Source organism: Bradyrhizobium sp., assembly GCF_035652035.1.
Lineage (GTDB): Bacteria > Pseudomonadota > Alphaproteobacteria > Rhizobiales > Xanthobacteraceae > Bradyrhizobium.
This window is the reverse complement of sequence record NZ_DASREO010000005.1, coordinates 56120-113790: the sequence shown is the minus strand read 5'-3', so window position 1 is coordinate 113790 and position 57671 is coordinate 56120. Positions and strand designations below refer to the sequence as shown.

Here is a 57671-nt window from a genome sequence, read left to right as displayed (position 1 = left end):
GGATCGCCGCATCATCACCTATGGCGAGAACCCGCAAGCCGATGCGCGGCTCGTCGATCTTGCGCCGATGGGCGGCGGCTCGACGTTCAAGGTCGTGATCCGCGATCGCAAGAGCGATGCGGCGCATGAGATCGCCGATATCTCCTTGCCGATGCCGGGACGGCACAACGCGCTCAACGCCACCGCTGCAATTGCAGTAGCGCATCAGCTCGGGCTTTCGGACGAAGCCATCCGCAACGCGCTGAAAGGTTTCGGCGGCGTGAAGCGGCGCTTCACCAGGACCGGCGAGTGGAATGGCGTCACCGTGATCGACGACTACGGCCATCATCCGGTCGAGATCGCGGCCGTGCTCAGGGCCGCGCGCGAGTCGACCAACGGCAAGGTCGTCGCCGTGGTGCAGCCGCATCGCTATACGCGCCTGCAATCTTTGTTCGAGGAATTTTGCACCTGCTTCAACGATGCCGACGCCGTCGTCGTGGCCGAAGTGTATGCGGCGGGCGAAGCGCCGATCGAAGGCATCGACCGCGATCATTTCGTGCTGGGCCTGCGCGCGCACGGCCATCGCGAAGTGATCCCGCTGCCGGATGCGGCCGCGCTCGCCGGCATCGTCAAGGGCCTCGCAGGTCACGGCGATCTTGTCGTTTGTCTTGGCGCCGGCAGCATCACGCAATGGGCCTACGCGCTGCCGGGCGAATTGAAGGCGCTGGGGTGAGCGCCAACCCGCCCACAATTTCGTCATGGCCGGGCTTGTCCCGGCCATCCACGTCTTCACTTCGTGATTGTATCGAAGAGATCATTCCAGTTCGGATTCACGGCGACAATCTTCCGGACCTTCCACGCGCGCGACCAGTGCTTGATGTTATGTTCGCGCTGAATTGCAGCTTGGATATCGTCGAATTGTTCGAAATAAACCAGCCGCTTCAGTCCGTACCTCTTAGTGAACCCGTCGACGAATCCGGAGCGAAGCTCATATGCTCGGCGGACAAGGTCGCTTGTAACGCCGACGTAAAGAATTGCGTTTGGACGGTTCGTCAGAATGTAAACGTATCCACCTGCCAGGTGGAGGCTTTCCAAGACGTGGATGGCCGGGACAAGCCCGGCCATGACGGGTTGAGACATCTCGCATGACGTTTCCAAACATCACCGGAGATTTCAAGAAAGCGATGCCGAAGCTGCGCGGGCGGTTGACCGCAAATCAGTCGCTGGCGGAACTGACCTGGTTTCGTGTCGGCGGCCCGGCGCAAGTGCTGTTCGCGCCGGCTGACGAAGACGATCTCGCTTATTGTCTCGCGCGCCTGCCGGCCGAGTTCCCCGTCACTGTCGTCGGCGTCGGCTCCAATTTGATCGTGCGCGACGGCGGCCTGCCGGGCATGGTCATCCGCCTCAGCCCCCGCGGTTTCGGCGAAGCAGCCGCACAAGGCGACGTTGTGACGGCGGGTACGGCCGCGCTCGACAAGCGCGTGGCGGAAGTTGCGGCGGCCGCTGGCCTTACCGGGCTTGAATTCTTCTTCGGCATTCCCGGCACCATCGGCGGTGCGCTGCGCATGAACGCCGGCGCCAATGGCGACGAGACCAAGGATGTCTTAATCGAAGCAAGAGGCGTCGGCCGCGACGGCCAAAGGCACGTCTTCACGAACGCCGAGATGAAATTCGTCTACCGCAATTCCGGCGTCGATCCCTCCATCATTTTCACCTCGGCGCGCTTTAAGGGCAAACCTGCCACAGCCGAGGCGATCCGCGCCCGCATGAACGAGGTGCAGGCTCATCGTGAAGCCGCTCAACCTGTTCGCGAGAAAACCGGCGGATCGACCTTCAAGAATCCGCCTAACCACAGTGCCTGGAAGCTGGTTGATGCCGCCGGCTGTCGAGGCTTGCGCGTCGGCGGCGCGCAGGTCTCCGAAATGCACTGCAACTTCCTGATCAATACGGGCGAAGCCACGGCAGCCGATATTGAGACGTTGGGTGAGACGGTTCGCACGCGGGTGAAGGAAAATTCCGGAATCGAGTTACAATGGGAAATCAAGCGGATCGGGATTTCTCTTTGAATTGTCGTTCCAGGTTAAGTGTCATTCCGGGATGGTCTGAAAGACCAGACCCGGAATCTCGAGATTCCGGATCGCCGCTTCGCGTCGTCCGGAATGACAACACGGACGGATCGAACTGATGCGGATCACCATTCTTTTCGGCGGCACGAACAAGGAGCGGCTGGTGTCGGTGGCCTCTGCGCAAGCGCTGCATCAGGCGCTGCCCGACGCCGATCTGTGGTTCTGGGACGCCGACGACAGCGTGCACGAGGCGAGCGGCAAGGCGCTGCTCGCGCACGCGCGCCCCTTTGAAGATCCATTCAAGGCGGATGGCGCGCGCGTCGGTCTCTCGATCGAGCAGGCGATGGACCAAGCCAAGGCCGACGACCGTCTGCTGGTGCTGGGGCTGCACGGCGGACGCGCCGAGAACGGCGAGTTGCAGGCGATATGCGAGCAGCGTGGCATCGCTTTCACGGGCTCAGGTTCGGCGTCGTCGAATCTTGCCTTCGACAAGGTCGCGGCCAAGCGCTTTGCGGCGATTGCCGGCGTTCATGCGCCTGACGGCATCGCGCTTGCCGATATCGAAACGGCCTTTGCCGAGCACGGCAAGCTGATCGCAAAGCCTGCGCGCGACGGTTCGAGTTACGGGCTGATCTTCGTCAATTCGAAGCAGGACATCGTCGCCGTCCGCAATGCTGCGCGAACAGAGGAATACGTCATCGAGCCCTTCATTGTCGGCACGGAAGCAACCTGCGGCGTGCTGGAGCAGATGGACGGCTCTGTCATTGCGCTGCCGCCGATCGAGATCATTCCGGCCGAGGGCGGGCTCGGCTTCGACTACCGCGCCAAATATCTCGCCGCGGCCACGCAAGAGATCTGTCCCGGCCGCTTCTCGCCCGAGATCACTGCCGCGATCATGGACATGGCCGCGCGCGCACACCTTGCTTTGTCCTGCACCGGCTATTCCCGAACCGATTGCATCGTCTCGGACAAGGGACCGGTTTATCTGGAAACCAACACGCTGCCGGGCCTGACCAAGGCGTCGCTCTATCCAAAGGAGCTGAAGGCGCAAGGAATCGATTTCGCCGATTTCCTCAAGGGTCAGATCGCCATCGCCGAGCGGCGGGCGCGGGGGTAGTGGAGTGGATTTGACATTCGCTACCCACCTGACCGCAGGCTCGTCAAGCGAATGTCAAATCCAAACTCCACTACTAACTTGCAGTTACTAGTGGTCCTTTTGATTCTAACGTTCGCAAAAGTGGCAGCTGAGACGGGGGTGCGAACGTTAGATTCGGACCACCAGGCCACCGATTCGCCTGCGGCCGGTCTACTCGCCGGGAACCGGCTTACCCGTTACCGAAATCCTAACGTTACTTACCAAAGCCTTATCAAAACACGCCAAATCCGGTCCTGAGCGGGGCAAATTTACCCTTTGTTTACCAGGAAGTCCGAAGGTTAACGCCGGCGGCGCGTATGCGCTTGGCCGCCGGGGCGCGTGCTGTTTGGGGAACTCTCGAGCTACGCGCGGGGATCGTGGTCTTCTTGAGCGGGGGTTACGCTCAAGCCCGGAACGGCCGAGCCGTCATACGCCCGCTCCGCAAATTCTTGCGGGCACAAACGGTTGACGAGCTCGAGTAATGGATGGTGGAGGACGTCTCGCCCGGTCACAGCGATCGCCGAGGCAACAGTCTGGTCTGATGGACGCCGTCATCGGCGTGGCAGCAGCCTTGCGCGCGCGGCTGACCCGTGCGCCGTCTCCTGCAAAATCGCGCCGTCTCGCCCGCGGCAAACAGCCGACCGGTCTAATCGCTTTCCTGGAACGCCTGCCGCGCCGCACCGGCCTCACGGCGACGCTGTTGCTGCTGGCCGGCAGCGCCTCGCTTGGCGTCGTCAAGGGCGGCCATCTCGAAGCGTTCCTGACGACCTTGAGCGACACGCGCAACGCGCTCGCCAATTCGGCCGGATTCCGCATCACGTCGGTCGCCATCAACGGCCGCAAGCAGCTCTCGCAGGACGAGGTTCTGGCGATCGGCGGCGTCAATGGCCGCTCCTCGCTTCTGTTCCTGGATGCGGCGTCGGTCCGTGAGAAGCTGAAGGCCGACGCCTGGATCTCAGAAGCCACCGTGCTCAAGCTTTACCCCGGCGAGCTCCGCATCGACATCACCGAGCGCGCGCCGTTCGCCCTTTGGCAGCACGATGGCCGCCTGTTCGTGATTTCCGAGGATGGCTCGGTGCTGCAGAACTACGTGCCTGACCGCCTCATCAAATTGCCGCTGGTGGTGGGCAAGGGCGCGGCGGTCCGCGCCAAGGAGTTTTTGGCGCTGCTCGCCCGTTATCCGCAGGTCAATGCCGTGACCAGGGCTGCGACCCTTGTCGGCGAACGGCGCTGGAACCTGCGCCTCAATGACGGCCTCGACGTCCGCCTGCCGGAAAACGACGTCGGCAATGCGCTTCTCACCTTGAGCAACCTCGATCACGACGAGCGCCTGTTTTCCAAGGACATCGTCGCGATCGATCTGCGGCTGCCGGATCGCCTCGTCGTGCAATTGTCGGACGAGGCGGCGAAGGCGCGGGAAGAAGCGCTCAAGAAAAAAGAACCGAAAAAGAAGGTCGGCGACGCATGAGCGGCTTTGATCGCACCCAGGCGCCGAAGACGCGCCCGATGTCCGGCAAGCGCACCGCGCTTGTCGCTTCGCTCGATATCGGCACCAGCAAGATCGCCTGCATGATCGCGCGGCTGAAGCCGTGCGCGCCGAGCGAAGCCTTGCGCGGGCGCAGCCATGCGGTCGAACTGATCGGCTACAGCCAGATCCAGGCGCGCGGCGTCAAGGCCGGCGCCGTCGTCGATCCGACCGAGTGCGAGCAGGCGGTTCGTCAGGCCGTGGCCCTTGCCGAAGACATGGCCAAGGTCCGCGTTGAATCGGTCTTGCTGTCGGTTTCCGCGGGGCGAATTCAGGGTCAGCTGGTCGAGGCGGCGGCCGACATCAAGGGCGGCGCCGTGACGTCAGCCGATGTCTCGCGCGTGACCTCCGCCGGCATGCGTCACGCGACGCCCGAGGGCCGCACCGCGCTGCATGCGCTGCCGATCAGCTATTCGATCGACGGCGTCAAGGGCGTTCGCGACGCCAAGGGCATGGTGGCGCGGCAGTTCGGCGTCGACATGAACGTCGTGACCTCGGATACGACCGTGGTCAAGAACCTGATGCTGGTGGTCGAGCGCTGCCACCTCAATGTCGAGGCGATGGCGGCGAGCCCCTATGTCGCCAGCCTGTCGGTCCTGACCGACGATGAAGCCGATCTGGGCGCGGCGGTGGTCGAAATGGGGGCGGGGACCACCACGATTGCGACCTATTCCGGCGGACGGTTCATGCACGCGTCCGGGTTTGCCCTGGGCGGGCACCACATCACCATGGATTTGGCGCGTGGACTCTCAGCGTGCATTGCAGATGCTGAGCGAATCAAGACGTTATATGGCACTGTGCTGACCGGCGGGTCTGACGCACACGAGTTGATGTCCGTGCCGTCTGCCGGCGACGACGAGCTGGATGTTCCGCAGGTCGTGTCACGCGCCACGATCGCGAACATTGTCCGGCACCGTGCCGAGGAGATTTTTGAGATGGTCAGGGACCGGCTTGCGAATTCTCCCTTTGCGGCGGAACCGAAAGCCCGTGTGGTCTTGAGCGGGGGAGCCTCGCAGCTCACCGGCACGCTGGAACTCGCAACCAGGATCCTCAACCGCCCGGTGCGGATTGGCCGTCCGCTCGGCTTTTCCCGGCTGCCCAACGAGGCCAAGGGGGCCTCGTCAGCGGTTCCGGCAGGCCTGCTCGTCTACCCGCAATACGCTCATCTCGAACATGTTGAACCGCGGCATACGCGGCAGCTCCGGACAGGGACCGACGGCTATTTCGGAAAAGTCGGACGATGGCTTCGAGAGGGCTTCTGATGAATTTTTTCCGTAAGCACGAATTTTCACCAACACCCCCCGCGGCTGAATGCCGGGGCGAACCCACGCGCGCGTGACCCGAGAGGCAACCATGGCACTCAATATTACTCCTCCTGACATTCATGAGCTGAAGCCGCGGATCACCGTTTTCGGCGTCGGTGGCGCCGGCGGCAATGCCGTCAACAACATGATCACGGCGGGCCTGCAGGGGGTCGACTTCGTCGTCGCCAACACCGACGCGCAGGCGCTGACGATGTCGAAAGCGCAGCGCATCATCCAGATGGGCACGCAGGTCACGCAGGGTCTCGGCGCAGGTTCGCAGCCTGATGTCGGCGCAGCGGCGGCGCAGGAAGTGATCGACGAGATCCGCGATCATCTCTCCGGCGCCAACATGGTGTTCGTCACCGCCGGCATGGGCGGCGGCACCGGAACCGGCGCTGCTCCCGTCATCGCCAGGACCGCGCGCGACGCCGGTATCCTTACCGTCGGCGTGGTGACAAAGCCGTTCCACTTCGAAGGCCAGCGCCGCATGCGCACGGCGGAAGCCGGCATCAACGAGCTTCACAAGGTCGTCGATACGCTTCTGATCATTCCAAACCAGAACCTGTTCCGGGTTGCGAACGAAAAGACCACGTTTGCCGACGCCTTCGCGATGGCCGACCAGGTGCTCTATTCGGGCGTCGCCTGCATCACCGACCTGATGGTCAAGGAAGGCCTGATCAATCTCGACTTCGCCGACGTAAGGGCGGTGATGAGAGAAATGGGCAAGGCGATGATGGGCACCGGCGAGGCCTCCGGCGACAAGCGCGCGCTCACCGCCGCGGAAGCTGCGATCGCCAACCCGCTGATCGACGATTCCTCGATGAAGGGCGCGCGTGGCCTGCTGATTTCGATCACGGGCGGCAAGGACCTGACGCTGTTCGAGGTCGACGAGGCCGCAACCCGTATTCGCGAAGAAGTCGACCAGGACGCCAACATCATCGTCGGCGCCACCTTCGACGAGGCACTCGACGGCATCATCCGCGTCTCCGTCGTCGCCACCGGCATCGAGCAGGCGGCGATTTCCCGTTCGACCGGCGGCTCGGCGCCGGCTCCTGCCGTCAGCAACTCCACGAGCAGCAACACGGCGTCATCTTCGTCCGCCGATTCGCGCCTGGCTGAACTGACCGCGCGGCTTCGCGCCGACAATGCGCGGCTCGCCGAACGCGCCCAGAAGCTCGAAACCTCCAATCCCGTGCAATCAGCGCCGAGCGCGCCGCCGCGTTCCGGCAATGTCGAACGCGCGGCGCTCGCGGCCATTGCCGCCGCCGTTGCGACCGAATCGCCCCAGTCGGCTGTGGCTCAGGCGCCGTTGCAACCGGCGGCCTATGGCGACGTCACGGTGCGCCCGATCGCGCAAAAGCCGACCTTGTTTCCCGATCCGGAAGTGAAGACCGCGCCGGCTGCCGAATCACACCCGCCGGAGACCTTCATCCCGCAGGCGGCCGAGAGGGCGCCGGCCCGCGCACCGCGGATGCCGAAATTCGAGGAATTGCCGATGCCGGCCCAGGCCGAAATCCGCCAGGCCCGCGGCGAACTGGAAGACGATCATCCGCAGAAGGCCAAGCTGTCGCTGTTGCAGCGTCTGGCCAATGTCGGCCTTGGCCGCCGCGACGAGGAAAGCGAGCCGCCGATTGCCGGCCGGGCCGCCTCGGGTCCGGCGATGCCGGCCATGCCGCCGCTGCCTGAGCGCAAGCCGCAGCGCTCGGTCGCCGAGCAGATGGCAAGCCGCGCTCCAGTATCTGAATACGCTCCGCGGCAGGCGCCTCAAGGTCTGGACGTCCACGGCCGTTCGGCACCTGTGACCCAAACACCACAGGGCGATGATCATCTTGATATCCCCGCTTTCCTGCGCCGGCAGGTGACCTGAAACTTGTAACAATCGTGGCGATGTCAAAGGGCCCCGGCGTGATCGCCGGGGCCCTATTGATTTTGCCATAAGGCGGCTGTGGAAAACCGTCGAAGCCTTTGAAATTAAAACGCTAAAGATGTTTTCTAGAGTCCGGATGACAGCCATTGGACGGCACTGTTCGATGCCGGATTGGGGACAAGCTTTGGCGCGAATACGGCAGAGATGGGGTAACAATCGGTAAAAAAGCGTGAGTTGGCGGGTAATAAGGCAGCGATTATTCTCAACCGTGACTTGGGGAACCACTGAGTCGGCTGACATCTAAAGGGGAAGTCAGCCCGGTCTCACGGTAAGTCAGTGTGGGCTTCTGTATGAAATTCGGCCGGCAGACAACGCTGCGTGCGCAAGCTACCGTTATGGGCGTCGGTGTCCATTCCGGACTTCCGGTTAGTCTTACGATCGGACCTGCATCCGTGGATGCGGGTTTTATTTTTGTGCGCACAGGCCTTGATGGCAGCGATCGCGAAGTTCGCGCCGAAGCTGAATCCGTGATCGCCACCGAATTTGCGACCGTGCTGGGCGACCGCCACGGCCCGCTGGTCTCAACCGCCGAGCACGTGCTGGCCGCGCTGCGCGGCATGGGTGTGGATAACGCCACCATCGAGATCGACGGCCCCGAAGTTCCGATCATGGACGGCAGCGCGGCAGCTTTTGTCGCCGCGATCGATCAGGCCGGCATCGTCTCGCAGTCGGCGGCGCGCCGCTTCATCCAGGTGATCAAGCCGGTGCAGGTCGTGGTCGGCGATTCCTTTGGCGAGCTGCGGCCGAACGCGTCCGGCTTCCGCGCCGAGGTCGAAATCGATTTCGCCAATCCCGTGATCGGCCGGCAGAATTACATCCTTGACCTCAGCCCGGAGCGTTTCCGCCGCGAAATCTCGCGCGCCCGGACCTTCGGCTGCGTCAACGACGTCGCCCGCCTCTGGAGCGCTGGTTTTGCGCTCGGCGCGTCGTTCGAGAATTCGGTGGTGTTCGACGAGACCCGCCTGCTCAACACCGAAGGCCTGCGCTACAGCGATGAATGCGTTCGCCACAAGGTGCTCGACGTAATCGGTGACCTGTCGCTGGCGGGGCTGCCGCTGCTCGGCACCTACCGTTCGATCCGCGGCGGCCACAAGCTCAACCACGCCGTGCTGACCGCGCTTCTGGCCGATCGCGCCGCCTATCGGGTGGTCGAGGCCGAGATCTCTCGCCGTCCCCGCACCCACGCCGAAGTCGGCAGCGGCATGGTCGGCGGCATGGTGGCGCCCGCTTACGGCCCCGACGTTTCCTGAAAACGTCTTTATTTCTCTCCTTGTCTGATTTTCGCGCTTTGAAGCGCCAAAACTACGTGTTTTTCCCGATAGCCATCCGCCTTAATCCGGGCGAAATGGCTGCGTATCCGGTTGGTTTAGAAACTTGTTTTAGATAGACAGGGGCGGGGCGACGCCAGCAAGGCCCGCGCTGGCCCCCGATTTTCGTTGCGCGCTGGCCCACTAGCGCATGAAAGGCGTCAGGCCTGAACTCGATGTCGACAAAGCGTATGACGCTCGCATCTTTGCGATCTTCGAACCGTTGGGGCGTTGAATCGCTCGCGCGGACGATCCGCGTCGCGGCCGGCCTTGCGGTTGCCGGCACGGTGCTCGGCGCATGCAGTTCGGCCACCGAATTGTGGGACAAGGTCACCCAAAAGGACGACACCTTCGTCGAGGAGCCGGCGGACAAGCTCTACAATGAGGGCCTGTACCTGACCAACGAGAAGCGCGATCCAAAGGGCGGCGCGAAGAAGTTCGAGGAAGTGGATCGCCAGCATCCGTATTCGGATCTAGCGCGCAAGTCGCTGCTGATGTCGGCCTACGCCTATTACCAGGCCAACGACTATGACAGCTGCATTGGCGCTGCGACCCGTTACGTCACGCTGCATCCGGGCAGCCCGGACGCCGCCTATGCGCAATATCTGATCGCGGCTTCCCATTACGACCAGATCACGGACGTCTCGCGCGACCAGGGCCGGACCGAGAAGGCGATCGCCGCGCTCGAGGAAGTGGTCCGCAAGTACCCGACCTCGGAATATGCCGTCAGCGCCAAGCAGAAGCTCGAAGCCGCGCGCGACCAGCTCGCCGGGCGCGAGATGAATGTCGGCCGCTATAACCTGCAGAAGCGCAACTACACCGGCGCCATTAACCGCTTCAAGACCGTGGTCACGCAGTACCAGACCACGCGGCACGTCGAGGAAGCGCTGGCGCGGCTGACCGAAGCCTATATGGCGATCGGCATTGTCAGCGAGGCCCAGACTGCGGCCGCCGTGCTCGGGCACAACTTCCCCGACAGCCCCTGGTACAAGGACGCCTATAATCTCGTAAAATCCGGCGGACTCGAGCCGAGCGAGGACCAGGGGTCCTGGCTTTCCAAGACCTTCAGGAAGCTCGGCATCGGCAAGGCATGATTCGCTTCCAGGGGAAGCGCTTTTCCCAAAAAGATCATGCTTGAATAAAGAAATGGGATGATGTTCCGATTCCACCTGTTTGGAACGTGATCTGGGATTAATCCTCGCATGCTGGCGCGTCTGTCGATCCGTGACATCGTCCTGATCGAACGGCTCGATATCGAGTTTTCCCGTGGCCTTGCGGTTTTGACCGGCGAGACCGGCGCGGGCAAATCGATTCTGCTCGATGCCTTTGCGCTGGCGCTGGGCGGCCGCGGCGATGCGACCCTCGTGCGCCATGGCGCCGAGCAGGGGCAGGTGACGGCGACATTCGATGTGCCGAAGGGCCATCCGGCCTCCAGCCTGCTCACCGAAAACGGCCTCGAAGACACCGGCGAGATGATCCTGCGCCGGGTGCAGCTTGCCGACGGCCGCACGCGAGCTTTCATCAACGACCAGTCGATCAGCGTGCAGACGCTCAAGGCGCTCGGCTCGGCGCTGGTCGAAATCCACGGCCAGCATGACGAGCGCGCGCTGGTCGATGCCTCGACCCATCGCCGCCTGCTCGATGCGTTTTCCGGCCTGGAGAAGGATGTCGCGGCGCTGGAAGCGCTATGGGATGTCAGGCGCGAGGCCAACAAGGCACTCGACGAACATCGCGCTGGCATGGAGCGCGCTGCGCGCGAGGCCGATTACTTGCGGCACGCCTCCGATGAGTTGAAGCAACTCGCCCCGAAAGATGGCGAGGAAACCAGTCTTGCCTCCCGCCGCACCACCATGATGCAGGGTGAGAAGATCGCGGCCGATTTGCGCGAGGCGCAGGAGGCGGTCTCGGGCGATCACTCGCCGGTCGCAGCTCTCTCGGCCGCGGTGCGCCGGCTCGAACGCCGGGCGGCGAATTCGCCGGCATTGGTCGAGGGCGCGGTGAAGGCGATCGACATTGCGATCAACGCGCTGGAAGAGGCCGATCAGCATCTCTCGGTGGCGCTTGCGGCGGCCGATTTCGATCCAGCCGAGCTTGAGCGCATCGAGGAGCGGCTGTTCGCGCTGCGCGCCGCTTCGCGCAAATATTCGACACCGGTCGATAACCTTGCGGCGCTTGCGGTTAAATATGCCGCGGACGTCGCGCTGATCGATGCCGGCGCCGATCAGTTGAAAAAGCTCGAGGCCGCAGCGGCCGAGGCCGACAAGCATTACGTAGCGGCAGCCAGCAAGCTCTCGGCGGCTCGCGTCAAATCGGCGGAAAAACTGAACAAGGCGGTCAATGCCGAGCTCGCGCCGCTGAAGCTCGAACGGGCGAAATTTACGACGCAGGTGGAATCCGATCCCGCCTCGCCCGGCCCGCAAGGCCATGACCGCGTCGAGTTCTGGGTGCAGACCAATCCCGGCACCAGGCCAGGTCCGCTGATGAAGGTCGCCTCCGGCGGCGAGCTGTCGCGCTTTTTGCTGGCGCTCAAGGTCGTGCTGTCCGACCGCGGCTCGGCGCCGACACTGGTGTTCGACGAGATCGATACCGGCGTCGGCGGCGCGGTCGCGGATGCGATCGGCGCGCGGCTGGGCCGGCTTGCCTCCAAGGTGCAGGTGATGGCCGTGACGCATGCGCCGCAGGTCGCCGCCCGTGCGGATCAGCACCTGCTGATTTCCAAGGATGCGCTCGACAAGGGCAAGCGTGTCGCCACCCGCGTCAATGCGCTCGCCGCCGATCACCGCCGCGAGGAAATCGCCCGCATGCTGGCCGGCGCCGAGATTACAGCCGAGGCCCGCGCCGCTGCCGAGCGGTTGTTGAAGGCGGCGACGGCGTAGGTTGACTTTCGTCATTCCGGGGCGATGCGAAGCATCGAACCCGGAATCTTGAGATTCCAAGTCATGTCTTTCGAGATCGGATCACTGACAAATCGAATCGTACAAGTCGAGCCACGCTGGGTTTTTGGCCTCGATCAATTGAAGTTTCCAATCCCGCTTCCATTTCTTGAGCTCTTTTTCGCGTTCGATGGCGTTGGTTGGATCATCGTAGATCTCGAACCAAACCAGCCGTGTAATATTGTATTTGGAAGTAAAGCCTGGGACTGCTTTTATACGATGCTCATAGACGCGACGGACAATGTCGTTCGTCACACCAATATAGATCGCCCCATCCTTTCGGCTCGCCACGATATACACGTAGTACGCCATAGGGTGCCTAAAACCTCGAGATTCCGGATTCGCCCTTCGGGCGCCCCGGAATGACGAAGCATATTACATGCGTGCATGATGGCCAAAGCAGCAAAACCCAAAAAACTGACCGACGTCGCCGACCTCACCAAGGCGCAGGCCAAGGTCGAACACATGCGCCTTGCGTTGGAGCTTGAGGCGCATGACAAGCGCTATTACCAGGACGATGCGCCCACGGTCACTGACGCCGAATACGACGCGCTGCGCCTGCGCTTCAACGCCATCGAAAAGCGTTTTCCGGAATTCGTCAGCGCCGAGTCGCCCTCGCAGAAAGTCGGCGCGGCGCCGTCGGGCCGATTCAAGAAGGTCCGCCATGCGGTGCCGATGCTCTCGCTCGACAACGCCTTTGGCGAGGAAGACGTTATCGATTTCGTCGGTCGTATCCGCCGCTTCCTGAAGCTTGGCGAAGACGAGCCGATCGACTTTTCCGCCGAGCCCAAGATCGACGGGCTCTCGATGTCGCTGCGCTATGAAGACGGCGAACTCGTCACAGCGGCGACGCGCGGCGACGGCGCGGAGGGCGAGGACGTCACTGCCAACATCCGCACGCTGGAAGACGTGCCGAAAAAGCTGAAAGGCCGCAAAGTGCCGCAAATCTGCGAGGTGCGCGGCGAGGTCTACATGACCAAGAAGGCGTTTCTCGCGCTCAACGAGCGGCAGAAGGCGGCCGGCGACACGATTTTCGCCAACCCGCGCAATTCGGCCGCGGGTTCGCTACGGCAGAAAGATCCTTCGATCACCGCCTCGCGTCCGCTTGGCTTCTTCGCCTACGCCTGGGGCGAGATGAGCGACATGCCGGAAGACACGCAGTCGCACATGATTGCGTGGTTCGAGCATTGCGGCTTCAAGACCAATCCGCTGACCAAACTCTGTCATTCGGTCGAACAGCTGATCGCGTTTCACCGCAAGATCGAGGAGCAGCGCGCCAAGCTCGACTACGACATCGACGGCGTCGTCTACAAGGTCGATCGCCTCGACTGGCAGGAGCGTCTTGGTTTTGTCTCGCGCACGCCGCGCTGGGGCATCGCGCATAAATTCCCGGCCGAGCGCGCCATGACGGTGCTGCGCGATATCGAGATCCAGGTCGGGCGCACGGGCTCGTTCACGCCGGTCGGCAAGCTCGAGCCAGTCGGCGTCGGCGGTGTCATCGTGCAAAACGTGACGCTGCACAATGAAGACTACATCAAGGGCATCGGCAACAAGGGCGAGGTGCTGCGCGAGGGGCGCGATATCAGGATCGGCGACACGGTGGTGATCCAGCGCGCGGGTGATGTGATTCCGCAGGTGGTCGATGTCGTGATCGACAAGCGACCGAAGGACGCCAAAGAATTTCACTTTCCGAAGAAATGCCCGTGTCCGCTGCACACCGCCGTGGTGCGCGAGGAAACCGCTGCTGGAGAGGAGGGCTCGCGCGCCCGCTGCACCGGCGAGTTCGCTTGTCCCTTCCAGAAGATCGAGCACTTAAAGCTGTTCGTGTCGCGGCGTGCCTTCGATATCGACGGCCTCGGCGAGAAACAGCTGCAATATTTCTTCGATGAGGAATGGGTGCGGGAGCCCGCCGACATCTTCACGCTGCAAAAGCGCAACGCCAAGCTGAAACTCGAACAGATCGATGGCTACGGCGAAACCTCCGTGCGCAACCTCTTTGCCGCGATCGAGGGCCGGCGCAGGATTTCTCTGGAACGCTTCATCTACGCGCTCGGCATGCGTCATGTCGGCGAGACCACGGCGCTGGCGCTGGCGCGCGGCTATGGTTCATGGGACGCGTTCCACGACGCGTGCCTGAAGGTCGCCAAGGACAACGAAGACGCCATCGCCGAGATGGATGCGCTCGACCAGATCGGCGACACCGTGATCCAGAGCATCAAGGCCTATTTCGGCGAAAGCCATAACCGCGGCATCGTCGAGCGGCTGAAGAAAGAGGTCGACGTCCTCGATGCCGAGAAGCCGAAGAGCAATTCGGCCGTCGCCGGTAAGACGGTGGTGTTCACAGGCTCGCTCGAAAAGATGACGCGGGACGAAGCCAAGGCGATGGCCGAGCGTCTCGGCGCGAAAGCCGCCGGCTCGGTATCGAAGAAGACCGATTACGTCGTCGCCGGTCCCGGCGCGGGTTCAAAGCTCGCCGAAGCGCAGAAGCATGGCGTGACCGTACTGACGGAAGACGAGTGGCTGAAGATGGTGGGGGAGTGATCGCTCTTTCGTTCGTCATTGCGGGGAGCGTTAGCGACGAAGCAATCCAGCCCTTGTTTTTCTGGATTGCTTCGCTTCGCTCGCAAAGACGACGGATAGGCCCACCCTCACACGATCCCGCCTTCTTCTTCCGCCTGTTCGATCAGCTCCTCGCTCACCACCACATTGCGCCGTGGGATGATGAAGACCATGGTCGAGGCGCAGGCCAGCGACAGCGCGAAGACCGCGGCGTTGAGCGGTGCCGGCGTCGTGAAATGACCGCCGAGCCAGGCGCCGAACTGCGACAGCAACGCGCCGACGCCCATCTGCAAAAATCCCATCGCGCCCGATGCCGTGCCCGCCGCTTCCGGGCGGACGCTGATCGCGCCGGCGGCGGAGTTCGACATCACAAATGCATTGGCGAACATCACGATCATCTGGGTGCCGAACAGCCACGACGGCACCTGGTTGATCCCGCTAAGGCCCCAGACGAGGTTGAGGAAGCTGCCGAACAGTTGCAGTGCGAGCCCGAACCAGATCAGCTTCTCGAGCTGGTAACGCGGCGAGTAGCGCACGCAAAAGAGATTGCCGATCAAATACGCAAAGCCCGTGGTCGCAAACCACGCGCCATATTCGGCGCCGGTGCGGCCCATATGCGTGACGACGATATAGGGTCCGCCGCCGGCGAAGGTGAAGATGATCTGCGACGCCAGCACCTGGCACAGCACATAGCCGATGAAAGCGCGGCTGGTCAGCAGGCTGCCGACATCGCCGCGAAAGCCGCCGCCTGTTTTAGGCCGGACGCGGCGCGTTTCCGGCAAAGCCAACGCGATTGCAATAGTGACCAGAATCGAACCCGCGGTGATGACGTAGAAGACCGCGCGCCAGCCGAATGCGGTCTCGATCAGGCCGCCGGTCAGCGGCGATAGCATTTGCGCGATCATCATCACCGCGATCACGAGCGAGATCATCGAGGAGATGCGCTCGCGCCGATAGAGGTCGCGGATGATGGCGCGGCTCACCACCATGCCGGTGGCGCCGCCGAACGCCTGGAAGAAGCGGGCGACGATCAGCTGCGGCAGGCTCTCGGCGAACACGCAGGCGAGGCTCGCCACGACCATCAGGGTAAGGCCCGCGAGCAGCACCGGCCGGCGTCCGAAACGATCGGAGAGCGGTCCCATCAGGATCTGCGAACAGGCGATGCCGACCATGTAGAGCGACACCGTCATCTGCGCGATGGAAATGTCGCTGGCAAAGCTGGTGGCGAGCAGCGGCAGCGCCGGCACCAGCATGTAGAGCGAGATCGGCGCGACGCCGGTCATGGCGACCAGCAGCAACAGCATCACGCGCGGTGCCGCTACATTTGCGTTCGCGAGCGCGTCCTGTCTGCCTACAACCCCGTGCATGTGAGTCCGGTCCAAATCATTGACACAGACTTACAGCGGGATCATCCGCCACGAATACGGGTGTTTTCGAATACGCCTATTCGCTGTGCGGGATGCGTTGGGCGCAACGGGGGATGTCGTGGGGGAATGGCGGATGGGAAAGAAGCCGTCATTGCGAGGAGCGCCAGCGACGAAGCAATCCAGCTTTCTGGATCGCTTCGCTTTCGCTCGCGATGACGTTGAAAATACGGTCTTACAACGACAGCGGCGCAGTCGCCTGGTCGAGCCAGGCTTTTGTCGCGTCGTCGACGTGGCCGCGCACCGCGTGGCGCACCCGCTCGTGATATTCGTTGAGCCAGCTCAGTTCGTCGCCGGAGAGCATGTTGAGATCGACCAGGCGGCGGTCGATCGGCGCGAGCGTCAAGGTCTCGAACGCGTTAACCGGCTTCTCGGCGCCGGCAACTTCGGCCGCGACCACCAGTTCGAGATTCTCGATGCGGATGCCGAAGCCGTCGGTTTTGTAGTAGCCGGGCTCGTTGGACAGGATCATGCCGCGCTTGAGCGGCGTCGACCCGAGTTTCGAAATCCGCGCCGGGCCTTCGTGCACCGACAGGTAACTGCCGACGCCATGGCCGGTGCCGTGCTCGAAATCGACGCCGGCCTGCCACAGATATTGCCGCGCCAGCGTATCGAGTTGCGCGCCTGTGGTGCCGTCGGGAAACAGCGCGCGGGCAATCGCGATGTGGCCGCGCAGCACGCGGGTGAAGCGGTCGCGCATTTCCTGCGTCGGCTCGCCGATCGCAATGGTGCGGGTCACGTCGGTGGTGCCGTCTTCATATTGTGCGCCGGAATCGATCAGCAGCAGATCGCCGTGCGCGATGCGGCGGTTGCTCTTGCGGGTGACGCGATAGTGCACGATGGCGCCGTTCGGCCCGGTACCGGAAATCGTCGGGAACGAAACGTCCTTCAGCGCGCCGGTGTCGCGGCGGAAGGTCTCGAGTGCCTCGACGGCGTCGATCTCGGTGAGGTGGCCTGCGGGCGCCTCGCGATCGATGAAGGCAAGAAAGCGCGCCAGCGCAATTGCGTCGCGGCGGTGCGCGGCTTTGGTGCCGGCAATTTCCGTGTCGTTCTTGACGGCCTTGAGAAGGCTGACGGGATCGGCGCCGCGGACGACCTTGCCGCCGGCGGACGTGATCAGGCGCGTCAGCGCGTCGGCGGCGGTGGCGTTATCGAGCGCGATGGCAGCGCCGCTCTTCGACATTTCGACCAGTTTTGGCGTCAGCGCGCCGGGCTCGACGACGGTCGCAATCCGCTCCAGATGATCGCGCACGCTGTTGGAGAGTTTTCGGTGATCGATGAAGAGTGTCGGCCGGCCGCTTTTCGGTACCAGCGCGTAGGACAAGGGCAGGGGCGTATGCGCGACGTCGGCGCCGCGGATGTTGAAGGTCCAGGCCACGGCATGGCTGTCCGACAGCACCAGCGCATCGGCGCCAAGTTTGGCGATCTCGGCCTCGATCCGCTTCAGCTTGTCGGCTTCCACTTCGCCGGAGAATTGCGTCCCGTGCAGGGCGACGGGGGCGAGCGGCAGCGCCGGGCGCTCGGTCCAGATCGCATCGACCGGATTGTGATCGACCGGAACCAGTTCCGCGCCCGCCTTGGCGCAGGCGGCGGCGAGCTTCTCCGCAGATGCGCTCGTATGCAGCCAGGGGTCGAAGCCGAGGCGATCGCCGCTCGCGAGATGCTGCGTCAGCCACGTGTCCGGCGGCGGATCGACCAGCGGCTGAATGCTCCACGCCTTGGTGTCGACCTGCTTGGCGGCTTGCAGGGTGTAGCGCCCGTCAACGAAGACGGCGGCCTCGGCGGCGAGCACGATGGCCATTCCGGCCGAGCCGGTAAAGCCGGTCAGCCAGGCCAGCCGTTCTTCCGACGGAGCCACATATTCGTTCTGCTGCTGGTCGGCGCGGGGGATCACGAACCCGGTCAGGTTGTGTCTCGTCAGCTCCTCGCGGAATGCTGACAGGCGCGCGGTCAAAGCGACGCCGGTTTCGGGTTCTTCGAAGGTCTGGAACAGGGCTTCAAACATCGGTCGATAGTATCATCCTTCCTGCGACAGTGGGGTAACCGACTCAAATCGCTTCCGATTCGGAATTTATTGTGATTGAATTGCTGCACCTGCGTTAGACGGGGCTGAACGTTTCGTGACGTCCACTGTTGGTCACGGAGCGTTCGACAAAATCTTCGGGTGGAATTCCAAGGCAGTTCCAAGGGCGTTCAGTTTCTAGCGTCGAGGGATCAACCATGCCCGTCTTCACCTTTGAGAAGATTTCGTCGCCGATCCGCCGCGTACCCTCCGCTCAGCCTGCCGCGGAGAAGCCGCGCGGCTTGATTGTCCAGTTCCTGGACCGCTTCGTCGAGGCGCGCGTCAGGCGCATGGCCGCCGACGAAAATGCCGGCCAGCCGCAGCAGCAGAAGCCTGAGAAGTGATCCTGTCATTCCGGGGCGCGAGCGTAGCGAGCGAACCCGGAATCTCGAGATTCCGGATCGCCGCTTCGCGTCGTCCGGAATGACCCGATCAAACCTTACACAGCAACAGGCTGCTCCAGCCTTCGATCCGGATGTGCCGCTCCAGCACAAGCCCGCGCGCCCGGTAGGCGGCGATGACGCCAGCCGCCTGGGGCGACAATAGCCCCGACAGGATCACCCGCGCCCCGCCGGCGAGGTGGTTCGACATCGGCGTTGCCATCTGCCGCAGCGGATTGGCGAGAATATTGGCGAGGATCAGGTCGAAGGGCTGTTTTTCCCGCAAACGAGGGGCCGAGAAGCCGCTTCCCCACGTGACCTCCACGAGCGGGCCGACGCCGTTGAGGCGCGCGTTTTCGGCGGCCACCGTCACCGACGGTGCGTCGATGTCGCTGGCGAGGACCTGGGTCCGCAGCGCCTTGGCGGAGGCGATCGCCAAAACCCCGGTTCCGGTGCCGAGATCGAGCACGCGGCGGGGCCGGTACGCCTTCAGGGCGTGGCCGAGCAGCACCAGGCAGCCTCGCGTCGTGCCGTGATGGCCGGTGCCGAAGGCGAGCGCGGCCTCGATCTCGATGCCGAGCTTGTTGGCCGCCACTTTCGAGCGGTCGTGCTGGCCATGGACGACGAAACGTCCGGCATGGACCGGCACCAGCTCGTCGAGGGTGGCCCTGACCCAGTCCCTGGGCGCGACAGTGTCGAATGTGACCGATCGCGCTGCGCCGTCGCCGGCGGCCAGCGCCACCAGGTTGCGGATCGCGGCCTCGTCGGGCTGACCTGCAAAGTAGAAGGTCACGTCCCAGCGACCGCCCGGTCCCTCGAAGGCGCCGACGGCGGCCTGCTCCTCATCGAGGGTTTCGGTCAAGAGATCCGAGATCCGGCGGGCGGTGGCCTCGTCGCCGATGGCGAGCGTGGCGCGGTAGGTTTGCGGGGTGAGGGTCGAGGTCATTGTCTGTCAGTTGGCTTGGAAGGTCGCTTGATCCGAAGGAGCAAGCGGGAGGGGATCAAAGGGCGAAGCGAAATGCAAACCGACCCCCACCCCGGCGCCTCCTAGTGCGAGCTTGCTCGTCACGACCGCTTGCAGGGGGAGGGAGCGCACCCCGTCAGTTTAAGATTTCGTTCACCCCGTTATTCTAGGTTTGCCGCGTCAGGGCGCTGCTTTTGCGCTTATTTCGCCCTCGCGCGGTCTGTTGGTTAAAAACAGGTTAATAAGCAAGGGCATAGCGGCGGTTCTCAAACCACCTTTTGAGGCACTTCACCAGCCGCCTCAGATCTCCAGTCACAGCTCCTTTCCTCTTAGGCTTCATCGCGCCGTTGGTTAAGTGTTGGTTAAAGCAGCGATTCCATCATTTTGAAGTTGCTGATCGATCGTGCGAACTCAGGCGACCTTGCGATATCCGTACAGGTAAGTCGCGATGGACGCTCCGAGCATGCCAAGGACGAACCCGGCCGAGAACACATTCAGGCCGTGCAGTAATTGGATGTGCGGCTAAAGTTGTCGACTCTTATTTGGGTGCCACCTGCATTTCAGGTTTCGGCACGTTTAACGATGCGTGCTTAGAGGGAAAATAGCAGCGTAGCTTTCACCGCATTTCAAACCGAGACGCGACCTAACATCCGAACAGCCAACGCAACACTTGTCCACAGTTGCTGACGCGGAACATCCGCTGTGGTCCCAATCGGTTGCCAGCTTATCCCCAGCGTTCATCCGGGCGTCATAATTCGCCGCTCAGCGTCTTGTCCAAAGTCTTGTGCATGCCGGCATCCCCAAGCCTTCCACATCGGATCCACCGCATCAGGTGCACAAGTCCCGCGACAACGGCGCGACTTGAGGCTTAGATCATAGGCTGCATCCTCGAGAGCGAACGACGATCTGACCCATGCGGAACGGGCTTTACTCAATCCAGCTCCAATTCGGCGACGGCGTGAAGGGCCGTGACGGCGGGATCGCCATCCTGCGGGATGGTCAGCTCTTGAGCGGCGGTCCCTATTTCTGGTCGGTCGGCCGCTACAGCGTCGGGCAAAGCAGCGGAAATCGGGGCACCTGGAAAGGCGAACTCGTCACCAACCAGCACACGCCCTTCAACGATCCCGGCGTCCGACCGCTATTCGGCGGCCAGGAAGTCTCGAGCGGATTTTCGGGCACATTCTCCGACGACACGTCCGAGGTCTTCGGTACGATGCTGGTGGGAAAGCGCTCCTTGAGTTTTCGCGGCGTGCTGAAGCGGCTGGTGGAAGGATAGGGGATTTACGCCCGGTCAGGTGGCGATGCCGTGCAGCCTGAGGAGCGAGAGCTTGTCCCAATAGCCGCGCTGAAAGGCGATCCGCCCGTCCGTGACGTGGAAGAAGCCGGAGCCGCGCAACCCTTTCGGGTCGCGCCACTCGAGAATCGCCCATTCGCCGTCCTCGAACCGGTTTTCGGGAATGCAGACCATTTCGGCCTTGGCAAATTCGGCCGCGAACATCGCGCGGATCGCCTCGCGCCCCTCGATCGGATCTTGCGCGACCTGATGGTTGACCGCGTCGGGATGATAGAGCGCCGCGAGCGCCTCGACATCCGCGCGATTGAACGCATCGATCCAGCTCGTGACGACGTCGCGGGGCCGCATCACCGAGGCGGATTTCATCAGGCGGCTCGGCCAGCCAATTCGCACCAGTGTTCCGTCGGGATCCGACAGCGCGAATTCATACATCCCCCACGGCTTGTGTTCAGGGCGCGCGCCATCAAGAAGATCATCGACGTGAGCAGCAAGACCGTCGACGTCTTGCCGGTACACATAAAGCCCATTCGGATTCTTGCCGGGCGTCAGCCATCCTTCCGGAAACTCGCTGGACAGATGCAGCACCCAACCCGCGCCGTCGGTGAGAATGCGGTAAGTGCCAAAATCGCCGTGCAGCGCAATCCCCAGCCGCGCATAGAACGCCGTGCTGGCCTCGATGTTGGTGCAGGGCAGGATTGAGACGATGCTGTGACGCGGCGCTTCAGGCATTGCTAACTTCCTGTCGATCTTGCGCGTTTCAGTTTGAACCCAAACTTGTCCACATCACGTCCACCGACCATCCACCGCCTTTACCCAAATAATCCACGGTGGTCCCGCAAGATCACCTGCGCGGCGTTGTGGCCGGGTGCGCCGGTGACGCCGCCGCCGGGATGGGCGCCGGAGCCGCAGTGATAAAGCCCCTTCAGCGGCCCGCGATAACCGGCGTGGCCGAGCATCGGGCGGGCCGAGAACAGCTGGTTCAGCGTCAACGCGCCATGAAAAATATCGCCGCCGAGCAGGCCGAACTGGCGCTCGAGATCGAGTGGGGACAGAACCTGCCGTCCGATCACGCTTGCCGCAAAGCCGGGCGCGTATCGGTCGATGGTCGCGATCATGAGGTCGGCGACGTCCTCTCTGGCATCGTCCCACGACCGGCCGTCAGGCAGTTGCGGCGCGACGTGCTGACAGAACAGACTGGCGACATGCTGGCCTGACGGCGCGAGAGAGTCGTCGAGCGTCGAGGGGATCAGCATCTCGACCACGGGCGCTTTGCTCCATCCGTGCTCGCGGGCGTCCTGCCAGGCGCGGTCCATGTAGACAAGATCGGGCGCGATGATGATCCCCGACGTCAGATGATCGCCGCTGCCCGGCAACGCGGCGAAGGAGGGCAGCGCTTTGAGCGCCACATTCATCCGGAAGGTGCCGGAGGCATTGCGCCAGTTCTGCATGCGTTTGAGGAAATCGTCCCGCAACGCACCCGACGGCACCAGGCGCGTATAGAGCCGTTTTGGATTGACGCTTGAGGCGACATATTTCGCGCGGATGGTCTCACCGTTGTCGAGCGTGACGCCAATTGCGCGGCCGCGCTCGACGATCACCTCGGCTACGCCGCCGTCAAGCGTGATCTCTGCGCCGGCCTCTTTGGCGGCACGTGCGATCGCCTGGCCAATGGCGCCCATACCGCCGATGGCGTGGCCCCAGACGCCCTTCTTGCCGTTCACCTCGCCGAAGGCGTGGTGTAGCATCACGTAAGCTGAGCCCGCCGCATAAGGGCTGGCGTAGTTGCCGACGATGGCGTCGAAGCCGAACAGCGCCTTGATCAGGTCGCTCTCGAAGACGTCATCGAGCATGTCGCCGGCCGAGCGCGTGAACAGGTCGAGCAGCATGCGCTGCTGCTCCAGCGACAGTTTTCGCAGGATGTTCGCCGTGCCCAGCGCGTTGAAACTTTCGCGGATCGCGGTTGCGCCAAATCCCTCGACAAGGTTCGGCGGCGCGCGCAGCACAAAGGCGCGCAAGACGTCAGCGATCTCTTCCAGCCTGCGATTGAAGCCGTCGAGCACATCGGCGTCGCGCGGGCTGAGTTTGGCAAGCGACTCGCGCGTGCGGCCTTCGCCGGTCAGAAGATAACGGCCGTCGGGCGCGGGGAGAAAATTCTGCGCGCGGCGCTCGACGATCTTGAGGCCATGATCGGCAAGTTTCAGGTCAGAAATAATTTTCGGGTTGAGCAGGCTCACGGTGTAGGCCGCGACCGAGTTGCGGAAACCCGGCGCAAATTCTTCCGTCACCGCCGCGCCGCCCACCACCTTTCGCCGTTCGACCACGCGCACGCGCAGGCCCGCTTTCGCGAGATAGGCCGCGCAGGTGAGGCCGTTGTGGCCGGCTCCGATGATGACGACGTCGGTTTCGTTCATGTGGCCTTCAAGAAATGATCTGACATGATTCCGTCATTCCGGGATGGTGCGCGAGCACCAGGCCCGGAATCTCGAGATTCCGGACTCGCATCTTCGATGCGCCCCGGAATGACTGATGAGTTACATAGCGAACCTACGCTTCCCAGCACAGCGGTTTGATGGCGCTTCGGATTGCTCGTGTCCCCGCCTTCTGCTCTATTGCGCCGCTCGCCCCGCCAGCTCCACTTCCGGAGTTTCCATGTCCGCTGCTGAATTGGTTACAGACGCCCCGTCCGTCTCGCGCAACCGGCTGGTGCTGCTGGTTTACACGGCGGCGATCTTCGTCAGCGCGCTCTTGTTGTTTTCGGTGCAGCCGCTGTTCACCAAGATGGTGCTGCCCCGGCTCGGCGGCTCGCCGGCGGTGTGGTCGGTGGCGATGGTGTTTTTCCAGTCGCTGCTGCTCGGCGGCTACCTTTATGCGCATCTCTTGATGCGGATCAACAGCCGCCTGATCCCGATCCTGGTGCATCTGGCGCTGCTGATCGTTGCTTTCGCGACGCTGCCGCTCGCGATCGCCGTGCGCTGGGGCGAGCCGCCGACCTCAGGCTATGCGCTGTGGCTGCTCGGCCTGTTCGTGGCCTCGATCGGCCTGCCGTTCTTCGCGCTCGCGGCGAACAATCCGCTGCTGCAAGCCTGGTTCGTCCGGTCAGGCCATCCAGACGGGGCCGATCCCTATTTCCTCTATGCCTCGTCCAATGTCGGCAGCTTCCTCGCGCTGTTGTCCTATCCGTTTGCGGTCGAGCCGTTGTTCAGTTTGCGTACGCAGAACCTGATCTGGACTGCCGGCTATGGCCTGTTGATCGTTCTGATCGCTGCTTGCGGTCTTCTGTTATGGCGATCGCCGGCCGTGGCGGCGAGCAGTGCTGACGCCGAAAGCGACGCGCCGGCGCCATCCCTGATGACACGCTTGCGCTGGATCTTTCTGGCCGCGGTGCCGTCCGGGCTTCTGATCGCGGTGACCGCGCATATTTCGACCGACGTCGCCGCCGCGCCGCTTTTGTGGGTGCTGCCGCTGTCGCTTTATCTCCTGACCTGGGTGCTGGTGTTCCAGTCGCGGCCGTTATTCCCGCACAAATGGGTATTGCTGGCGCAGCCGGTCGCGATCGCGGGCGTGATCGTGTTGCTCGCGGTCGGCGGCGAACAGAACCTGCTGCTGACGCTCGGCGGCCACCAGCTTTGTTTCTTCGTGATCGCGATGGCCTGTCACGGCGAACTCGCAGCGACCCGGCCGTCCGCGAAATATCTCACCGGTTTTTATGTCGCGCTGTCGTTCGGCGGCATGATTGGCGGGCTGTTTGCCGGGCTGATCGCGCCGAACGTGTTTTCCTGGATCGCCGAATATCCGATCCTGATCGTACTCGCCGCGCTTTGCCGTCCAGTCCGGAACGAACGCTGGCCGCGCGTCAGCGGCCTGCTTTGGGTGCTTGCGGTCGTGGTGGCGCTGGGGCTGATCGTATCGTCGCAGACCAAGGGCGAGGCGTTCGAATGGCTTGAGGAGCATCGCGTCTATGTCGCAAGCGGCGTCGCCGTTTTCGGCATGCTGCTCGCGCTCGCCTTCAACCCCGCGCGGCTCAAACTCGCTGCCGTCGCGGCGCTGGCGCTGGTGCTGGTTCGCGTGTATCCGGCCGACGACGGACGCGTCGACACCGTGCGCAGCTTCTTCGGCGTCCACAAGATCGTGACGACGTCGAGCGGCCAGTATCACGTGCTGCTGCACGGCACGACGATTCACGGCGCCCAAAAATTCCAGAACGACGACGGCACGCCGGTCACGGGCCGGCCTATCCCGATCTCCTATTACGACAAGGAAGGCGGCATCGGTCAGGCTGTCACCGCGATCCGCGAACGCAAGGGCGCGCCGCTGCACGCGGCGGCGATCGGGCTTGGCTCCGGCACGCTCGCCTGCGTCGGATTGCCGGGCGAGACCTGGAAGTTCTTCGAGATCGACCAGAGCATGGTCGATACCGCGCGCGACCCAAAATACTTCACCTATGTGCAGAAGTGCCAGCCGGATCTGAAGCCGGTGATCGGCGATGCGCGGCTGACCTTCGCGCGCGAGCCCGACGGCGTCTACGACCTGATCGTCGTCGACGCTTATTCGTCGGACGCCATTCCGATCCATCTTGCCACGCAAGAGGCGATGAAGATCTACAAGGACAAGCTGGCGCCGCACGGCGTGGTGCTGATGCACGTCTCGAACCGGCATCTCGAACTGGCGAGCGTCGTGGTCGGCATTGCCGACGCCAACGGCATGAAGAGCTGGGTGTTTGACGAAGATTCCGGCCGCGACGGCGATTACGTTTTCGCGACCAATGTCGTGGTTTCGGCGCGTAGCGAGGCCGATGTCGGCACGATCGCATCGTCGGAATCGTCCAAGTGGGAAGAAACCGCCCCGACACCCAATCAGCGCGTGTGGACCGACGACTATTGCAACGTGCTGGGTGCGGTCTATCGGCGGCTCAAATGGGGTGAAAACGGTCCACCCGACGACAGCCAGGACAAAGGCAAGGGCGAAAAGAGCCAATAGCCGAGATCGCCGCTATCGATTCTGAATCCGTTTTTAGTCTTGGGTTCCGCGTTTGGCGGAACTCGCCGGGCAATCGCCGCGTTTTCCAACAAATTGTCGAAATTTTGCCGCCGCGCCCGCAACAGGTTGCGCGAAGTCGGTGCCACAGTTGTGTTGGAGGAGTGCCATGTCGAGCACGAAGTCAAACATCAAATGGTTATCGGTCGTCGCTCTGTCGGTTGCGTTGTCGACCGCAGTCTATGCGGGACCCCGCGGCGGTGGTGGCGGCGGTGGAGGCTTCCACGGCGGCGGTGGCGGAGGCTTTCATGGCGGCGGCGGCGGAGGCTTTCACGGTGGCGGCGGTGGCGCGCACTTCGGCGGCGGTGGCGCGCACTTCGGCGGAGGCGGCGCACACTTCGGCGGTGGTGGCGCTCACTTCGGCGGAGGCCATTTCGGTGGCGGAGGACCGCATTTCGGTGGCGGGCACTTTGGCGGAGCGCGCGTCGGCGGCGCGCATTTCGGGGGTGGACATTTTGCCGGCGGGCGAGCCGGCGGTTTCCGAGGCGGCGGCCGTGCAGCGCATTTCGCCGGAGGCGCTCGTCATTTCGGTGGCCGGGCGGCCGCCGCGGCTCACACCCGGGCCAATTTCTCGCGCGCGGCGGGCGGCAGCAGTTTCCGCAACAGTCACGCCGCGATTGATCACAATGTCGGCCGCAACAATCTCGGCCGCAACAATGTCGGCCGCAACATGAATCGTCAAAGCACGATGCGCGCCAACGCCGTTCATCATGCGCTCGCCGGGGGTGCGGTCGCCGGTGCACTGCATAATCACGGCGCGATGAACAACCCCGCATCCCGCAACAACATTTCTGCGGCGGCGGCGACCGCCGGATGGCGCGGGCATGATCGCAACGGCGGATGGTGGCGTCACGCCAATGGCGGCTATGGCTGGGTCGGTCCGCTGTTCTGGCCGTTCGCCTATTACGACCTCTCTGACTATGCGATGTGGGGCTACGATCCCTCGCTGTGGGATTACGGTTACGGCGATATCTATGCCGGCATCTTCGCTCCTTACGGCTATGACGACCTCGCCGGCTATCTGCCTTATGGTTATGGCGGCGGCGCTGTTGCCTATGGCGGCGGCGGACAGACGTCGTCCCGCACCGGGGCTGCGCCGAGCCAACAGAACGAAGTGGCGCAGATGTGCGGCGAGGATACGCAGGAGATCGCCGGCCTGCCGATCGACCGGATCCAGCAGGCGCTCAACCCGGACGACGAGCAGCGCAAGGCGCTCGATGATCTCGCCAACGCTTCGATGAAGGCGGCCCAGACCATCAAGGACGCCTGTCCGTCGCAGGTCGCATCGACCGCGCCCGGACGTCTGGCTGCGATGGAGACGCGGCTGGAAGCGATGATCACGGCGGTCAACATGGTCCAGCCGGCACTCGATCATTTCTACGGCCTCCTCAACGACGAGCAGAAGGCGCGATTGACGTCGCTCGGTGAAGAGGAGCGGCGTGGCCGCGGACAGCAGGGTACGGTGGCGCAGAACTGCGGCAATGACCTGTCAGGCGCGACCGATTGGCCGAGCGCCGAAATCGATCGCAAGCTGCATCCGACCGAGGCGCAGCGCGCGAGCCTGGACAATCTGAAGGACGCCAATGCCAAGGCCGCGCAGATGCTCAAGGACGTCTGCGAACCCAACGAGGCCTTGACGCCGCCGGCGCGGCTTGAGGCCGCAGGCAAGCGTTTGAACGTGATGTTGCAGGCGGTCGAGACCGTCAAGTCGGCGCTCGACGATGTCTATGCCGAACTGACCGACGAGCAGAAGGCGCAGTTTGAATCGATCGGACCGGCGCGCGGCGTCAGCCAGGCGTCGGCTTCGGACGAGGACGTCTCAGCGCCTCCTCCGCGGCGGCACTATTACCATCACCGCCATCATGCCAGCATGGTTGGCCTCGTGCGCCGGCTGATCGGGTTCTAAATCTTTCTTTCGCCTCTTCCCGCGGCGATGTGGTGCTCCCTCCCCCTGAAAGGGGGAGGGTTGGGGTGGGGGTCATCTTGAGAACCGCACGTCGTGACCCCCTCCCGGCTCGCTTCAAGCGCAAGCGCGCTTTCGGCTCGCCGACCTCCCCCTTCTAGGGGAGGTGAAGAAGAGATCACGCCCGAATGCGCGAGGTGCCGACCGGACTGCCGGCGATCACGGCGCGGCGATCGGCGACCGCGTGATGAAACTGCTCGAGCACGAGGCTGTAGGCGGAGAGGTCGCCTTCGTCGATTGCGCCGTCGTCGTAGCATTCCAGCGTCTCGCGCAGGAATTCGTCGGCTTCCTCCTGCAGGGCATCCAGTTCCTCGACGGAGTCCGTCTTGCGCACCTGTGCGATATGCGCCAGCAATTTGTCGCGGTGCTCGCTCGTCAGCGAGCGCTCGTCGCGCTTGATGTAATGCCGCACCCACGCCGCGCCTGAACCGAGCACCGACAACACCAGAATGGCGGCCCAGAAGTAGTCGCTGTATTTGTCGAGAAACGTCCGTTCGGTGCCGTCGATATAGGCCGCCGCGCCCGCATGGGCCGGGATCGCCGCATCCTTGTCGGTGTCGGGCTTCTGGATCTTGGATCCGCCCGGGTCTTGCCTGATCAGCGCCGGGCGAACGGCAAACAGCGCGCGGGTGAACGCGCCAACGGTTGCATCCGACAGCGACTTCGGCGCCACGATCAGGTGGTTCACGCCCACGGTATCGACGGTGTCGTCGGGGCGGGCGGGCGAGGTGGTGAAAGAGCTGCCGGGAATTTCCTCCGCTTCGTAGAGCGGGTGCTTGTGGGCGAGCGCCTCCGACACGTCGATGGGCAGAAAGGCCGGCTCGCCGCGCAGCCGCGCGGTTTGGTTGATCGCATCGGCAGTGATCTTGCTGTCGAGCGGGCCGACCGTCATGAACGCGTCGATCGCGGAATCCTTCACCATCTCGGTGATCTGCGAAACCGAGAATCGCGAGATCGCGACCTTGTCGGGGTTGAGGCCGGATTCGCTCAGGATCACCTTCAGCAGGGTGACGTTGACGGAAGTGCGGCCGAGCACCCCGACGCGATGGCCTTCGAGATCTGCAATCTCCTTGATCTTCGACTTGCTGTCTTTCTTGGCCCCGGCCTTCTTTGGCGCGCCGGAAGGCGCCCACAGCACGACGACGTTCTTGCGCAGGATGGCAACCGCGCCGGTGCCTTTCGGCATGTCCTCGTCGGCGCGGCCAACCGCGAGGTCGGCTTCGCCGGCCGAAAGCAGCCCAAGGCTTTCGACGGGGCCGGCGGTCGAGACCACAGTCAGGCGGACCGGACTTCCTTCTGATATGAACGTCTGCGCCAGGGTCTGGATCAGCTTCTGATCCTCGCTCCCGGCCGGTCCGACCGCGATGCGCAGGGTCGCCGGCCGCCATAGCAGGAACGCTGCGCCGATAATCGCCGCGAAGATCAGAAGTCCTGCCGCTATGACCAGGAACGGCGAACTCCTCTTCCGTCCTCCGGAAGCAGGATTCGCCTTCAAACCGTCCGAGACAGACATGTCGCCGCCAGATGACCTGTGACCGGCAAGGCCCACAAGGCCGCCGATGCGCTGCACCATTCTAGCATGCTCCGGGGTTGTAAGGGCTAGTCCGGCCGCAGGATTTGTGTTGGCTGGCCTCCGCCCGTCATCGCCAAGCCGGCCGAATCGCGTAACCATGGTGGCGTTTGGGGATAGTCGCGGGGCTCGTGGATGACACTCGGCCGGCCATGTTGTGCGCGCATTTTCAACACGATTTTGCAGAACCGGTTATAACCGTCGATTGTTATGGAACTGGCCGTTTGGCGCGGCCAGGAGAGCGTGCCGTGCGATTGCAACGTCTGCTTTGTCTGATGGCGATGGCGCTGGGGCTAAGTCTTGCGGCCTGTTCGCAGGAGCCGGACTACACCCCCGAGCAGCGGCTCTGTATCGCCTCGCACTATGCAGCCTACGATCCCAAGCTGCTCAACGAGTGTGTCGACGTGTGCCGCATCTGCATGAAGGGCAATGTGGTCACCTGTAACACCTCGTGCCGGCTGCGCGGCGCGAAACCGCCGCCCGAGCAGCCCTAGTGGAGTGGATTTGACATTCGCTACCCCACCCCGCGGCGAGTTCGAAAAGCGAATGTCAAATCCCAAACTCCGCTAGAAACATAGATTTGCTAGTGGCCCTTTGATTCTAACATTCGCAAGAGCGGCCGCCGAGAAGGGATGCGAATGCTAGAATCGGACCACTAGCCCCTAAGGCCTCGCGCCTGCCGGTTTTGGTTAACGCGCAAACCCTTAAAGGCCAGGGCTTGACCGGGCCCTTGAAGGCGGCGAATCATTGGGGCTTTCAGGCGCAAGCCCCAAATGTTTGAAATAGGTATTATTAGCATCATCGTGCTGGCGGTCGGCTATTGGGTGACCCTGTGGCTGATGGGTCGTCATGACGACGTGCTGCACGGCGATTTCGTTCATGCCGAAGAGGGCGCCGAGGCGGCGGCGCTTTCCGATCCGGCCTTTCCGGCGCGGCCGCTATTTCCGCCCAAGCCCGTGATCAAGCGTGCCAGCGCTCAGCCGGTCAAACCGGCCGCGGTCAAGCCTGTGACCACCAAGCCTGCTGTCTTGAAGCCGACGCCGACGGAGCAGCTCCCCGCGCAGCCGCATGCTGCGCCGTTGTCCGCTGCTTTTTCTGAGCGGTCGGACACGCTGCAATCGCTGCTGGCGTCCATCAAGCGAGACTTGAAGGACGCCTCGCAGCTCTAAGCGATGCGGCTTCCATCCTTCGAGACGCGAGCCTCGTGACACCGTTCGCGACGGCCTCGCTCCCGCTCGGCCTGCTCGGGTGCGGTCGCTCCTCAGGATGAGGTCGATCCTCATGGTGAGGAGCGCGGTGCGTATTTCGCGCCGCGCGTCTCGAACCATGAAATTTCAGTTCGGATAATAGTAGCGCTGTTGCTGCTGATAGTAGCTGCGCTGCTGATATGGGTTGCCGTAGGCGTCAACGGCTTGCGGCTGTTGCTGCTGATAGTAACCCGGTTGCTGCTGATAATAGGCCTGACCGTCATTGCCGCGCCGCGTGCCGCGTGGCGCCGGATAGCGCTGATCGGTCGAGCTGCCATCAGCCGGATAGATGTAGCCGTCGTCGGCCCGCTGCTGCGGCTGCTGAGCGGGACGGCTGCCGGGGAAATATTGCGGCTGCGGCGTCAGCACGACCGGCTGGCCGGCGTCGGAATATTGCGGCTGCTGATATTGCGGCTGTTGATATGGCTGCTGTTGATATTGTTGCTGATACTGCTGTTGTTGATACTGCTGGTCGGGCTGCGCGGGTTCGGCGCGCGCGACCGCGGTGCTGCCGCGCTTGCGGGCGATCGCAACCGTGGACGAACCGGTCAGCGTCACGGTGGTGTTGAGCACGCCTTGCTCCTGCACCAGCGCGTAAAGCGTCGTGGCATTGGCGCGCGACAGCCTCACGCAACCATGGGAGACCGGCATGCCGAGGCTTCGTTCGGATTCCGTGCCGTGGATCGCATGTCCGATCTTGGTGAAGAAGATCGAATGCGGCATCGGCGCGTCGTCGAATTCCTTGGAGAAGTGGTCCGCTTCCATGCGGAAGGTGCGGAAAGAGCCGTTCGGTGTCTCGTGCGACGGATTGCCCGTCGAGACCGGCCAATGATAACGATCGACGCCATCGACGGCGACGGTCATCATCTGGTTGTCCTTGTCGACGGTGATGGAAACCTTGGCCTGTGCGGCGCCCGCGGCAAACAGCATCAGGGTCGTAACAGCAACGAGAACGGAACGCATTTTACCTCTGGCCTCCCGGCCTTTCACTTCGCACCGCACCCCATCCCAACCACGATACTATGCCCGAATTCCACCTATGGTTCCAGTAGCGCTATCGCACTGCCAAAATCACGATGTCGCGTTTCGCATCGTTAACGGCGAAGCCGGGCCAAAGCTGGTGTCGATGCGTTCATCTTCGTGGTCTTGAGAGGGCGCGTTGGTGAATGCGGAACCCCCGTGTGAGGCCAGCGTTATCAATTCGTGTCCATGGGACGAGGAATTGACGATGTCAGTCAAGAAAAAGCCGATCAGGGCTGTGGCGTATTCCATCGACATGACGGCTGTGCGCTGGCTCGCGGCATTGGTGTTCGCGCTCGCGCTGCTCGCGATTCCGCATCTCCTGTGAACGCACCGTCATTCCGGGGCGATGCGTAAGCATCGAACTATGATGTGCGATTGCACATCAGGTAAGTTCGAGATTTTCCGATGTGCAATTGCACATCGTAATTCGCTCGCAAATGCTCGCGCTCCGGAATGACCCCTGCGGGGTCAGTTTTTCAGCCGGTATCCGGTCTTGAAAATCCACCACACAACGATCAGGCAGATGACGAGGAACGCCAGCGTCATGCCGAGACTGAGCGACACGCTGACGTCGGCAAGCTCGTAAAAGCTCCAGCGGAAGCCCGAGATCAGGTAGACCACCGGGTTGAGCATCGTGACGGCGCGCCAAGTCGGCGGCAGCATGTTCACCGAATAGAAGCTGCCGCCGAGGAAGGTCAGCGGCGTCACCACCAGCAACGGGATCGTCTGAAGCTTTTCGAATCCGTCGGCCCAGATGCCGATGATGAAGCCGAACAGGCTGAACGTCACGGCGGTCAGCACCAGGAAGATCAGCATCCAGATCGGGTGATGGATGTGAAGCGGCACGAACAGGCCGGCGGTGGCCAGAATGATCAGGCCGAGGATGATCGACTTGGTCGCGGCCGCTCCGACATAGCCGAGCACGATCTCGACATAGGAAATCGGCGCGGAGAGGATCTCGTAAACCGTGCCGACGAATTTCGGAAAATAAATCGCGAACGAAGCATTGGTAATACTTTGGGTCAGGACCTGGAGCATGATCAGTCCCGGCACGATGAAGGTGCCGTAGCTGACGCCTTCGACCTGCGTGATCTTCGAGCCGATCGCCGCGCCGAACACGACGAAATAAAGCGAGGTCGACACCACGGGCGAGACGATGCTCTGCAGCAGCGTGCGCCGGGTGCGGTTCATTTCAAACTTGTAGATTGCGCGGACGGCCCGGAAATTCATGGCTGCTTCACCAAACTCACAAAGATGTCCTCCAGCGAGCTCTGATTGGTTTCGAGATCGGCGAAGCGGATGCCGGCGCTGCGAAGGTCGCCGAGCAGGCTGGTGATGCCGGTGCGGTCGGCCGTGCTGTCGTAGTTGTAGACGAGATCCTGACCGTCGTTCGCCAGTTCGAGATTATAGGCGCCAAGCGCCGGCGGAATGGCGGCGATAGTCGACAGCAAGTGCAGCTTGAGCTGCTTCTTGCCGAGCTTCTGCATCAGGCTTGCCTTCTCCTCGACCAGGATGATCTCGCCCTTGTTAATGACGCCGACGCGGTCGGCCATCTCCTCGGCCTCGGCGATATAATGCGTGGTGAGGATGATGGTGACGCCGGAGGCCCTTAAGGTGCGCACCACTTCCCACATGCCCTTGCGCAATTCGACGTCGACGCCGGCCGTCGGCTCGTCGAGGAACAGAATTTGCGGCTCATGCGACAGCGCCTTGGCAATCATCACGCGCCGCTTCATCCCGCCGGACAGCGTGATGATCTTGGAATCCTTCTTGTCCCACAGCGACAGGTCCTTCAGCACCTTTTCGATATAAGCCGGGTTCTTCGGCTTGTTGAACAGGCCGCGGCTGAAGCTGACCGTTCCCCACACGCTCTCGAAGGCGTCGGTGTGCAATTCCTGTGGGACGAGGCCGATCATGCTGCGTGCGGCGCGGGCATCGGAGATGATGTCATGGCCGCCGACGGTGATGCGGCCGGTGGAGAGATTGTTGATGCCGCAGATGACGCTGATGAGCGTGGTCTTGCCCGCGCCGTTCGGCCCGAGCAGCGCGAAGATCTCACCTTGCTTGATTTCCAGATTGATGTCCTTCAGCGCCTTGAAGCCGGAGCCGTAGGTTTTGGAGAGGTTGGAGACGGAAATGATGGAAGGCATGGCAGGCGAGGGCGCTCTCGTGAGGGAGGTTTTTCCAAGGCTGGCGCGAAAAGCGAGGCGGGACGTACACCGGACCTCAGATAAGTGGAAGGAATTTTTGTGCAATCCCGTGAGGCGCTTTTGGCGGTTGTCCGGGAGCGACCAACACCTATCTTCAAGGCAAGCAACAAATCAAAAACAGCCGGCCAGATAACCGGTGGCGGGGGGCTTTGTCAGCATGATGTCATTATCCAGGAATCTATGCGCGGCCTTGCTGTTTGCAACGGCGATTGTGGCGTCGCCGCTGGCGGCTGACGCTGCGGATGCCACCATCAAGCTCGGCAACACTGCGCCCTATAGCGGCCCCGCTTCCGCCTACGGCACCATCGCCCGCGCCGAGGCCGCCTATTTCCAGATGCTCAACGATCAGGGTGGCATCAACGGCCGCAGAATCGAATTTCTGACGCTGGACGACGCCTATTCGCCGGCGAAGACCGTCGAGCAGACCCGCAAGCTGGTCGAGCAGGACGAGGTGCTGGCGATGTTCTCTTCGGTCGGCACTGCGCCAAACATCTCGGTGCAGAAATATCTCAACGCCAAACACGTGCCGCAGATCTTCGTCTCGTCAGGCGCGACGCGCTGGAACGACCCTTCGCATTTTCCGTGGACGGTCGGCTTCAACCCGACCTATGAACTCGAGGGCAGGCTTTACGCCGAATATATCCTGAAGACCAAGCCCGACGCGAAGATCGCGGTGATCGCGCCCAATGAGGACGCCGGCAAGGACTATGTGCGCGGCTTCAAGGAAGGTCTCGGCGAACATATCAACCAACTGGTCTCCGAGACGACGTACCTCACCGCCGATCCTACCATCGACTCGCAGATGGTGACGATGCGCGAATCCGGCGCGGATGTTTTCTTTGCCGAAGCGACGCCGAAATTTGCCGCGCAAGCGATCAAGAAAGCCGCGAGCATGGGCTGGAAGCCGCTGATCATCCTGCCGTCGGTGTCGAACTCGTTCTCGGCGGTGCTGGAGCCGGCGGGTCTGGAGAATTCGATCGGCGTGGTGACAGGGCTTTACCTGAAGGATCCGAACGATGCGCGCTGGGCGAGCGATCCCGCGCTGAAGGACTGGTTCGCCTGGATGAAGAAGTATCAGCCGAACGCGTCGACCGGCGATCTCTACAACGTGCAGGGCTACACGGTGGCGCAGATCATGGCGCTGGTCTTGAAGAATTGCGGCGACGATCTCTCGCGCGACAACATCCTCAAGCAGACCAAGTCGCTGAACGGGATCGAGATGCCGCTGCTGCTGCCCGGTATCAAGGTCCATACCGATCCGAACAACGTCACGCCCATTCGCCAGATCCAGATGGCGCGCTTTGACGGCAAGTCCTGGGTGCTGTTCGGGGACGTGCTCGGGGAGAAGTGACTTCTTTATCCCTCCCCCTTGCGGGGAGGGTCGGCGAGTGCAACGAGCCGGGGTGGGGGTTTTAAAAAAGCCCACCCGCGATGCACCCCCACCCGACCGTCGCTTCGCGACGGCCACCCTCCCCGCAAGGGGGAGGGATAAGAGAGCCTACTGAAAATAATTATTGATGACGCGCATGTCGGAGAGCGACGGCTGCTGGCCGTTCATGCTCTGCTCGATCACGCGGCGGCAGACCGCGGCGGTCGCCTCGTCCCTGAAGTCGTTGGCTGCTTCCAGCACCGTGCGTGCGGTGTCGAGCGCGCCGCCGTCCTGCTTCGCCGCCTCGGGCTGCTCCGACATCGCGCCGCCCTTGCGACCAAAACCCTGTCCGGGCGCCTTGCCGAAAGCAGGCACGCCCTTGCCAAACGGAATCCCGCTCATGCTAGCTCCCCCTCGTCACGCATATAGCGCGGCCTTCAGGCCGGCATCGACCGGTGTGCCGCCCTTGCGCGACTGGCAGAACGACAGAACGCTGCGCGACGTCTCGGTATTGAGCCGGTCGTAATCGCTTTCGAGCGTTCGCAGGTCGCTGGCGGTGATGCGGTGATCCTTGGCGCCGAGGAACAGCAGCGCCATCGTGGTGTCCCAGGAGAAACCCAGCGCCTTGCACAGAATCAGGAGCATCTCGCGATTCTTGTCGTGCATCGTGCGCTCGATCATGTCGCTGGGCAGCGAGCAAAGCAGCGCCATGCCGATCGTGACTTCTTCGAGCCGGTGCGAGCGCGCGTAGCTCGAGATCGAGGCTTCGTTCAGATTGCCGAGGCGGTGCTGCGTCGTTACGACGCGCTTGGCGACGAAGTGGCCGCGCGAGGCGGGACCGAATTTCGACTGCAACTCGCCGGCAAGGTCGGTCACCGAGGACTGGATCTGCCGCGCCATGTCCGGACGCTCGCGCTCGAGCCGCTTCCTGACGTCGTCGGTCGCCTTGGCGATCAGCTGCTGGAAGACATGCCGCGGGATGTCCTTGCGCAGGCCAAGCTGCTCGGCGAGGATGGAATCGCCTTCCGCGCGCTGGACCATGTTCAGGAAACCGAAGTCGGAGAATTTGGCGCCGTTGTTGCTGGCTACGGACTTCACGACCTCCTGGTCGCCGCGCTTGACGAGTTCGTCGGTGACGCGCTCCTCGAGCGTTTCGCGTTGCGAAATCGACAGCATGTGCGCCTGGCTCTTGGTGCAGGCATTGGCGACCAACGCATAGGTTTCGAGCTGCTTGGATTCCCGCAAGACGGGACCTGCGACCTCGATCGCGTCGTCGAAGGCGAGCTTGTGAATGATGTTGACCGGGGCCTGGTCGAAGTGGGCCAGCCGTTCGGACAGCTGCGCCCGGGCCGCGACCTCGATCTCGTCGGCGAGCCGCGTGACCACCTCGCCGAACGTCCAGATTTCGTCGTCAGAGAAGCTGCCCGCGATCATCAGGTCCGTGGTATGCCACAGTGCCCGCGCCCGGCTCGCGGGCGTCCCGCGTGCGACCGCTTCCTCGAGATCGTCGATGAACGACGTCTGTTCGGCCTTCTTGGCCGTTTTAAATTCTAAGCTCATTTGGGCAGCCAAATCCTTCGGCGAAACCTCTTTCGGTGATGCACAATACAGGGGACGCGCAAGTTTTCCGTAAAAATGGCCGCGAAGTATTGTCGATCAAAATTCGTTAAAATGCGTTCAATTTCGTTAAAGTCATGAACCGTTCAGCCAGGGTGGCGGTTCATAAGTCCGCATCACATGTTGCCGCGGGTTCGTCATGCGGACTTCTGAACCAAAGCCACACTGGATCAATAGGTTTTGCTAGTGTCCTTTCGATTCCGAAGTTCGAAAAGTGGCTCCGAAAAATGTTGCGAACTTCGGAATCGGCCGCCAGTGACTGTTGAGCGGTGGAACAGCGACAGGGAGAAAAGCAGAGTGGTCAACGTCCTTGGAATCAACTCCGTGTACCACGAGTCTGCCGCGGCCTTGCTGGTCGACGGGGAGCTCGTCGCCGCCGTCGAGGAGGAGCGGTTCAACCGCATCAAGCACGGCAAGGAAGCGGACTTCGATAACCCGCATCAGCTCCCGGAACGCGCGATCCGGTATTGCCTGAAGCATGCCGGGCTTGACGCTCGCGATATCCATCACGTCGCCTACTCGTTTGCTCCGAAGCTGCGGGCGAAGCAGTACCGCTCTGAATGGTGGGATTGGCGGTTTGAGGAAACCTTTCGCTTGAGGATCGGTCAGGTGCAGGCCGCGGCCGAAGAGCTTCTCGGGCGCTCGCTGAAGGAGCGATTTCATTTCGTGCCGCATCACCTGGCGCATGCCGCGTCGGCCTATTTCCCTTCCACCTTCGATCGCGCGGCGATCCTCTCGGTCGACGGTATCGGCGAAACCGCCGGCACCACGCTCGCCAAGGCCGAAGGAGCGCGTATCAAGGTCATCGAAACCTTCGAATATCCGCATTCGATCGGTTTCCTCTGGGAAGTGTTCAGCGAATTTCTCGGCTTCTCGCACTACGATGCGTCGAAAGCCATGGGGCTCGCTGCCTATGGCAATCCCGAGGTCTATCGTCAGCAATTTCACTCGATCCTGCGCGCCGAACAGGAGAATTATGGCGTCGCCCAGGACGTGCTCGGCCTTCAGCCCAAGCAGCTTGCCGCGATGGAGAAGATGTTCGGTCCGCGTCACGAGGCGGAAACCGAATTTCTGCCGCGTCATGCCGATATCGCAGCTGCGCTGCAGGAAGCGACGGATGCCGCGGTCATGGCGCTGGTCCGGCGTGTCAAGCGCCTGGTGCCATCGGACAATCTCTGCATGGCCGGCGGCGTCGCGCTCAATTGCGTGACCAATGAAGTGGTGAGGCGCTCCGGCGAATTCGCAAATATCTTCATTCCGTCCGCGCCGCACGACGCCGGCACTGCGATTGGCGCTGCGCAGTTCGTGCATGCCGCAACGCAGAAGAAGCCGCCGCAGCGTGGCTATTCCACGCCATATCTCGGGCCGTCGTTCAAGCGGCGTGACATTCTGCAGGCGGTCAAGGCGTCCGGTCTGAAGGCGCGGCAAAGCAAGTCGCCGGCGCGCGACGCCGCAAAGATGATCGCCGAGGGCAAGATCGTCGCCTGGTTTCAGGGCCGCATGGAATTCGGCCCGCGTGCGCTGGGCAACCGCTCGCTGCTCGCCGATCCGCGCCGGTCGGAGATGCGCGAGATCCTCAATCAGAAGGTCAAGCACCGCGAGGATTTTCGTCCCTTCGCGCCGAGCGTGCTCGCCGAGCACGCCAACGACTGGTTCGAAGTGGGCAGCCACCAGACCTGTCACGAGTTCATGCTGTTTGCGCCAAGGGTCAGGCCCGAGCAGCTCGACCGCATTCCCGCCGTCGTGCACAAGGACGGCACCGCCCGCGTGCAGCTCGTCAACCGCAAATCAAATCCGCGCTTTCACGAGCTGATATCCTGCTTTCATGCCGAGACCGGCGTGCCGCTTGTCGTCAATACGTCCTTCAACGACAGCGAGCCGATCGTCTGCACGCCGACCGATGCGATCGTGACCTTTCGCAAGTCCGGCATCGATGCGCTTGTCATGGATGACGTGGTTCTGACGATGCAGGCCTGATGAGGCAGGCCTGAGGGGGGGGGCAAGCCCGGCTCAACCCACTGATATGCGATAAGAGAGCATCTCGCTCTTGCCGGGCGCGATTTTCATGATGCCCGGCTTGTCGAGAAACTCGCCGTCGAAATCGAGCGGGGAGGCGGTGCCGCGCCACGGTTCTAGACAGAGAAACGGCGCGCCGTCCGGCTTGGACCAGATGCCGAGCTCGCGAAAGCCCTGCCATTGCAGGGTGATCGCCGGGCCGCGATCGGCGGCGTAGCGGATGCTCCTGCTGGCCGGGCGATCCAGGATGACGGCGTCATCGGTGAAAAGCTGTTCCGAAAGGGCGAGCGTGTTGCCCTTGATCGGGGTCGGCTCGCTCTTTGCGCGCAGCAATCCGCCTTTGAGGCGGCGAATGGGCGCGGGCTCCTCGTTCGAAAACTGGATTCCGTAAGCTTCTTTTGGCAATCCCGGTGCGAGCGGCCAGTTGAACGCGGGATGACCGCCAAGCGACGCGGGCAAGGTTTCATCGCCGGTGTTGGTAATCTCGAAGCGCACGTCGAGATGGACGTCGTCCACCGCGTAGGTCACGGCGAGCCGAAACGCGAACGGAAAATGCGCCCGGCTTGCCACGTTGTCGGTGAGGTCAAGCGTGCAGGACGTTTTCCTGCGCTCGCGCCAGTCGAACGTCTGGTCGCGGGCAAATCCGTGCTGCGTCATGGAGAAGGTCTTTCCCCGGTGGCGCAACTCGTCGTTCTTGAGCCGGCCGACGATGGGAAACAGGATCGGGGAATGGCGCGGCCAGGCCGGTCCCGCCTGCCACAACAGCTCGAGTCCTTCGGCGTTTTTCACGGAACACAGTTCGGCGCCGGCGGCCTTGATGGTCGCCGAAATGCTGCCGCTGTCGAGCGTGTGGGTCATGTTTTTGTCCGCAGCAAGTTAATCGCGCGGACTCACGCCCGTTCCACAAAACTGTCGACGACTTTCTTCTCGCCGGCTTTTTCGAAGGCAATCGTGAGCTTGTTGCCGTCGATCTTCACCACATGGCCGTAGCCGAACTTCTGGTGAAACACGCGGTCGTCAAGATTGAAGTCCGAGGTCGTGCCGGTCGACTTCGCGATCAACTCGCCTTCGATCACGAGCGGCGCGCGCTTTGGTTTTGCGAAGCCACCTTGCTCGCGCGAACCATACGACGATTGACCTTCCTCGAAGCCGTAATTCTGACGCCCGCTGCCGCGCGCGCGGTTGGCCTGGGCGCGCTGCCAGCCCGGCGTTGCGTAGCTCGAGCCGAAGGACTCCAGATTGTCGAAGCGCGAGGCGCCATAGCCGCCGGCGCCGCCCCAGCCCGAGCCCCCCTTTGACTCCGTGATCTCGACATTATGCGCCGGCAGCTCGTCGAGGAAGCGCGAGGGGATGGTGGTCGACCAGGTGCCGTGAATGCGGCGGTTGGTGGCGAAATAGAGTTTGGCGCGGCGGCGCGCGCGGGTTAAGCCCACATGGGCCAAACGGCGTTCTTCTTCCAGTCCCGCGCGGCCCTGTTCGTCGAGCGTGCGCTGGCTCGGAAACAGGCCTTCTTCCCAGCCGGGCAGGAAGACGTTGTCGAATTCGAGCCCCTTGGCCGAATGCAGCGTCATCAGCGACACGGCTTCTTCTTCCGCGCCGCCGTCGCGGTCCATCACCAGCGAGATGTGTTCGAGGAAACCCTGCAGGTTCTCGAACTCTTCCATCGAGCGCACCAGTTCCTTCAAATTGTCCAGCCGGCCCGCGGCGTCCGCCGAGCGATCCTTCTGCCACATATCGGTGTAGCCGCTCTCGTCGAGCACGGCTTCGGCCAATTCCGTATGCGACGCCACTTCGGCCTGCGCACGCCAGCGATCGAAGCTCGCGAGCAGATCGCGCAAGCTCGAGCGCGCTTTCGGCTTCAATTCGTCGGTCTCGACCACCGCGCGCGCCGCTTCATAGAGCGGGATGCGACGTTTGCGCGCGTGGTCGTGCAACATCTGCACGGTGGCATCGCCCAGACCTCGCTTGGGCACATTGACGATGCGCTCGAAGGCGAGGTCGTCGGCCGGCGAATTGACGACGCGCAAATACGCCAGCGCATCGCGGATTTCGGCCCGCTCATAAAATCTCGGACCGCCGATCACGCGATAGGGCAGGCCGAGGGTGACGAAACGGTCTTCGAACTCGCGCATCTGGAACGAGGCGCGCACAAGAATGGCGATCTCGTTGAGATTTTCTTTTCGACGTTGAAGCTCCTCGATCTCCTCGCCGATGGCGCGCGCTTCCTCTTCGGAATCCCATGCGCCGGTGACGGTGACCTTTTCGCCGTCGATATCCTCGGTGCGCAGGGTCTTGCCGAGCCGGCCTTCGTTGTGCGCGATCAGATGCGAAGCGGCGGCGAGGATGTGGCCGGTCGAGCGGTAGTTGCGCTCGAGGCGAATGACCTTCGCGCCGGGGAAGTCGTGCTCGAAGCGCAGGATGTTGTCGACCTCGGCGCCGCGCCAGCCATAGATCGACTGGTCGTCGTCGCCGACGCAGCAGATGTTGCGGGGGGCAGATTGCATCGTCATTCCGGGATGCGCTGAAAGCACAGACCCGGAATCTCGAGCTGAGTCCTCCCGTCCTCCAGATTCCGGGTTCTGACCTTCGGTCAGCCCCGGAATGACGGGAGAGGGAGCCGCTTTCGACGAAGGCGCCTGCGCGAGCAGCCGCAGCCAGAGATATTGCGCGACGTTGGTGTCTTGGTACTCGTCGACCAGGATGAACTTGAAGCGGTGCTGATATTGCCGCAGCACATCCGGGTGTTCGCGGAACAGGCGGATGTTTTCCAAAAGGAGATCGCCGAAATCGGCGGCGTTGAGAATCTTCAGCCGTTCCTGATAGCTCGCATAGAGCTTGCCGCCCTTGCCGTTGGCGAACATCGCGGCTTCACCCGAGGGCACCTGCGAGGGCCCAAGGCCGCGGTTCTTCCAGCCGTCGATCTGCCCGGCCAGCATCCGCGCCGGCCAGCGCTTGTCGTCAATGCCTTCGGCTTGCAAGAGCTGCTTGAGCAGACGCACCTGGTCGTCGGTATCGAGCACGGTGAAATTGGATTTGAGCTGCACCATCTCGGCGTGGATGCGCAGGATGCGTCCGCCGATCGAATGGAAGGTGCCAAGCCACGGCATGCCTTCGACCGCCTGGCCGAGCATCTCGCCGAGACGGTGCTTCATCTCTCGCGCGGCCTTGTTGGTGAAGGTGACCGAAAGGATCTCCCCTGGCCGCGCCCGGCCCTGGCTGAGGATATGGGCGATGCGGCAGGTCAGAACGCGGGTCTTGCCGGTGCCGGCGCCCGCCAGCACCAGGACAGGGCCGTCGAGCGTTTCCACCGCCTCGCGCTGCTCGGGATTGAGGCGGGTCAGGTAGGCAGGTACGGCCGTCGCGCGCGCCCGCGCGGCGATCCCGCCAGCCAAAGGCTGGTGCTCGGGAACGTCGTGACGGGGCAGGTGGCTCGGCTCGGTCATGTCTTGATTCGGTTTTAACCCACGATGGCATGTTCGGTGCAACTTGGGCACCGAAGGGGAGCCTTCATAGCAGGAATGGCAAATATATGGGGCTTAAGGACTGGTTTTGACAGGAGTTATCCCGCCTTCAAACATCAGCCGTTTGCGCCCTTTCGGCCACGATTTTTCGCCCGCGATCACAGCTTTGAGCGGCGCGGAACCTTTGTTCCCCGGGCCGATTATTTCCAGACGCGTCAGCGTCCGTGGCGCCGGCGCCGCAGTCGAGAATCGAGCGGAGAGTGTCATGTTGGGCTGGGTCATCACCTTCCTCATCATCGCGCTGATCGCGGGCGTCCTGGGTTTTGGCGGCGTCGCGGGCGCCTCCATCGAAATCGCCAAGACGATCTTCTTCATAGCGGTGGTGCTGTTCATCGTTTCCGCCGTGATCGGGGTGGCGCGCGGAAGAAATCGCGTCTGACTTGGCATCTGGCGCCGGCTGACGATGTTGGCGACATTGATGGCTGACGTGGCCGCAGGAACTGGCGCGGCCCGCTATAGCGGATAGGATGGCCCCTCGCGCCGAAAGCGCGGCAGAGGGGCGCCATGAATTTCTCAGATTATGTGAAGCATGATGCGGTGGCGCTTGCCGAGTGCGTCGCGCGCCGCGAGGTCACGGCCGACGAGCTGCTGGCGCTTGCGCTGCAACAGAACGAGCGCGCGCAGCCCAAGACCAACGCGATCTGCCGGCTGATGGACAGCGAGGCGCGCGCGCAGACGAAGCAGCCGCTCAGCGGTCCGTTGGCCGGCGTTCCCTTCCTGATCAAGGATTGTACGCAGGACTATGCGGGCCTGCCGACGAGCTTTGGCAGCCGCTCAATGGCAAATGCGGTCGCACCCCGCCATGCCCATGTGGTGCGGCGTTATCTCGAGGCGGGTCTTGTGATTTTCGGCAAAACGAATTTGCCGGAATTTGCGCTGAAGGGCGTCACCGATTCGAAACTGTTCGGCCGTGCGCAAAACCCCTGGGATTTCTCGCGCACACCCGGCGGCTCCAGCGGCGGATCGGCGGCCGCAGTTGCCTCAGGCGTCGTGCCGATGGCGGCCGGCAATGACGGCGGCGGCTCGATCCGGATTCCCGCCGCCTATTGCGGACTGTTCGGCTTGAAGCCCTCGCGTGGACGTGTCTCGCCAGGGCCGGCCGAGGGCGAAATCTGGTTCGGCGCGAGCTCTGAGGGCGTGTTGTCGCGCAGTGTGCGCGATACAGCGGCTGCGCTGGACGTCATTGTCGGCGCTGGCCGCGCGTCAGGACGAACCTTATACCGAGGCCATGCAGCGCGACTGCCCGCGTCTTCGGATCGGCTTCTCGTCGGTGTCGCCGATCGGGACCGACGTTCATCCCGAGGCGGTCAGTGCGGTGAAGGGAGCGGCGAAACTGCTCGCTGGTCTTGGCCACGACGTCGAGGAGGCCACGCCCGAGATCGACGGCGCCGCGCTCGCAAAGGCGTTCCTGCACATTTACTTCGGGCAGGTCGCATCCTTTGTGGCGGACGCACGCGCCAGAGGCGCTTCCAGGACCGACTTCGAGCTGCTGACGCGCCTGACGGCCACGCTCGGAGGCGCGACCTCGGCCGGCGTCATGACGCTGCAGCTTCGCAAATGGAACGAGTTCGCCCGAGCGCTCGCGCGTTTTCACGCGCGCTATGACCTGTTGCTGACGCCGGCCGTGGCGTTTCCCGCTATCCAGCACGGCCAGGGCGATCCCTCTCCGACTGAGGAGATGGTGCTGAATCTGCTCGACCGCAGCGGCTTATTGGGCTTGCTCGCGCGCACGGGCCTGCTCGCGGGTGTCGTCGACAAGATTGCACACGACAATCTGCAGTTCGTGCCGTTCACGCAACTTGCCAATCTGACGGGCACGCCCGCGATGAGCGTGCCGCTGCATTGGACTGCGGACGGCCTGCCGCTCGGCGTGCAGTTTGTCGCAAAGATGGGCGATGAGGCGCGGCTGTTGCAACTGGCGCGGCAGTTGGAAGTCGCGCAGCCCTGGTTCGACCGCTTGCCGGCGTGGGTGACGCAAAACTAGCGCTTCGCCGGCATCGCGATCGCGCGGCCGACGCCTTCCGGGCGAGGAACCAGTGCGTGAGCTTTCGCCACCGCATCGATGGTGACGCGGACGTCGGGCGGGAAGGGCGCAGTCTTGCGCTGACCCATGTCGATGTGCAGCGTCATGGTTTCCGAGGTCGCCGACAGCCAGCCTTCAGTGGCGTGGCGCAGCTCCTCGAACAGATGCAGGCGCTTGTCGTCGGCGGCGAGCAGGGTGATTGCAACCTGCACGGGGTCACCGAGATGAATTTCGCGCAAATACCGCACATGGCATTCGGCGGTGAAGGTCGAGTTCCCGCGTGAGCTTTTGTAATCCGGGCCGATGCCGAGCAGGAGCCACAGCTCGTCGATCGCCCGGTCAAACATGACATTATAATAAGCCATATTGAGATGGCCGTTATAGTCGATCCATTGCGGTTCGATCTGCATCACCGAGGACAGGAAGGGCGTCGGGACGCCGTTTATTTGTGTCGTCATGGTGTCCATTCTGCTAGTCCCTTGACCCTCCATATATCCTTTGCCACGGTGACCCGTGGGAGGAAATTTTCTTGGCAATGACTATTACCAATAATCCGAAGCGTGCAGAGCCCAGGGCGGTTGCCGCCGTGGTCGAAAAGCTTGCCGCGCGGTTTGGCAATCGCCTCGTCACCTCCCAGGCCGTACGCGAGCAGCACGCCCATACCACGACCTGGCTGCCGACGCAGCCGCCGGACGCGGTGGTGTTCGCGCAGGAGGCCGCCGACGTACAGGACGTCGTGCGCGTCTGCGCCGCCCATGGCGTTCCCGTGATCGCTTTCGGCGCCGGCACGTCACTGGAGGGGCAGGTCAACGCGCCCGCCGGCGGGGTCTGCATCGATTTCCGCGACATGAACAAGGTGCTGGAAGTCCACCCTGAGGATCTCGACTGCGTGATCCAGCCGGGCGTCACCCGCAAGGCGCTGAACGAACATCTGCGCGATCAGGGTGTGTTCTTTCCGATCGATCCCGGCGCCGATGCCTCGCTCGGCGGCATGGCCTCGACGCGGGCGTCGGGCACCAATGCGGTCCGTTACGGCACCATGCGCGACAACGTGCTGGCGCTGAAAGTGGTGCGCGGCGACGGCGAGATCATCACGACCGGCACGCGGGCGAAGAAATCGAGCGCCGGTTACGACCTGACCCATCTCTTCGTCGGCGCCGAGGGCACGCTCGGCATCATCACCGAACTCACCATCCGTCTGCGCGGCATTCCGGAAACCATCGCGGCGGCGGCATGCTCGTTCGACAGCGTGCGCGGCGCGTGCCAGGCGACGATCATGGCGATCCAGACCGGCATTCCGGTCGCGCGCATCGAACTGCTGAATGCCGAGCAAGTCGTGGCCTGCAATTCCTACTCGAAGCTGACCTTGCCGGAGACGCCGCTGCTGCTGCTCGAATTCCATGGCAGCGAAGCCGATGTCGCCGAGCAGTCGAAGAATTTCGCCGAGATCGCCGCCGAATGCGGCGGACTCGGATTCACCTGGACCACGCGGCCCGAGGATCGCACGAAATTATGGCAGGCGCGGCATGACGCCTATTGGGCGGTGAAAGCGCTGCGTCCTGGCGCGGGCGTGGTCGCGACGGACGTATGCGTGCCGATCTCGCGGCTTGCCGATTGCGTCACCGAAACCGAGGACGACCTGAAGCGGCTGCGCCTGCAATCGCCGATCGTGGGTCACGTCGGCGACGGCAATTTTCATTGCTCGCTGCTTTGCGACGTCGACGACGCGGACGAGATGGCGCGCGGCGAGGAGTTCATGCATCGCCTGGTCGAGCGGGCGCTGTCGATGGACGGCACCTGCACCGGCGAGCACGGCATCGGTCAGGGCAAGCAGAAATATTTGAAAGGCGAACTCGGAGGCGAGGCGATCGACGCCATGCGTGCTATCAAGCAGGCGCTCGATCCGAAAGACATCTTCAACCCCGGAAAAATCATTCCGGCCCCCCTTGGATGACATCATTTGCGGTCATGACGATGCGTCTGTCCCGAAATATTTTCACAGCTCTCTTCCTTGCGCTCGCGCCCGCGATCCCGGCCGCTGCCGACGACAACTCGCCGGCGGGGCCGAATACGACTTCGGCGCAAAATCAAGTGGCCCCCGCGAACAGCATCGATGACACTGCGGATGAATTGAAACCGCAGGCGGCCGATACCGATTTGTTCGCGCTGATGTCCGGCAGATGCTCGACGCTCAAGGTTGCCGGGCACGATTTCCCCTGTCGCACGGTCGCCTATGCCCATAGCGTCGGTGGCCGCGCCTACTTCACCATCGCGCTCGACGACCCCGCCGACCCGAACCACATCATTTCGTTTTCCGGCGGCAACGGTCACCGGACCAACGAAAATTTATACGACCTGACCGTCGACCGGATGCTGCTCAACTCGAAAAGCCAGCCGAAGGCCGACGGCCTGCCGGTGCCGGCGGTGGTGAAGTCTGCGGGGCGGTGCGTGCAGCTTGGCAATTTCGCGGCCCTCCAGATCACCAGCGTCGTCTGCTCGGCGACCGACCGGAGCGGCAGGAAATACGACTTGCGCTTTGAATCCGACGGCTCGCCGATCACGGTGCGGCGCGTCAATCCGTCCGCGCCGACGATCCGCGGGCAGGGCTAGCGCCACTTTCGCCGCGAGTTCTTCGAAGGAATGTCAGAGTCCAGCCACACTGGCATCGTACGATCGCTGTGTTCGTTTGGTTCTGACATTCGCAAATTTGCAGCTGCGATATTTACTTCGAGAAATTCGCCATGGCGATGCGCTGGTTCAACAAGCCCAAGCCCAAGGAGATATGGGAAGAGCCCGCGGCCTTGCAACTCGGGGATATCGAGGCCGCGCATCGCATCCGCGATATCTGCCGCTCCGCCTCGGACAGCGCCGCCAAGGCGGCCGCTCCCGATAGCAAAAACCGGCAGGACGAATTTCAGCGCTATGAGCGCGCGGCGCGCGCTGCGATGGAAACCGCCATGAAGGTCGGCGACGACCTGCTCCGCGACTCCGCCGTGCGCCAGATCGTCGATTTGTGTTTCATGGCCGACGATCAGCGGACGGCGCGGATTTTATTTCGCGCGATCCAGGCGGCGTCCATTCGCGAGGACGTGCTGCGCGATCACCCGCAGCTCGAGACTTAGCTTTCTTATCCCTCCCCCGCGGAACGCGCGGGGAGGGTGGCCGTCGCGAAGCGACGGTCGGGTGGGGCCTAGCGTCGTACGGAAATTAGATGCCCGCAGTGATTATCGAGAACCCCCACCCCGGCTCGCTTCGAAGCGCAAGAGCGCTTCCGAGCTCGCCGACCCTCCCCGCAGGGGGAGGGAGAAGGACGAGCAGGCGGAGAGAGGTGAAGCGTGTCAGCGCCCGCTTACTTCTCGACCGCGCCGCCGCATTCGCACCAGTCCTTGAAGCCGCCGATATTGTAGACCTCGCCATAGCCCATGTCCTTGAGCAGCTTGCCGGCAAGCGCGGCGCGCCCGCCCGAGGCGCAGTAGATCAGCACGGTCTTGTCTTTCGAAAAATTCTTGTCGTGGGTCGGCGAATCCGGATCGGCGCGAAACTCGAGCAGTCCGCGCGAGACGTGAACTGCGCCGGCAGCCTTGCCGCTCGCCTGCACTTCCGTACCGTCCCGAATGTCGAGGAGCAGCGTATTGCCTTTGGCGATCTTCTCGCGCGCTTCGGTCGCGCTGATCTTCGGGACCGCGGCGTTGGCGGCTTCCATCATCTGCTTGACACCGAGTGCCATGTTTTACCTCCCAAGTTTTGCCTTCTAAGTCTTTACCTGCAACGTCATTGAGCGAAGCATAGTATTGCCTAGCTCTACTCCTTCCTTCTCGTCATTGCGAGGAGCGTAACGACGCAATCCAGTGCTGCATCCAGATGCGGGTGGATTGCTTCGCTATCGCTCGCAATGACGGATATAGTTTTTCTCCGGCAGACGCCAAGGACCACCGATGCGACGACTTCCGTTTTTCTATGGCTGGATCATCATCACGGTGACCTTCGTCACCATGGCGATCGGCGTCAACGCCCGCACCGCCTTTTCGCTGCTGTTTCCGCCGATCCTCGGCGAGTTCGGCTGGGATCGCGGCGTCACCGCCGGCGCCTTCTCCTTTGGCTTTGTGGTGTCGGCGGTCGCAAGCCCCCTGATCGGACGCCTGATGGATCGTTTCGGTCCGCGCAGCGTGATGGAGCTCGGCGTGGCGCTGATGGCATGCGGCTTGCTGCTGGCGCCGCTGCTGAGCGAGCCATGGCATCTTTATCTGACCATCGGCGTTCTCGTCGGCGCGGGCAGCATCTGCCTCGGCTATACCGGACAATCGCTGTTTCTCCCCAACTGGTTTCACCGCAGCCGCGGTCTTGCGATCGGGCTCGCTTTCGCCGGCGTCGGCGTCGGGTCGGTGACGCTATTGCCCTGGGTGCAGGTGATGATCGATCACAGTGGCTGGCGGGCCGCCTGCACCGCGATGGGGCTCTTGCTTCTGATCGTGCTGGCGCCGATCAATCTCTTGTTGCGCAAACGCCCCGAGGATATCGGCCTTCTTCCTGACGGCGAAGCCGCGCCGTCGCCGAGCGCGCCGAAGCCGGTATCGAACGTGGTCGATCCCGCCTGGGCCAACACCGACTGGACGCTGCCGCGCGCGCTCGCGACCGCGCGCTTCTGGTGGCTTGCGGTCGGCTATTTCGGCGGGCTTTACATCTGGTACGCCGTGCAGGTGCATCAGACCAAATATCTGCTCGACATCGGCTTCACTCCTGCGGTCGCGGTGTGGTCGCTCGGCGCGGTCAGTCTTCTGGGCATTCCCGGCCAGATCTTTCTCGGCCACGTCTCCGACCGGATCGGACGCGAATCGGTCTGGGCGATCGGCTGTGCCGGCTTTGCGATCTGCTTTGCCGCGCTGATGGCGCTCCCTGAATTTCATTCGCTGGCGCTGATCTACCTCATGGTGTTTACGCAAGGCGCGCTCGGCTACGGCTTGACGTCGGTCATGGGCCCGATCGTGGTCGAAATCTTTCAAGGCAAGCATTACGGCAGCATCTTTGGGACCATCCAGGTTGCGGCGCTCTGCGGCGGCGCGGCGGGACCGTGGGTGACCGGTCTGCTGCATGACGTCACCGGAAATTACACGGCGGCCTTCCTGATCGCGATCGGCATGAGCGCACTGTCCGCGCTCGCGATCTGGCGCGCGTCGCCGGGAAGGGTGCGCGCCGTCGCCGGAAAACTACGCGAGGCACAGGGTTAGTCGCGCGACGAGCCCGACACGCCGCCGAGCGCGCGTTGCAGGTCGGTGATCGCGCGCAGGAAACTGTCGGCGGGCGTGGTCTCCGGATCGATCAGGCGATGCAGCCGGAAGCCATCCTCCATCGCCAGCAGGATGGCGCCGGTCCAGGCGGCGTTCGGCGCCGGACGTCCGCTGCTTCGCATCGTAGTCTCGACGATCTCGGCAACGAGCTTGCGCCGCGCGCGCAGTCGTTTGGCGAGTTCCGGCCGGCGCTTCTCGGCGCGCGCCACATAGAGGATCATCTCCATGTGCAACAGCGGCGTGCGGCCGAGCGGATCCTGCTTTGAGCTGTCCACGCTTTTCAGCGCCTGGATGAAGTCAGCCGGATCCTTGTGCTTCTCGAGCAAATCGAGATTGCGCCGGATCGATTGCGCGACGTGTTCCTCGAGCATGGCGATGATCAATTCATCCTTGCTCGTGAAGTTCGAATAAAAGGCGCCGCGGGAAAAACCGGCCGTGGCCGCGATCGCCTCGATCGAGGCGCCGCCGATACCCTGTTCCTCGAAAACACGCGCGGCAGCCTCGAACAACTTCTCGCGGGTGTCGTCCCGGGTCGGCCTAGTGCGAACTCTTGACATTTTGCGGTTTTAGACGAGAATGCAACTCAATACAATATTGTATCGAGTTGCAAACGCCAAAACCGAGGAAGACGCCCATGAGCGAGCATGCCGAGGCCAAGGCAACCGCGCCGCTGTTCAATCCGCTGTCGCCGGATTTCATCAGGGATCCCTATCCGCATTACGACTTGCTCCGCCGCGTCGACCCCGTGCACATCACGCCGCACGGCATGTATCTCGTCAGCCGCCATGCCGAAGTGAGCGGCGTCGTGCGCGACAAGCGCTTCGGTAAGGATTTCGTCGAGCGCTCGACGCGCCGCTACGGGCCGAAGATCATGGACGAACCGATCTTCCGTTCGATGAGCCACTGGATGCTGCAGCAGGACCCGCCGGATCACACCCGGCTGCGCGGCCTCGTGGTGAAGGCCTTCACCGCGCGGCGTGTCGAGGACATGCGGCCCCGCATTCAGGAGATCGTCGATCAGACGCTCGACCGCGTCATCCCGAACGGTCACATGGACCTGATCGAGGACTTTGCGTTCCGCCTGCCGGTCACGATCATTTGCGACATGCTCGGCATTCCCGAGGAGCACCGCGAGGTCTTCTACACCGGCTCGCGCGATGGCGGCCGCATCCTCGACCCGGTGCCGCTGTCGCCGCAGGAGATCGCGAACGGCAATGCGACCTACATGATGTCGCAGATGTATTTTCAGCAGCTGTTCGAGCTCAGGCGCAAACAGCCCGGCGACGACCTGACGACGCAACTGGTGCAGGCCGAGGAAGACGGTTCCAAGCTCACCAACGAGGAGCTGACGTCCAACATCATCCTGCTGTTCGGCGCCGGCCATGAGACCACCGTCAATTTGATCGGCAACGGCCTGTTGGCGCTTCATCGCAATCCGGACCAGCTGGCGCTGCTCAAGGCGAAACCGGAACTGATCACCAATGCGATAGAGGAGTTCCTGCGCTACGATTCCTCGGTGCAGATGACCGGCCGGGTGGCGCTGGAAGACATCGACGACCTCGCCGGCAAGAAGATCCCCAAGGGCGAGAGCGTGCTCTGCCTGCTCGGCTCGGCCAACCGCGATCCGGCGGTCTATCCGGATTCCCCCGACCGGCTCGACATTACGCGACCCAATGTGCGCCCGCTGTCGTTCGGCGGCGGCATCCACTTCTGCCTCGGCGCGCAACTGGCGCGGATCGAGGCCGAAGTCGCGATCTCGACCCTGCTGCGGCGGCTGCCGGAACTGCGGCTGGATGACGCGGAAAACCCGGAGTGGCGTCCGACCTTCGTCTTACGCGGCCTGAAGCGGTTGCCGGCCAGCTGGTGAACCCACGTCGCAGCCAATTGCTGTGACTTCGCCACAGTTCCCTTTATGATGGGAACGGCGGCACGCCGCTTGCTTATTATTGATTATTGGGCTTGAGGGCTGAGCTTGAGTGGTGCGGTTGCGCCCGCCACATGTCATCAGCGTCCTCAAAAGGAGACACCGTGCAGACGACGCTGCTCGGATTGGCGATTGCCTTCATCATCGCGCTGGTTGCTGCGCTGATCGGGCCGTATTTCGTCGACTGGAATCAGTTCCGGCCGCAATTCGAGGCCGAAGCGACGCAGGTGATCGGCGCTCCGGTGCGGGTTGCCGGCGAATTGCAGGCGCGCCTGTTGCCGTCCCCGACATTGCGGCTGCGTTCGGTCGTGGTCGGCGGCGCCAACGATCTCGGCAAGGTGCGGGCCGACAAGCTCGACGTCGAATTCAGCCTTGGCTCGCTGATGCGCGGCGAATGGCGCGCCACCGAACTCACGATCGGCGGCATGGCGCTCGATCTCGGGCTCGACCAGAAAGGCGCGATCGACTGGCCTAAGGGACAAGGAAAATTCAACCTCGGCTCGCTCGCCATCGACAAATTGCATCTGACCGGCCGTGCCGCGCTGCACGACGCGCTGAGCCATCACACGCTCGAGCTCAACGATATCGCCTTTTCCGGTGACGTCCGTTCGCTGGCCGGCTCGATGAAGGGCGACGGCAGCTTCACGTTATCCGGCGCGCGCTATCCGTTCCGCGTCTCGTCCGGCCAGACACCCGACGGTGACGCTACACGGCTGCATCTCGTCGTCGATTCCAGCCAGCGGCCGGTGTCGGCCGATCTCGACGGGCTATTGAGCTTCGAAGGACGCAGCCCCCGCTTTGACGGCGCGATCACCTGGGCTGCGACGGCGGGGGCCAAGGGAGACAAGGGCGCCGAGCCGACCGCGCCTTGGCGCGTGACGGCGAAGATCAAGGCCGATCACGCCGCGGCAAAACTCGACCAGATCGAGGCGAGCTATGGCGCGGACGATGCCGCGCTCAAAGTCGCCGGCACCGGCGATATCTCCTTCGGCGCGTCGCCGCTGCTACATGCCGCACTGTCGGCGCGGCAACTCGACGCCGATCGTTTCGCGGCGAGGGAAGCCGGAACCAAAGAAGGCGGCGCCAAACAAACCAGTCCGAAGGATGTTGTTGCCGCTGAGCCGGTCCGGGTGCTGCCCGCGTTGCGAGGCTTGATGGCCGCGTTGCCGTCCTCGCCTATCCCGGCGAAGCTCGAACTGTCGAGCGAGCAGATCGTGCTGGGCGGGCGCAGCCTGCAGAATCTCGACGCGGAGCTTCGCACCGATACGAAGTCGTGGACGATCGATCGCCTCGACGTCCGCGCGCCGGGCGCCACTCATGTCGCGCTCTCGGGCCGCACGCCGGACGCGGGCTCCGGCCATTTCAAGGGCGCGCTATCGATCGAGTCGTCCGACCCCGATGCGCTGGTGATGTGGTTGCAGGGACGGAGCGAGCCGGCCTATCGCAGCCAGAGCCCTTTCAAGCTGAACGGCGACGTCGATATCGCCGGCAATGGTGTCGTGATCGAGAACGTCAAGTGCGAGCTCGATGGCGGCTCGGTTGCCGGGCGAATTGCCGTGACACACGATGCCTCGGGCCGCATCGCGCTCGACGCGGCGCTGAAGGCCGACCGCCTCGATCTCGATGCCGCGAACGCGTTTGCGCGCGCCGTGCTCGGTCCGCAAGGCGACTGGCCGGAGCGGGCCAGACTTTCGCTCGAGGTCAATCACGCCGTCTCGGCCGGGCAGGACCTGCATCCGTTCGCGGCGAAGTTCGGCTATGATCCGAAGACGTGGACGCTGGAATCCCTGAAGATCGGCGAGGCCGCGGGCGTCATGCTGGAGGGCGCGGGATCCTTCGATCGCGCCAACGCGACCGGCAAGCTGACGCTTGATACAAACGCTCCGTCATTGTCGCGGATCGCGGGCGCGGTCACGCCGTTATGGCCGCAGGTCGCCACGCGGCTGAACGCCATGAAGCTCAGTCCGGGCCCGGCGCATGTGCGACTCGCGCTCGCCGTCGACAGGGAAAGTGGCCGCGCCGATCGCACCAACGCGCAAGCCTCGATCGATCTCGACGCGCCGCAGTTCAAGGGGTCGGTGACGCTGGCGGCGAAGCCCGGCACCGCGAGCCTTCGCGACGCCGATCTCGACAAGCTCATGCACGGTGACGTCACGGTCGACACCAAGCTGTCGTCGGAGCAGGGCGGATCGCTCCTGACATTGCTGGGGCTCGATGGTGTGATTGCCGCGCGCGAAGGACCAGGGCAGCTTCAGGGCTCGATCAGCGGCGCGTGGGGCGCGCCGCTTCGCGTCAAGCTCGATCTCACCGGCGCCGGTTTTGAAGCCGTGGCGCAAGGTACCGCCGACCCGTTCAAGTCGATGGACCTCAAGGCGATCCAGGCCAATCTCTCGCTGAAGGCGCGCGGCCTCAACCTGTCGCCGCTGTTCGACGTCAAGCCATCGGACCGGCTGGCGCAGGATATCGGCCTCACCTCGCGCGTTGCGCTTGCCGGCGGCAAGCTCACTTTCGATGACGTTGACGGCACCATGGCAGGGTCGCGGCTGCGCGGGCGCCTGGCGGTGACGCTCGACGGCGAGCGCAAGGTCGACGGCGAACTCGGTCTCGACTCGCTGGACCTTGCGCCTGCGCTGGCGCTGATGATCGGTGCGGCCGGGCGCGACGCATCCGAGCCGTTTGGCAGCGGTTTCTTGAAAAACTGGCGCGGACAGATCGCGTTTCAGGCGTTGCGCGGCACGCTGCCGAGCGGCAGCGAATTGCGCCCCCTCAGCGGCACGGTCAAAGGCGATGGCCAGTCGCTGATCGTGGATAATATCAAGGGCGGCATCGGCAGCGGCGAGGCGAGCGGCAACATCGAAGCGAGACAAACCCCGAGCGGCCTGTCGTTCAATGCCCGCATTGCGCTGAGCGGCGTCGATGGCAGCGCCTTGCATTATCGCGCGCTTGCGATGCCCGAAGGGCGCGCATCGGCGCAGATGACGCTGTCGAGCCAGGGACGTAGCGCGTCGGCGCTGACCGGCGCGATTTCGGGAAGCGGCACCGTCACGCTGGAAGCCGCCCGCATCACGGGTCTCGATCCCCGCGCCTTCGATGTCGCGATCCGCGCGAGCGACACCAGCCAGCCGATCGACGACCAGCGCCTGCGCAAGATCGTCGAGCCGGCCCTGTCGGGCGGCGCGCTTCTGGTGTCGTCGGCGCAAATCCCGTTCACCATTCGCGATGGACGCCTTCGCGTCAGCGCAACCGCGCTTCAGGCAGAAGGCGTCCGGGCCATCGTCTCCGGCGGTTATGACATTACCGCAGACCAGGCCGATATTCGCGCCACGCTCGCAGCCCCCGGCGTCACCGGACAGGCGAGCCCGCCGGAAATTGCGATTTTCGCGGCCGGCTCGCCCGATGGGCTCGACCGGACCGTCGACGTTGCGGCGCTGTCGTCGTGGCTTGCGGTGAGGACGATCGACCGCGAGACCAAGCGGCTGGATTCGATCGAGCGCGGCGAGCCGACGCCGGCTGCGATTGCCCCGCCGGTCCCACAACCCGGTCCGCTGGATGCGACATCATCCGCCCCGCCGTCCGCCGAGCCGCCGCGACTCGCGCCGATCAAGCCGCGGGTCAATGCGCCGCGGCCACCGGTCGCGAGTGCGCCGGCCCCTGCCGCGAGCCAGCAGGCCCAGCAAGTGCCCCCGCCTTTGCCGCCGCCGATCGAGGTGCGGCCCGCGCCGCGTCCGGCCAGGCCAAGGCCCCCGCTGCAACTGACCCCGCCCACAGCGGCGCAGCCGGCGTTCTGAAGTTTCTCCTGACGAAACTATTTCTCGAAATTCCCCGCTAGCATGCGTCCATGAAAAAACGCGCCTTTCCCGGTTTCCTGACCAAAGGTACGTTGCGGCCGACGTTTTTTGGGGTCATCGGCCGCCATGACGCTGAACGAGATCTGTCACTGGATCGAACAGACGCAGCTGAGCCAGTCGATCGCGGCCGCCGGCTGGGTCGTTCCGACCGTGCAGACCATCCACATCCTCGGCATCGCGATGGTCGCGAGCTCCGCGCTGATGATCGATCTGCGCCTGATTGGCGTGTTCTGGGCCAACCGGCCGGTTGAGGCCGTGAAGGCACGCTTCCTGCCGCTGATCTGGTGGCCGCTGCTGCTTCTGCTTTTCACCGGCATCATCATGATCACCGCGGAGCCGGCGCGTTCGCTGAAGAACCCGGCGTTTCAGCTCAAGATGCTGCTGTTGCTTGGCGCGTTGACCGCCACTCTGGTGTTTCAATTTCTTCACCGGCGCAACGCCGCTTTCGGCGACGTCACGGGACCGCGCGCGGCCGCCGTGACGCTCGCCATCGTCTCGATCCTGCTTTGGTCGTCGATCATTTTTGCCGGGCGCTGGATCGCCTATTTCGCCGCCTAATTCATTGCCCCACATGCCAGCACAGGGATTGTCTCGGTGGAGATTGAGCGCGCTCTCGAATGGTTGCAGTCGACACCGGTCGCCATCGCGGTCGCCGAAAACGACATCCTGTTTCCGTGGATCGAGTCATTTCACGTTCTGGCGATTGTGCTCGTGGTCGGAACGATTTCGATCGTCGACTTGCGGCTGCTGGGTGTCGCCTCGCTCGACATCAGCGCGAAGCGGCTGATGAACGACATCATCCCCTATACATGGGTCGCCTTTGCGGTGGCCGCGATCACGGGATCGCTGATGTTTTCATCCGATGCAACTCACTACGCGCATAATCGCCTGTTTCAGGCCAAGCTCGTCATGCTTGTGCTGGCCGGCCTCAACATGGCGGTATTTCATGTCTTCGGCGTGCGCGACATCGAGCGCTGGGAAGCGCCGGGAGCGAGGCCGCCGGCCGCCGCAAAGACGGCGGCAACCATTTCACTTCTGGTCTGGATCACAGTGGTCTCGCTCGGCCGCGGCACCGGCTTCACGATGCACTGACTTCTGGATGGATTGACTTCACATTGAAACACGTTCTGGCTAGCCTTTAAGTTGAGTTGCCGAGGCCTTCTTGAGATCGCTCTTTTGATCACTCATCTTCGTTCGGAGACATGCACGTGAAATCGGGTCCCATCGGTATCGCTTCTGTTGCCATCCTTACCCTTGCGTTGTCGTCTTCCTTGGTGCTTGCGCAAGCACCGAAGAAAGAACCCACGGTCATCAACCCGCCGCCGACGGCGCAGGACTGGGCGGACATCGCCAAATTGCCGGACTGGAGCGGCGTCTGGAATCCGAAGATCACCGATCAGGATCAGCAGGTGAAAACCAATCCGCCGCCATGGAATGAAGAGGCCGCCAAGAAGGTCCAGCACATGTTCGAGGAGGAGAAGGCCGGCCGTCCGACGCTGATCTTCGCCAACTGCCTGCCCGAGGCGCTTCCGTCGTGGATGCTGGTCACCCACAACGCGATGGAGATCCTGTTCACGCCGGGCCGCGTGACCATGCTGGGCGAATCCGACGGCAATCGTCTTCGTCGTATTTACACCGACGGAAGAGGCCACTCCGAGCATTCCGATCCGACCTTCCACGGCCATTCGATCGGCCATTGGGAAGGCGACACCCTGGTGGTCGACACCACCGATATCGTTCCCGAGGCGCCGCTCGCCGTCAGCGAGGCGGTTGGCCTGCCCAACAACGGCGACATGCACGTGATCGAGCGCATTCATCTCGCCGACAAGGACATCCTGCATGATGATCTCGAGATCATCGCGCCGCATCTTCTCACCAAGCCGTGGAAGACCACGCGCATCTTCTTCCGTCAGCGTGCGCGCAAGTTCGACATCGTCGAAGGCGTCTGCGCCACCGGCGACCTGGTCGAGCGCGTCAATGCGGATGGCGACCATGTTTTTGTGCCCGTCCAGAAATCCGAATGGGGCCACACCACGGCCGTTCCGGCGAAGTAGACTAGTGGTTCTGATTCTAACATTTGCTAGCCACTCTCGGCGCGCACTTTTGCAAATGTTAGAATCAAAAGACCACTAGCAAATAAAGGTTTCTAGTGGAGTTTTTGA

Annotated in this window: 47 protein-coding genes and 1 pseudogene (1 of these 48 cut by a window edge); 29 read left to right on the top strand and 19 right to left on the bottom strand. The window is 63.1% G+C overall.

The window, feature by feature from the left end; translation table 11 throughout:
• A protein-coding gene (murC, locus tag VFB05_RS02025; protein ID WP_325008224.1) for a UDP-N-acetylmuramate--L-alanine ligase crosses the window boundary here: on the top strand, window positions 1–712 show its 3' portion. 692 nt of this gene lie to the left of the window's left edge; only the last 712 of its 1404 coding nucleotides appear in the window; its start codon lies off the left edge, out of view; the stop codon is at window positions 710–712.
• Window positions 713–768: 56 nt separating this feature from the next.
• Here the strand turns inward: murC and VFB05_RS02020 are convergent, their stop codons facing one another.
• Window positions 769–1104 (bottom strand): GIY-YIG nuclease family protein, encoded by a 336-nt coding sequence (locus tag VFB05_RS02020; protein WP_325008301.1) that lies wholly within the window; start codon window positions 1102–1104, stop codon window positions 769–771.
• A 20-nt stretch (window positions 1105–1124) separates the two neighbouring features.
• On the opposite strand from VFB05_RS02020, the gene murB reads away from it, so the two are divergent.
• The 8 genes from murB (at window position 1125) to recN (ending at window position 12119) form a co-directional block, all read left to right on the top strand.
• Window positions 1125–2045 (top strand): UDP-N-acetylmuramate dehydrogenase, encoded by a 921-nt coding sequence (gene murB / locus VFB05_RS02015; protein WP_325008222.1) that lies wholly within the window; start codon window positions 1125–1127, stop codon window positions 2043–2045.
• Window positions 2046–2163: 118 nt separating this feature from the next.
• On the top strand, window positions 2164–3162 hold the full coding sequence (locus VFB05_RS02010) for a D-alanine--D-alanine ligase (RefSeq protein WP_325008220.1): 999 nt from the start codon (window positions 2164–2166) through the stop codon (window positions 3160–3162).
• A gap of 499 nt (window positions 3163–3661) precedes the next feature.
• A complete protein-coding gene (locus VFB05_RS02005) occupies window positions 3662–4648 on the top strand; it encodes a cell division protein FtsQ/DivIB (RefSeq protein ID WP_325008218.1) in 987 nt (328 codons plus the stop codon).
• Window positions 4645–5967: a cell division protein FtsA gene (gene ftsA / locus VFB05_RS02000; RefSeq protein WP_325008216.1), complete on the top strand. Its 1323-nt coding sequence runs from the start codon at window positions 4645–4647 to the stop codon at window positions 5965–5967. Before VFB05_RS02005 ends, ftsA begins: the two co-directional genes overlap by 4 nt.
• Window positions 5968–6058: 91 nt before the next feature.
• Window positions 6059–7876 (top strand): cell division protein FtsZ, encoded by a 1818-nt coding sequence (gene ftsZ, locus VFB05_RS01995; protein WP_325008214.1) that lies wholly within the window; start codon window positions 6059–6061, stop codon window positions 7874–7876.
• 350 nt (window positions 7877–8226) lie between these two features.
• On the top strand, window positions 8227–9186 hold the full coding sequence (lpxC, locus tag VFB05_RS01990) for a UDP-3-O-acyl-N-acetylglucosamine deacetylase (protein ID WP_325008212.1): 960 nt from the start codon (window positions 8227–8229) through the stop codon (window positions 9184–9186).
• A 233-nt stretch (window positions 9187–9419) separates the two neighbouring features.
• Window positions 9420–10337 carry an outer membrane protein assembly factor BamD gene (locus VFB05_RS01985; RefSeq protein ID WP_325008210.1) on the top strand — a complete coding sequence of 306 codons (918 nt, stop codon included), beginning with the start codon at window positions 9420–9422 and terminating at the stop codon, window positions 10335–10337.
• 108 nt (window positions 10338–10445) lie between these two features.
• Window positions 10446–12119, top strand: a complete 1674-nt coding sequence (gene recN / locus VFB05_RS01980) for a DNA repair protein RecN (protein ID WP_325008208.1) — start codon at window positions 10446–10448, stop codon at window positions 12117–12119.
• Window positions 12120–12200: 81 nt separating this feature from the next.
• Here the strand turns inward: recN and VFB05_RS01975 are convergent, their stop codons facing one another.
• Complete coding sequence (locus VFB05_RS01975) at window positions 12201–12488, bottom strand: GIY-YIG nuclease family protein (protein ID WP_325008206.1); 288 nt, start codon at window positions 12486–12488, stop codon at window positions 12201–12203.
• Between the two features lie 78 nt (window positions 12489–12566).
• Between VFB05_RS01975 and ligA the strand changes: the two genes are divergently transcribed.
• Entirely contained in the window at window positions 12567–14717 is a 2151-nt protein-coding gene (ligA, locus tag VFB05_RS01970; protein WP_325008204.1) for an NAD-dependent DNA ligase LigA, read from the top strand.
• Window positions 14718–14824: 107 nt separating this feature from the next.
• Here the strand turns inward: ligA and VFB05_RS01965 are convergent, their stop codons facing one another.
• On the bottom strand, window positions 14825–16102 hold the full coding sequence (locus tag VFB05_RS01965) for a multidrug effflux MFS transporter (protein ID WP_325008202.1): 1278 nt from the start codon (window positions 16100–16102) through the stop codon (window positions 14825–14827).
• Window positions 16103–16334: 232 nt separating this feature from the next.
• Complete coding sequence (locus VFB05_RS01960; protein WP_325008200.1) at window positions 16335–18164, bottom strand: aminopeptidase P family protein; 1830 nt, start codon at window positions 18162–18164, stop codon at window positions 16335–16337.
• A 215-nt stretch (window positions 18165–18379) separates the two neighbouring features.
• Between VFB05_RS01960 and VFB05_RS01955 the strand changes: the two genes are divergently transcribed.
• Window positions 18380–18565: a hypothetical protein gene (locus VFB05_RS01955; protein ID WP_325008198.1), complete on the top strand. Its 186-nt coding sequence runs from the start codon at window positions 18380–18382 to the stop codon at window positions 18563–18565.
• 88 nt (window positions 18566–18653) lie between these two features.
• Here the strand turns inward: VFB05_RS01955 and VFB05_RS01950 are convergent, their stop codons facing one another.
• The gene (locus tag VFB05_RS01950) at window positions 18654–19547 is read right to left on the bottom strand and encodes a 50S ribosomal protein L11 methyltransferase (protein WP_325008196.1); all 894 of its coding nucleotides are present in this window, start codon (window positions 19545–19547) and stop codon (window positions 18654–18656) included.
• Window positions 19548–20478: 931 nt separating this feature from the next.
• On the opposite strand from VFB05_RS01950, the gene VFB05_RS01945 reads away from it, so the two are divergent.
• Window positions 20479–20841 carry a GrlR family regulatory protein gene (locus tag VFB05_RS01945; protein ID WP_325008194.1) on the top strand — a complete coding sequence of 121 codons (363 nt, stop codon included), beginning with the start codon at window positions 20479–20481 and terminating at the stop codon, window positions 20839–20841.
• 15 nt (window positions 20842–20856) lie between these two features.
• Here VFB05_RS01945 and VFB05_RS01940 read toward each other — a convergent pair whose 3' ends face one another.
• Window positions 20857–21588, bottom strand: a complete 732-nt coding sequence (locus tag VFB05_RS01940) for a nuclear transport factor 2 family protein (protein ID WP_325008192.1) — start codon at window positions 21586–21588, stop codon at window positions 20857–20859.
• 80 nt (window positions 21589–21668) lie between these two features.
• Window positions 21669–23270 (bottom strand): NAD(P)/FAD-dependent oxidoreductase, encoded by a 1602-nt coding sequence (locus VFB05_RS01935; protein ID WP_325008190.1) that lies wholly within the window; start codon window positions 23268–23270, stop codon window positions 21669–21671.
• 238 nt (window positions 23271–23508) lie between these two features.
• Here VFB05_RS01935 and VFB05_RS01930 point away from each other — a divergent pair, with 238 nt between their 5' ends.
• Window positions 23509–25836 carry a fused MFS/spermidine synthase gene (locus VFB05_RS01930; RefSeq protein WP_325008188.1) on the top strand — a complete coding sequence of 776 codons (2328 nt, stop codon included), beginning with the start codon at window positions 23509–23511 and terminating at the stop codon, window positions 25834–25836.
• A gap of 196 nt (window positions 25837–26032) precedes the next feature.
• On the opposite strand, the gene VFB05_RS01925 is transcribed toward VFB05_RS01930, so the two are convergent.
• Window positions 26033–26605, bottom strand: a complete 573-nt coding sequence (locus VFB05_RS01925; RefSeq protein WP_325008186.1) for a hypothetical protein — start codon at window positions 26603–26605, stop codon at window positions 26033–26035.
• Here VFB05_RS01925 and VFB05_RS01920 point away from each other — a divergent pair.
• Window positions 26582–27799 (top strand): Spy/CpxP family protein refolding chaperone, encoded by a 1218-nt coding sequence (locus VFB05_RS01920; RefSeq protein ID WP_325008184.1) that lies wholly within the window; start codon window positions 26582–26584, stop codon window positions 27797–27799. The genes VFB05_RS01925 and VFB05_RS01920 overlap by 24 nt on opposite strands.
• 175 nt (window positions 27800–27974) lie before the next feature.
• Here VFB05_RS01920 and VFB05_RS01915 read toward each other — a convergent pair whose 3' ends face one another.
• Entirely contained in the window at window positions 27975–29429 is a 1455-nt protein-coding gene (locus tag VFB05_RS01915) for a TAXI family TRAP transporter solute-binding subunit (protein WP_325008182.1), read from the bottom strand.
• A 245-nt stretch (window positions 29430–29674) separates the two neighbouring features.
• On the opposite strand from VFB05_RS01915, the gene VFB05_RS01910 reads away from it, so the two are divergent.
• Together VFB05_RS01910 and VFB05_RS01905 are read left to right on the top strand one after the other, a co-directional pair.
• Window positions 29675–29920 carry a hypothetical protein gene (locus VFB05_RS01910; RefSeq protein ID WP_325008179.1) on the top strand — a complete coding sequence of 82 codons (246 nt, stop codon included), beginning with the start codon at window positions 29675–29677 and terminating at the stop codon, window positions 29918–29920.
• Between the two features lie 279 nt (window positions 29921–30199).
• Window positions 30200–30595 carry a hypothetical protein gene (locus tag VFB05_RS01905; protein ID WP_325008177.1) on the top strand — a complete coding sequence of 132 codons (396 nt, stop codon included), beginning with the start codon at window positions 30200–30202 and terminating at the stop codon, window positions 30593–30595.
• Between the two features lie 165 nt (window positions 30596–30760).
• On the opposite strand, the gene VFB05_RS01900 is transcribed toward VFB05_RS01905, so the two are convergent.
• The 3 genes from VFB05_RS01900 to VFB05_RS01890 form a co-directional block, all read right to left on the bottom strand.
• A complete protein-coding gene (locus VFB05_RS01900; protein ID WP_325008175.1) occupies window positions 30761–31636 on the bottom strand; it encodes a L,D-transpeptidase in 876 nt (291 codons plus the stop codon).
• A 528-nt stretch (window positions 31637–32164) separates the two neighbouring features.
• Window positions 32165–32926, bottom strand: a complete 762-nt coding sequence (locus tag VFB05_RS01895; RefSeq protein ID WP_325008173.1) for an ABC transporter permease — start codon at window positions 32924–32926, stop codon at window positions 32165–32167.
• Window positions 32923–33846 (bottom strand): ABC transporter ATP-binding protein, encoded by a 924-nt coding sequence (locus tag VFB05_RS01890; protein WP_325008171.1) that lies wholly within the window; start codon window positions 33844–33846, stop codon window positions 32923–32925. Before VFB05_RS01890 ends, VFB05_RS01895 begins: the two co-directional genes overlap by 4 nt.
• A 217-nt stretch (window positions 33847–34063) precedes the next feature.
• Between VFB05_RS01890 and VFB05_RS01885 the strand changes: the two genes are divergently transcribed.
• The gene (locus VFB05_RS01885) at window positions 34064–35257 is read left to right on the top strand and encodes an ABC transporter substrate-binding protein (protein WP_325008169.1); all 1194 of its coding nucleotides are present in this window, start codon (window positions 34064–34066) and stop codon (window positions 35255–35257) included.
• A 147-nt stretch (window positions 35258–35404) separates the two neighbouring features.
• Here VFB05_RS01885 and VFB05_RS01880 read toward each other — a convergent pair whose 3' ends face one another.
• Together VFB05_RS01880 and VFB05_RS01875 are read right to left on the bottom strand one after the other, a co-directional pair.
• Entirely contained in the window at window positions 35405–35677 is a 273-nt protein-coding gene (locus VFB05_RS01880) for a hypothetical protein (RefSeq protein ID WP_325008167.1), read from the bottom strand.
• Between the two features lie 15 nt (window positions 35678–35692).
• Complete coding sequence (locus VFB05_RS01875) at window positions 35693–36835, bottom strand: DUF2336 domain-containing protein (protein ID WP_325008165.1); 1143 nt, start codon at window positions 36833–36835, stop codon at window positions 35693–35695.
• Window positions 36836–37147: 312 nt separating this feature from the next.
• Between VFB05_RS01875 and VFB05_RS01870 the strand changes: the two genes are divergently transcribed.
• A complete protein-coding gene (locus tag VFB05_RS01870; protein WP_325008163.1) occupies window positions 37148–38869 on the top strand; it encodes a carbamoyltransferase family protein in 1722 nt (573 codons plus the stop codon).
• A 33-nt stretch (window positions 38870–38902) separates the two neighbouring features.
• On the opposite strand, the gene VFB05_RS01865 is transcribed toward VFB05_RS01870, so the two are convergent.
• Complete coding sequence (locus VFB05_RS01865; protein WP_325008161.1) at window positions 38903–39766, bottom strand: aldose 1-epimerase family protein; 864 nt, start codon at window positions 39764–39766, stop codon at window positions 38903–38905.
• Window positions 39767–39798: 32 nt separating this feature from the next.
• Entirely contained in the window at window positions 39799–42351 is a 2553-nt protein-coding gene (locus VFB05_RS01860; protein WP_325008159.1) for an ATP-dependent helicase, read from the bottom strand.
• 283 nt (window positions 42352–42634) lie between these two features.
• On the opposite strand from VFB05_RS01860, the gene VFB05_RS01855 reads away from it, so the two are divergent.
• Together VFB05_RS01855 and VFB05_RS32090 are read left to right on the top strand one after the other, a co-directional pair.
• Window positions 42635–42808: a DUF1328 domain-containing protein gene (locus VFB05_RS01855; protein WP_325008157.1), complete on the top strand. Its 174-nt coding sequence runs from the start codon at window positions 42635–42637 to the stop codon at window positions 42806–42808.
• A 125-nt stretch (window positions 42809–42933) separates the two neighbouring features.
• Window positions 42934–44413 (top strand): annotated as a pseudogene (locus VFB05_RS32090) (amidase).
• On the opposite strand, the gene VFB05_RS01845 reads toward VFB05_RS32090, so the two are convergent.
• Window positions 44410–44910 carry a thioesterase family protein gene (locus VFB05_RS01845; protein WP_325008153.1) on the bottom strand — a complete coding sequence of 167 codons (501 nt, stop codon included), beginning with the start codon at window positions 44908–44910 and terminating at the stop codon, window positions 44410–44412. The pseudogene VFB05_RS32090 and the gene VFB05_RS01845 overlap by 4 nt on opposite strands.
• A 71-nt stretch (window positions 44911–44981) precedes the next feature.
• Here VFB05_RS01845 and VFB05_RS01840 point away from each other — a divergent pair, with 71 nt between their 5' ends.
• The 3 genes from VFB05_RS01840 (at window position 44982) to VFB05_RS01830 (ending at window position 47574) form a co-directional block, all read left to right on the top strand.
• A complete protein-coding gene (locus VFB05_RS01840; protein WP_325008151.1) occupies window positions 44982–46406 on the top strand; it encodes an FAD-binding oxidoreductase in 1425 nt (474 codons plus the stop codon).
• A gap of 20 nt (window positions 46407–46426) precedes the next feature.
• Window positions 46427–47062 (top strand): hypothetical protein, encoded by a 636-nt coding sequence (locus VFB05_RS01835; protein WP_414643132.1) that lies wholly within the window; start codon window positions 46427–46429, stop codon window positions 47060–47062.
• Window positions 47063–47193: 131 nt separating this feature from the next.
• Window positions 47194–47574 carry a hypothetical protein gene (locus VFB05_RS01830; protein ID WP_325008147.1) on the top strand — a complete coding sequence of 127 codons (381 nt, stop codon included), beginning with the start codon at window positions 47194–47196 and terminating at the stop codon, window positions 47572–47574.
• A gap of 227 nt (window positions 47575–47801) precedes the next feature.
• Here the strand turns inward: VFB05_RS01830 and VFB05_RS01825 are convergent, their stop codons facing one another.
• Window positions 47802–48179: a rhodanese-like domain-containing protein gene (locus VFB05_RS01825; protein WP_325008145.1), complete on the bottom strand. Its 378-nt coding sequence runs from the start codon at window positions 48177–48179 to the stop codon at window positions 47802–47804.
• A 208-nt stretch (window positions 48180–48387) separates the two neighbouring features.
• On the opposite strand from VFB05_RS01825, the gene VFB05_RS01820 reads away from it, so the two are divergent.
• Window positions 48388–49677, top strand: coding sequence for an MFS transporter (locus VFB05_RS01820; RefSeq protein ID WP_325008143.1), 1290 nt, complete (start codon window positions 48388–48390; stop codon window positions 49675–49677).
• On the opposite strand, the gene VFB05_RS01815 is transcribed toward VFB05_RS01820, so the two are convergent.
• Window positions 49674–50294: a TetR/AcrR family transcriptional regulator gene (locus VFB05_RS01815; protein WP_325008141.1), complete on the bottom strand. Its 621-nt coding sequence runs from the start codon at window positions 50292–50294 to the stop codon at window positions 49674–49676. The genes VFB05_RS01820 and VFB05_RS01815 overlap by 4 nt on opposite strands.
• A 77-nt stretch (window positions 50295–50371) precedes the next feature.
• Between VFB05_RS01815 and VFB05_RS01810 the strand changes: the two genes are divergently transcribed.
• The 5 genes from VFB05_RS01810 to VFB05_RS01790 all read left to right on the top strand — a co-directional run bounded on the left by VFB05_RS01810 (window position 50372) and on the right by VFB05_RS01790 (window position 57563).
• On the top strand, window positions 50372–51604 hold the full coding sequence (locus VFB05_RS01810; RefSeq protein WP_325008139.1) for a cytochrome P450: 1233 nt from the start codon (window positions 50372–50374) through the stop codon (window positions 51602–51604).
• Window positions 51605–51765: 161 nt separating this feature from the next.
• A complete protein-coding gene (locus VFB05_RS01805) occupies window positions 51766–55449 on the top strand; it encodes an AsmA-like C-terminal region-containing protein (RefSeq protein WP_325008136.1) in 3684 nt (1227 codons plus the stop codon).
• Window positions 55450–55575: 126 nt separating this feature from the next.
• Window positions 55576–56067: a DUF6644 family protein gene (locus VFB05_RS01800; protein WP_325008134.1), complete on the top strand. Its 492-nt coding sequence runs from the start codon at window positions 55576–55578 to the stop codon at window positions 56065–56067.
• Between the two features lie 36 nt (window positions 56068–56103).
• Window positions 56104–56601, top strand: a complete 498-nt coding sequence (locus tag VFB05_RS01795) for a DUF6644 family protein (protein ID WP_325008132.1) — start codon at window positions 56104–56106, stop codon at window positions 56599–56601.
• A gap of 116 nt (window positions 56602–56717) precedes the next feature.
• Window positions 56718–57563, top strand: a complete 846-nt coding sequence (locus tag VFB05_RS01790) for a hypothetical protein (RefSeq protein ID WP_325008131.1) — start codon at window positions 56718–56720, stop codon at window positions 57561–57563.
• Window positions 57564–57671 lie beyond the last annotated feature (108 nt).

What these genes read in the sequence shown, in the direction of transcription:
- VFB05_RS02020 (WP_325008301.1), bottom strand. Translation starts at nt 1,104, where the DNA reads ATGGCCGGGCTTGTCCCGGCCATCCACGTCTTGGAAAGCCTCCACCTG.
- murB (WP_325008222.1), top strand. Translation starts at nt 1,125, where the DNA reads ATGACGTTTCCAAACATCACCGGAGATTTCAAGAAAGCGATGCCGAAG.
- VFB05_RS02010 (WP_325008220.1), top strand. Translation starts at nt 2,164, where the DNA reads ATGCGGATCACCATTCTTTTCGGCGGCACGAACAAGGAGCGGCTGGTG.
- VFB05_RS02005 (WP_325008218.1), top strand. Translation starts at nt 3,662, where the DNA reads ATGGATGGTGGAGGACGTCTCGCCCGGTCACAGCGATCGCCGAGGCAA.
- ftsA (WP_325008216.1), top strand. Translation starts at nt 4,645, where the DNA reads ATGAGCGGCTTTGATCGCACCCAGGCGCCGAAGACGCGCCCGATGTCC.
- ftsZ (WP_325008214.1), top strand. Translation starts at nt 6,059, where the DNA reads ATGGCACTCAATATTACTCCTCCTGACATTCATGAGCTGAAGCCGCGG.
- lpxC (WP_325008212.1), top strand. Translation starts at nt 8,227, where the DNA reads ATGAAATTCGGCCGGCAGACAACGCTGCGTGCGCAAGCTACCGTTATG.
- VFB05_RS01985 (WP_325008210.1), top strand. Translation starts at nt 9,420, where the DNA reads ATGTCGACAAAGCGTATGACGCTCGCATCTTTGCGATCTTCGAACCGT.
- recN (WP_325008208.1), top strand. Translation starts at nt 10,446, where the DNA reads ATGCTGGCGCGTCTGTCGATCCGTGACATCGTCCTGATCGAACGGCTC.
- VFB05_RS01975 (WP_325008206.1), bottom strand. Translation starts at nt 12,488, where the DNA reads ATGGCGTACTACGTGTATATCGTGGCGAGCCGAAAGGATGGGGCGATC.
- ligA (WP_325008204.1), top strand. Translation starts at nt 12,567, where the DNA reads ATGGCCAAAGCAGCAAAACCCAAAAAACTGACCGACGTCGCCGACCTC.
- VFB05_RS01965 (WP_325008202.1), bottom strand. Translation starts at nt 16,102, where the DNA reads ATGCACGGGGTTGTAGGCAGACAGGACGCGCTCGCGAACGCAAATGTA.
- VFB05_RS01960 (WP_325008200.1), bottom strand. Translation starts at nt 18,164, where the DNA reads ATGTTTGAAGCCCTGTTCCAGACCTTCGAAGAACCCGAAACCGGCGTC.
- VFB05_RS01955 (WP_325008198.1), top strand. Translation starts at nt 18,380, where the DNA reads ATGCCCGTCTTCACCTTTGAGAAGATTTCGTCGCCGATCCGCCGCGTA.
- VFB05_RS01950 (WP_325008196.1), bottom strand. Translation starts at nt 19,547, where the DNA reads ATGACCTCGACCCTCACCCCGCAAACCTACCGCGCCACGCTCGCCATC.
- VFB05_RS01945 (WP_325008194.1), top strand. Translation starts at nt 20,479, where the DNA reads ATGCGGAACGGGCTTTACTCAATCCAGCTCCAATTCGGCGACGGCGTG.
- VFB05_RS01940 (WP_325008192.1), bottom strand. Translation starts at nt 21,588, where the DNA reads ATGCCTGAAGCGCCGCGTCACAGCATCGTCTCAATCCTGCCCTGCACC.
- VFB05_RS01935 (WP_325008190.1), bottom strand. Translation starts at nt 23,270, where the DNA reads ATGAACGAAACCGACGTCGTCATCATCGGAGCCGGCCACAACGGCCTC.
- VFB05_RS01930 (WP_325008188.1), top strand. Translation starts at nt 23,509, where the DNA reads ATGTCCGCTGCTGAATTGGTTACAGACGCCCCGTCCGTCTCGCGCAAC.
- VFB05_RS01920 (WP_325008184.1), top strand. Translation starts at nt 26,582, where the DNA reads ATGCGCGCCAACGCCGTTCATCATGCGCTCGCCGGGGGTGCGGTCGCC.
- VFB05_RS01925 (WP_325008186.1), bottom strand. Translation starts at nt 26,605, where the DNA reads ATGATGAACGGCGTTGGCGCGCATCGTGCTTTGACGATTCATGTTGCG.
- VFB05_RS01915 (WP_325008182.1), bottom strand. Translation starts at nt 29,429, where the DNA reads ATGGTGCAGCGCATCGGCGGCCTTGTGGGCCTTGCCGGTCACAGGTCA.
- VFB05_RS01905 (WP_325008177.1), top strand. Translation starts at nt 30,200, where the DNA reads ATGTTTGAAATAGGTATTATTAGCATCATCGTGCTGGCGGTCGGCTAT.
- VFB05_RS01900 (WP_325008175.1), bottom strand. Translation starts at nt 31,636, where the DNA reads ATGCGTTCCGTTCTCGTTGCTGTTACGACCCTGATGCTGTTTGCCGCG.
- VFB05_RS01895 (WP_325008173.1), bottom strand. Translation starts at nt 32,926, where the DNA reads ATGAATTTCCGGGCCGTCCGCGCAATCTACAAGTTTGAAATGAACCGC.
- VFB05_RS01890 (WP_325008171.1), bottom strand. Translation starts at nt 33,846, where the DNA reads ATGCCTTCCATCATTTCCGTCTCCAACCTCTCCAAAACCTACGGCTCC.
- VFB05_RS01885 (WP_325008169.1), top strand. Translation starts at nt 34,064, where the DNA reads ATGATGTCATTATCCAGGAATCTATGCGCGGCCTTGCTGTTTGCAACG.
- VFB05_RS01880 (WP_325008167.1), bottom strand. Translation starts at nt 35,677, where the DNA reads ATGAGCGGGATTCCGTTTGGCAAGGGCGTGCCTGCTTTCGGCAAGGCG.
- VFB05_RS01875 (WP_325008165.1), bottom strand. Translation starts at nt 36,835, where the DNA reads ATGAGCTTAGAATTTAAAACGGCCAAGAAGGCCGAACAGACGTCGTTC.
- VFB05_RS01865 (WP_325008161.1), bottom strand. Translation starts at nt 39,766, where the DNA reads ATGACCCACACGCTCGACAGCGGCAGCATTTCGGCGACCATCAAGGCC.
- VFB05_RS01860 (WP_325008159.1), bottom strand. Translation starts at nt 42,351, where the DNA reads ATGACCGAGCCGAGCCACCTGCCCCGTCACGACGTTCCCGAGCACCAG.
- VFB05_RS01855 (WP_325008157.1), top strand. Translation starts at nt 42,635, where the DNA reads ATGTTGGGCTGGGTCATCACCTTCCTCATCATCGCGCTGATCGCGGGC.
- VFB05_RS01845 (WP_325008153.1), bottom strand. Translation starts at nt 44,910, where the DNA reads ATGACGACACAAATAAACGGCGTCCCGACGCCCTTCCTGTCCTCGGTG.
- VFB05_RS01835 (WP_414643132.1), top strand. Translation starts at nt 46,427, where the DNA reads ATGCGTCTGTCCCGAAATATTTTCACAGCTCTCTTCCTTGCGCTCGCG.
- VFB05_RS01830 (WP_325008147.1), top strand. Translation starts at nt 47,194, where the DNA reads ATGGCGATGCGCTGGTTCAACAAGCCCAAGCCCAAGGAGATATGGGAA.
- VFB05_RS01825 (WP_325008145.1), bottom strand. Translation starts at nt 48,179, where the DNA reads ATGGCACTCGGTGTCAAGCAGATGATGGAAGCCGCCAACGCCGCGGTC.
- VFB05_RS01820 (WP_325008143.1), top strand. Translation starts at nt 48,388, where the DNA reads ATGCGACGACTTCCGTTTTTCTATGGCTGGATCATCATCACGGTGACC.
- VFB05_RS01815 (WP_325008141.1), bottom strand. Translation starts at nt 50,294, where the DNA reads ATGTCAAGAGTTCGCACTAGGCCGACCCGGGACGACACCCGCGAGAAG.
- VFB05_RS01810 (WP_325008139.1), top strand. Translation starts at nt 50,372, where the DNA reads ATGAGCGAGCATGCCGAGGCCAAGGCAACCGCGCCGCTGTTCAATCCG.
- VFB05_RS01800 (WP_325008134.1), top strand. Translation starts at nt 55,576, where the DNA reads ATGACGCTGAACGAGATCTGTCACTGGATCGAACAGACGCAGCTGAGC.